48 protein-coding genes (2 of these 48 only partly in view) are annotated in these 57100 nt (G+C 75.3%); 23 read left to right on the top strand and 25 right to left on the bottom strand.

The features are described from left to right. The 12 genes from kdpA to D1781_RS04190 all read left to right on the top strand — a co-directional run. Window positions 1-1588, top strand: partial view of a potassium-transporting ATPase subunit KdpA gene (kdpA, locus tag D1781_RS04245; protein WP_119480995.1) — the 3' portion only. Its footprint begins 98 nt before the window's first position; the window shows 1588 of its 1686 coding nt (coding positions 99-1686); its start codon lies beyond the left edge, outside the window; its stop codon occupies window positions 1586-1588. Beyond that, complete coding sequence (kdpB, locus tag D1781_RS04240; protein ID WP_119480994.1) at window positions 1585-3735, top strand: potassium-transporting ATPase subunit KdpB; 2151 nt, start codon at window positions 1585-1587, stop codon at window positions 3733-3735. The genes kdpA and kdpB overlap by 4 nt, the downstream gene beginning before the upstream one ends. Window positions 3736-3751: 16 nt before the next feature. Further along, window positions 3752-4354 (top strand): K(+)-transporting ATPase subunit C, encoded by a 603-nt coding sequence (kdpC, locus tag D1781_RS04235; RefSeq protein ID WP_119480993.1) that lies wholly within the window; start codon window positions 3752-3754, stop codon window positions 4352-4354. Window positions 4355-4382: 28 nt separating this feature from the next. Then, window positions 4383-6884 carry an ATP-binding protein gene (locus D1781_RS04230; protein ID WP_119480992.1) on the top strand — a complete coding sequence of 834 codons (2502 nt, stop codon included), beginning with the start codon at window positions 4383-4385 and terminating at the stop codon, window positions 6882-6884. Beyond that, window positions 6881-7561, top strand: a complete 681-nt coding sequence (locus D1781_RS04225; protein WP_119480991.1) for a response regulator — start codon at window positions 6881-6883, stop codon at window positions 7559-7561. The genes D1781_RS04230 and D1781_RS04225 overlap by 4 nt, the downstream gene beginning before the upstream one ends. Before the next feature lie 156 nt (window positions 7562-7717). After that, window positions 7718-8572: a DUF4349 domain-containing protein gene (locus D1781_RS04220; protein ID WP_119480990.1), complete on the top strand. Its 855-nt coding sequence runs from the start codon at window positions 7718-7720 to the stop codon at window positions 8570-8572. Window positions 8573-8613: 41 nt separating this feature from the next. Continuing rightward, on the top strand, window positions 8614-9153 hold the full coding sequence (locus tag D1781_RS04215; RefSeq protein ID WP_158589991.1) for an RNA polymerase sigma factor: 540 nt from the start codon (window positions 8614-8616) through the stop codon (window positions 9151-9153). Beyond that, window positions 9150-9653, top strand: a complete 504-nt coding sequence (locus D1781_RS04210) for a hypothetical protein (RefSeq protein ID WP_119480988.1) — start codon at window positions 9150-9152, stop codon at window positions 9651-9653. The genes D1781_RS04215 and D1781_RS04210 overlap by 4 nt, the downstream gene beginning before the upstream one ends. A gap of 14 nt (window positions 9654-9667) precedes the next feature. Beyond that, window positions 9668-10261: a nucleoside deaminase gene (locus D1781_RS04205; RefSeq protein ID WP_119480987.1), complete on the top strand. Its 594-nt coding sequence runs from the start codon at window positions 9668-9670 to the stop codon at window positions 10259-10261. Then, on the top strand, window positions 10258-11208 hold the full coding sequence (locus tag D1781_RS04200) for an NAD(P)/FAD-dependent oxidoreductase (protein ID WP_119480986.1): 951 nt from the start codon (window positions 10258-10260) through the stop codon (window positions 11206-11208). Before D1781_RS04205 ends, D1781_RS04200 begins: the two co-directional genes overlap by 4 nt. Before the next feature lie 121 nt (window positions 11209-11329). Next, window positions 11330-11917 (top strand): RNA polymerase sigma factor, encoded by a 588-nt coding sequence (locus D1781_RS04195; RefSeq protein ID WP_199706377.1) that lies wholly within the window; start codon window positions 11330-11332, stop codon window positions 11915-11917. Further along, window positions 11914-13200, top strand: a complete 1287-nt coding sequence (locus tag D1781_RS04190) for a hypothetical protein (RefSeq protein WP_119480985.1) — start codon at window positions 11914-11916, stop codon at window positions 13198-13200. Before D1781_RS04195 ends, D1781_RS04190 begins: the two co-directional genes overlap by 4 nt. A 12-nt stretch (window positions 13201-13212) precedes the next feature. On the opposite strand, the gene pepN is transcribed toward D1781_RS04190, so the two are convergent. From pepN to D1781_RS04170, 4 genes are all read right to left on the bottom strand, one after another. Then, entirely contained in the window at window positions 13213-15759 is a 2547-nt protein-coding gene (pepN, locus tag D1781_RS04185; protein WP_119480984.1) for an aminopeptidase N, read from the bottom strand. 46 nt (window positions 15760-15805) lie between these two features. Further along, window positions 15806-16834 carry an Atu2307/SP_0267 family LLM class monooxygenase gene (locus D1781_RS04180; RefSeq protein ID WP_119480983.1) on the bottom strand — a complete coding sequence of 343 codons (1029 nt, stop codon included), beginning with the start codon at window positions 16832-16834 and terminating at the stop codon, window positions 15806-15808. A 17-nt stretch (window positions 16835-16851) separates the two neighbouring features. Next, a complete protein-coding gene (locus D1781_RS04175; protein WP_119480982.1) occupies window positions 16852-18516 on the bottom strand; it encodes an ABC-F family ATP-binding cassette domain-containing protein in 1665 nt (554 codons plus the stop codon). A gap of 245 nt (window positions 18517-18761) precedes the next feature. Then, on the bottom strand, window positions 18762-19718 hold the full coding sequence (locus D1781_RS04170) for a DUF5937 family protein (RefSeq protein ID WP_119480981.1): 957 nt from the start codon (window positions 19716-19718) through the stop codon (window positions 18762-18764). Window positions 19719-19783: 65 nt separating this feature from the next. On the opposite strand from D1781_RS04170, the gene D1781_RS04165 reads away from it, so the two are divergent. Next, entirely contained in the window at window positions 19784-21007 is a 1224-nt protein-coding gene (locus D1781_RS04165; protein WP_119480980.1) for an MFS transporter, read from the top strand. Next, window positions 21004-21570: an HhH-GPD-type base excision DNA repair protein gene (locus D1781_RS04160; protein WP_119480979.1), complete on the top strand. Its 567-nt coding sequence runs from the start codon at window positions 21004-21006 to the stop codon at window positions 21568-21570. Before D1781_RS04165 ends, D1781_RS04160 begins: the two co-directional genes overlap by 4 nt. A 114-nt stretch (window positions 21571-21684) precedes the next feature. Here the strand turns inward: D1781_RS04160 and D1781_RS04155 are convergent, their stop codons facing one another. Next, a complete protein-coding gene (locus tag D1781_RS04155) occupies window positions 21685-22887 on the bottom strand; it encodes an MFS transporter (RefSeq protein ID WP_119480978.1) in 1203 nt (400 codons plus the stop codon). A 115-nt stretch (window positions 22888-23002) separates the two neighbouring features. Here D1781_RS04155 and ald point away from each other — a divergent pair, with 115 nt between their 5' ends. Then, window positions 23003-24094 carry an alanine dehydrogenase gene (gene ald / locus D1781_RS04150; RefSeq protein ID WP_119480977.1) on the top strand — a complete coding sequence of 364 codons (1092 nt, stop codon included), beginning with the start codon at window positions 23003-23005 and terminating at the stop codon, window positions 24092-24094. Between the two features lie 66 nt (window positions 24095-24160). On the opposite strand, the gene D1781_RS04145 is transcribed toward ald, so the two are convergent. The 3 genes from D1781_RS04145 to D1781_RS04135 are packed head-to-tail and all read right to left on the bottom strand — an operon-like array spanning window position 24161 to window position 28652. Further along, window positions 24161-27112 carry a DEAD/DEAH box helicase gene (locus D1781_RS04145; protein WP_147392033.1) on the bottom strand — a complete coding sequence of 984 codons (2952 nt, stop codon included), beginning with the start codon at window positions 27110-27112 and terminating at the stop codon, window positions 24161-24163. Window positions 27113-27170: 58 nt separating this feature from the next. After that, window positions 27171-27833 carry an MBL fold metallo-hydrolase gene (locus tag D1781_RS04140; protein WP_119480975.1) on the bottom strand — a complete coding sequence of 221 codons (663 nt, stop codon included), beginning with the start codon at window positions 27831-27833 and terminating at the stop codon, window positions 27171-27173. Further along, a complete protein-coding gene (locus D1781_RS04135; RefSeq protein ID WP_119480974.1) occupies window positions 27834-28652 on the bottom strand; it encodes a hypothetical protein in 819 nt (272 codons plus the stop codon). 164 nt (window positions 28653-28816) lie between these two features. Between D1781_RS04135 and D1781_RS04130 the strand changes: the two genes are divergently transcribed. Continuing rightward, a complete protein-coding gene (locus D1781_RS04130; RefSeq protein WP_233550976.1) occupies window positions 28817-29560 on the top strand; it encodes a class I SAM-dependent methyltransferase in 744 nt (247 codons plus the stop codon). A gap of 162 nt (window positions 29561-29722) precedes the next feature. Here the strand turns inward: D1781_RS04130 and D1781_RS04125 are convergent, their stop codons facing one another. The 5 genes from D1781_RS04125 to D1781_RS04105 form a co-directional block, all read right to left on the bottom strand. Further along, window positions 29723-31270, bottom strand: a complete 1548-nt coding sequence (locus D1781_RS04125) for a catalase (protein ID WP_119480972.1) — start codon at window positions 31268-31270, stop codon at window positions 29723-29725. Continuing rightward, the gene (locus D1781_RS04120) at window positions 31267-31731 is read right to left on the bottom strand and encodes a Fur family transcriptional regulator (RefSeq protein WP_119480971.1); all 465 of its coding nucleotides are present in this window, start codon (window positions 31729-31731) and stop codon (window positions 31267-31269) included. The genes D1781_RS04125 and D1781_RS04120 overlap by 4 nt, the downstream gene beginning before the upstream one ends. Window positions 31732-31862: 131 nt before the next feature. After that, the gene (locus D1781_RS04115) at window positions 31863-32597 is read right to left on the bottom strand and encodes a ThuA domain-containing protein (protein ID WP_119480970.1); all 735 of its coding nucleotides are present in this window, start codon (window positions 32595-32597) and stop codon (window positions 31863-31865) included. Further along, a complete protein-coding gene (locus D1781_RS04110; RefSeq protein WP_119480969.1) occupies window positions 32594-33688 on the bottom strand; it encodes a Gfo/Idh/MocA family protein in 1095 nt (364 codons plus the stop codon). The genes D1781_RS04115 and D1781_RS04110 overlap by 4 nt, the downstream gene beginning before the upstream one ends. A gap of 85 nt (window positions 33689-33773) precedes the next feature. Then, window positions 33774-34571, bottom strand: a complete 798-nt coding sequence (locus D1781_RS04105; protein WP_119480968.1) for a TspO/MBR family protein — start codon at window positions 34569-34571, stop codon at window positions 33774-33776. Window positions 34572-34647: 76 nt separating this feature from the next. On the opposite strand from D1781_RS04105, the gene D1781_RS04100 reads away from it, so the two are divergent. Further along, window positions 34648-35073 (top strand): MarR family winged helix-turn-helix transcriptional regulator, encoded by a 426-nt coding sequence (locus D1781_RS04100; protein ID WP_119480967.1) that lies wholly within the window; start codon window positions 34648-34650, stop codon window positions 35071-35073. 9 nt (window positions 35074-35082) lie between these two features. Here D1781_RS04100 and D1781_RS04095 read toward each other — a convergent pair whose 3' ends face one another. Together D1781_RS04095 and D1781_RS04090 are read right to left on the bottom strand one after the other, a co-directional pair. Further along, on the bottom strand, window positions 35083-35928 hold the full coding sequence (locus tag D1781_RS04095; protein ID WP_119480966.1) for an alpha/beta fold hydrolase: 846 nt from the start codon (window positions 35926-35928) through the stop codon (window positions 35083-35085). Between the two features lie 143 nt (window positions 35929-36071). Beyond that, window positions 36072-37769 (bottom strand): cation:proton antiporter, encoded by a 1698-nt coding sequence (locus D1781_RS04090; RefSeq protein ID WP_119481726.1) that lies wholly within the window; start codon window positions 37767-37769, stop codon window positions 36072-36074. A 42-nt stretch (window positions 37770-37811) separates the two neighbouring features. Between D1781_RS04090 and D1781_RS04085 the strand changes: the two genes are divergently transcribed. Next, a complete protein-coding gene (locus D1781_RS04085; RefSeq protein WP_119480965.1) occupies window positions 37812-38522 on the top strand; it encodes a glycosyltransferase family 2 protein in 711 nt (236 codons plus the stop codon). Here D1781_RS04085 and D1781_RS04080 read toward each other — a convergent pair. Further along, window positions 38510-39631, bottom strand: a complete 1122-nt coding sequence (locus tag D1781_RS04080) for a spore photoproduct lyase family protein (protein WP_119480964.1) — start codon at window positions 39629-39631, stop codon at window positions 38510-38512. The genes D1781_RS04085 and D1781_RS04080 overlap by 13 nt on opposite strands. A 63-nt stretch (window positions 39632-39694) precedes the next feature. On the opposite strand from D1781_RS04080, the gene D1781_RS04075 reads away from it, so the two are divergent. Then, window positions 39695-40417 (top strand): SDR family NAD(P)-dependent oxidoreductase, encoded by a 723-nt coding sequence (locus D1781_RS04075; RefSeq protein ID WP_119480963.1) that lies wholly within the window; start codon window positions 39695-39697, stop codon window positions 40415-40417. A 76-nt stretch (window positions 40418-40493) separates the two neighbouring features. On the opposite strand, the gene D1781_RS04070 is transcribed toward D1781_RS04075, so the two are convergent. Continuing rightward, on the bottom strand, window positions 40494-41813 hold the full coding sequence (locus tag D1781_RS04070; RefSeq protein WP_119480962.1) for a GNAT family N-acetyltransferase: 1320 nt from the start codon (window positions 41811-41813) through the stop codon (window positions 40494-40496). 58 nt (window positions 41814-41871) lie between these two features. Here D1781_RS04070 and D1781_RS04065 point away from each other — a divergent pair, with 58 nt between their 5' ends. Then, entirely contained in the window at window positions 41872-42924 is a 1053-nt protein-coding gene (locus D1781_RS04065; RefSeq protein ID WP_119480961.1) for a histidinol-phosphate transaminase, read from the top strand. Window positions 42925-42955: 31 nt separating this feature from the next. Here the strand turns inward: D1781_RS04065 and D1781_RS04060 are convergent, their stop codons facing one another. The 4 genes from D1781_RS04060 to D1781_RS04045 form a co-directional block, all read right to left on the bottom strand. Then, on the bottom strand, window positions 42956-44794 hold the full coding sequence (locus D1781_RS04060; RefSeq protein WP_233550974.1) for a glycoside hydrolase family 15 protein: 1839 nt from the start codon (window positions 44792-44794) through the stop codon (window positions 42956-42958). Between the two features lie 79 nt (window positions 44795-44873). Then, window positions 44874-45710, bottom strand: a complete 837-nt coding sequence (locus D1781_RS04055; RefSeq protein ID WP_199706375.1) for a putative RNA methyltransferase — start codon at window positions 45708-45710, stop codon at window positions 44874-44876. Continuing rightward, entirely contained in the window at window positions 45707-46330 is a 624-nt protein-coding gene (locus D1781_RS04050; RefSeq protein ID WP_158589990.1) for a uracil-DNA glycosylase family protein, read from the bottom strand. The genes D1781_RS04055 and D1781_RS04050 overlap by 4 nt, the downstream gene beginning before the upstream one ends. A gap of 68 nt (window positions 46331-46398) precedes the next feature. Continuing rightward, window positions 46399-47016: a TetR family transcriptional regulator C-terminal domain-containing protein gene (locus D1781_RS04045; RefSeq protein WP_119480959.1), complete on the bottom strand. Its 618-nt coding sequence runs from the start codon at window positions 47014-47016 to the stop codon at window positions 46399-46401. Between the two features lie 126 nt (window positions 47017-47142). Between D1781_RS04045 and D1781_RS04040 the strand changes: the two genes are divergently transcribed. After that, window positions 47143-47670 (top strand): hypothetical protein, encoded by a 528-nt coding sequence (locus D1781_RS04040; RefSeq protein WP_147392032.1) that lies wholly within the window; start codon window positions 47143-47145, stop codon window positions 47668-47670. Between the two features lie 109 nt (window positions 47671-47779). On the opposite strand, the gene proC is transcribed toward D1781_RS04040, so the two are convergent. Together proC and D1781_RS04030 are read right to left on the bottom strand one after the other, a co-directional pair. Continuing rightward, window positions 47780-48598 carry a pyrroline-5-carboxylate reductase gene (gene proC / locus D1781_RS04035; RefSeq protein WP_119480957.1) on the bottom strand — a complete coding sequence of 273 codons (819 nt, stop codon included), beginning with the start codon at window positions 48596-48598 and terminating at the stop codon, window positions 47780-47782. Between the two features lie 26 nt (window positions 48599-48624). Continuing rightward, the gene (locus D1781_RS04030) at window positions 48625-50001 is read right to left on the bottom strand and encodes a serine hydrolase domain-containing protein (RefSeq protein WP_119481723.1); all 1377 of its coding nucleotides are present in this window, start codon (window positions 49999-50001) and stop codon (window positions 48625-48627) included. 76 nt (window positions 50002-50077) lie between these two features. Between D1781_RS04030 and malQ the strand changes: the two genes are divergently transcribed. Continuing rightward, entirely contained in the window at window positions 50078-52186 is a 2109-nt protein-coding gene (gene malQ / locus D1781_RS04025) for a 4-alpha-glucanotransferase (protein WP_233550972.1), read from the top strand. An 85-nt stretch (window positions 52187-52271) separates the two neighbouring features. On the opposite strand, the gene D1781_RS04020 is transcribed toward malQ, so the two are convergent. Together D1781_RS04020 and D1781_RS04015 are read right to left on the bottom strand one after the other, a co-directional pair. Further along, window positions 52272-53519 carry an Nramp family divalent metal transporter gene (locus tag D1781_RS04020; protein ID WP_119480955.1) on the bottom strand — a complete coding sequence of 416 codons (1248 nt, stop codon included), beginning with the start codon at window positions 53517-53519 and terminating at the stop codon, window positions 52272-52274. Window positions 53520-53620: 101 nt separating this feature from the next. Further along, the gene (locus D1781_RS04015; RefSeq protein WP_119480954.1) at window positions 53621-55693 is read right to left on the bottom strand and encodes a cytochrome c oxidase assembly protein; all 2073 of its coding nucleotides are present in this window, start codon (window positions 55691-55693) and stop codon (window positions 53621-53623) included. Window positions 55694-55771: 78 nt separating this feature from the next. Between D1781_RS04015 and D1781_RS04010 the strand changes: the two genes are divergently transcribed. Continuing rightward, window positions 55772-57100 carry the 5' portion of a heavy metal translocating P-type ATPase gene (locus D1781_RS04010; RefSeq protein ID WP_119480953.1) on the top strand. 942 nt of this gene lie beyond the right edge of the window, so the window shows 1329 of its 2271 coding nt (coding positions 1-1329); it begins with the start codon at window positions 55772-55774; the stop codon falls past the right edge of the window.

Below are 57100 nucleotides of genomic sequence, written 5' to 3'. Positions count from 1 at the left end.
GACCGACCGCGACTGGCTCGTCGAGCGCGGCGTCTACCGCCTCCTCGGCGTCGACGCCCGCGCGCAGCAGCGCTGGCCGAACTACCTGCGCGGCGTCCTCGCGATCTCCGTGCTCGGCGTGCTGCTGCTGTACGGCATCCAGCGCCTCCAGGCCGTGCTGCCGCTCTCGCTCGGCCTGCCCGCGGTGCCGGAGGGGCTCGCCTTCAACACCGCGATCTCCTTCGTCACGAACACGAACTGGCAGTCGTACTCGCCGGAGCTGACGCTCGGCTACACCGCCCAGCTCGCCGGCCTCGCCGTGCAGAACTTCCTCTCCGCCGCCATCGGCATGGCGGTCGCGATCACCCTGGTCCGCGGCATCGCGAGCCGCGGCGGCACCGGCGTGATCGGCAACGTCTGGGTGGACCTCGTCCGGACCCTCAGCCGCATCCTCGTGCCCGGCGCGCTGATCGCCGCCGTCGTGCTGCTCGCCACCGGCGTGATCCAGAACCTCTCCGGCTTCCAGACCGTGCAGACGCTCACCGGCGGCACCGCGACGATCCCCGGCGGGCCCGTCGCCTCGCAGGAGGCGATCAAGCTGCTCGGCACGAACGGCGGCGGCTTCTTCAACGCGAACTCCGCGCACCCGTTCGAGAACCCGACGGGCCTGTCGAACCTGTTCGAGATCGTCCTGATGCTCGTCATCCCGTTCGCGCTCGCCCGCACGTTCGGGCTCATGGTCGGCGACCGCCGCCAGGGCCGCGCGGTGCTCGCCGCGATGATCACGCTGTACGTCCTCTGCACCGCGGCCGTCACGGCGCTCGAGGTCGGCGGGGCCGGCTCGGCCACCGTCGCGGCGGGCGGCGCGATGGAGGGCAAGGAGCAGCGCTTCGGCGTGCTCTGGTCCGCACTCTTCGGCTCCACCAGCACGCTGACGTCGACCGGCGCGGTCAACTCGATGCACGACTCGTACACGCCGCTCGGCGGCATGGTGACGATGCTGGACATGATGCTCGGCGAGCTCGCGCCGGGCGGCGTGGGGAGCGGCCTCTACGGCTTCCTGATGATCGCGATCCTCGCGGTCTTCCTCGCCGGCCTGATGATCGGCCGCACGCCGCAGTACCTCGGCAAGAAGATCGCCGGCCGCGAGATCACCTTCGTCAGCCTCTACGTCCTCACGACGCCGACCGTGATCCTCGCGGGCCTCGGCCTCACCTTCGCGATCCCCGGCGTGACCGCCGACGTCGCGAAGACCTCCATCTGGAACCCGGGCCCGCACGGCTTCTCCGAGGTGCTGTACGCCTTCACCTCCGCGGCGAACAACAACGGCTCCGCGTTCGCGGGCCTCACCGCGAACACCCCGTGGCTGAACGCCGCGCTCGGCGCCGCGATGTGGCTCGGCCGCTACCTGCCGATCGTGTTCGTGCTCGCCCTCGCCGGCTCGTTCGCGAGCCAGGACACGCACGTCGAGGCCGGCGCCGACACCGGCGGCCTCGTCACGCACCGGCCCCAGTTCGTCGCGCTGGCGGTGGGCACCGTGCTCGTCGTCGCCGCCCTCACCTACCTCCCGGTCCTCGCACTCGGACCCCTCGCCGAAGGACTCGCATGACCACCGCACCCGTGATCGAGCCGGACGCCGCCGAGGCGGCGGACCGGCGGCAGCAGCCGGACCTCCGGCCGCCGAAGGGCGCGTTCAGCGCCGGCCAGCTGGTGAAGAACCTGCCCGACGCCGTCCGCAAGATGGCGCCCGCGCAGCTCGTCCGCAACCCCGTGATGTTCATCGTCGAGGTCGGCGCCGCGCTGACCACCGTGCTCGCCATCGCCCTCCCGTTCCTCGGGCAGGGCCGCGAGGTCGGGTTCACGTGGGCGATCGCCGTCTGGCTGTGGCTCACCGTGCTGTTCGCGACGCTCGCGGAGGCGGTCGCGGAAGGCCGCGGCCGGGCGCAGGCCGCATCGCTGCGGGCCACCCGCACGACGACGTCCGCGAACCGGGTCCGCGCCTACGACCGCGCCGGCGACCCGGACGCGCAGCGGGCGGAGTTCGAGACGGTCGCCTCCGCGGACCTCGCCCAGGGCGACGTCGTCGTGGTGGTCGCCGGCGAGGTGATCCCGGGCGACGGCGACATCGTCTCGGGCATCGCGTCGGTCGACGAGTCGGCGATCACGGGCGAGTCCGCCCCCGTCGTCCGCGAGGGCGGCGGCGACCGCAGCGCGGTCACCGGCGGCACCCGCGTGCTCTCCGACCGGATCGTCGTGGCGATCACGTCGAAGCCCGGCGAGACCTTCGTCGACCGGATGATCGCCCTCGTCGAGGGCGCCGTGCGGCAGAAGACGCCGAACGAGATCGCGCTGTCGATCCTGCTGTCGACGCTGACGATCGTGTTCCTCGTCGTCGTGCTCGCCCTCGGCCCGATCGCCGGGTTCCAGGACGCGGCGCCGTCGATCGCGGTGCTCGTCGCCCTGCTCGTCTGCCTCATCCCGACGACGATCGGCGCGCTGCTGTCCGCGATCGGCATCGCGGGCATGGACCGGCTCGTGCAGCGCAACGTGCTCGCGACCTCCGGCCGCGCCGTCGAGGCCGCCGGCGACGTGTCGACGCTGCTGCTCGACAAGACCGGCACCATCACCTACGGCAACCGCCGCGCCGTCGCGTTCCTCGCCCTGCCGGGCGTCGCCGAGCGCCGGCTCGTCGAGGCCGCCGCGCTCTCCTCCATCGCCGACCCGACGCCCGAGGGCGCCAGCGTCGTCGAGCTCGCCGCCGCGCAGGGCTTCGCGCCGACCGAGCGCGCCGGCCGCACCGTCGTGCCGTTCACGGCGCAGACGCGGATGAGCGGCATCGACGAGGCCGACGGCGGCGCGCTCCGCAAGGGCGCCGCGTCGAGCGTGCTGGCGTGGGTGCGGGAGCACGGCCCCGTCGAGCCGGCCGTCGCGGCCGCGCTCGACGAGCGGGTGCGCGGCATCTCCGAGCAGGGCGGCACGCCGCTCGCCGTCGCCGAGCGCGACGCCGACGGCACCGCGCGCCTCCTCGGCGTGATCCACCTGAAGGACGTCGTCAAGACCGGCCTCGTCGAGCGCTTCGCGGCGCTGCGCGCGATGGGCATCCGCACCGTCATGGTGACCGGCGACAACCCGATCACCGCGCGGGCGATCGCCGAGGAGGCGGGCGTCGACGACGTCCTCGCCGAGGCGACGCCCGAGGACAAGCTCGCGCTCATCGTGCGGGAGCAGGAGGGCGGCCGGCTCGTCGCGATGACCGGCGACGGCACGAACGACGCGCCCGCGCTCGCGCAGGCCGACGTCGGCGTCGCGATGAACACCGGCACGTCTGCCGCGAAGGAGGCCGGCAACATGGTCGACCTCGACAGCGACCCGACGAAGCTGATCGACATCGTGACGATCGGCAAGCAGCTGCTCATCACCCGCGGCGCGCTCACCACGTTCTCGATCGCGAACGACGTCGCGAAGTACTTCGCGATCATCCCCGCGATGTTCGTCGGGGTGTTCCCGGGGCTGCAGGCGCTCAACGTCATGCAGCTGCACTCGTCGAGCTCCGCGATCCTCTCCGCGGTGATCTTCAACGCGCTCGTCATCGTCGCGCTGATCCCGCTCGCCCTCCGCGGCGTGCGGTACCGGCCCTCCTCCGCCGCCGCGCTGCTGAGCCGCAACCTGCTGCTCTACGGCGTCGGCGGCGTGATCGCCCCCTTCATCGGGATCAAGGTCATCGACCTCGTCGTCGGCCTGATCCCCGGCTTCTGATCGATCGAGAAGGAACATGTCCTCCGTCATCTCCCGCGGCCCCGTCCGCACCTGGTCCGTCGCGCTCGGCCTGCTCGTGCTGACGACCGTCGCGACGATCGTCTTCACCGCCGTCGTCACGCTCATCGGCCTCGTCCTGCCCGCGCAGGCGAACGGCTCGCTCGTCACCTCCGGCGGCCGGGTCGTCGGCTCCGCCCTGATCGGGCAGTCGTTCACCGACGCGAAGGGGGACGCGCTGCCGCAGTGGTTCCAGTCGCGGCCCTCCGCGGCCGGCGACGGCTACGACGGCGGCGCCTCCTCCGGCAGCAACCTCGGCCCGGACAACCCGGACCTCGTGAAGGCGATCGACGAGCGGAAGGCCGCGATCGTGCGGCAGGACGGCCCCGGCGCCGTGCCCGCCGACGCGGTCACCGCCTCCGGGTCCGGCCTCGACCCGCACGTCTCCGAGGCGTACGCCCTGCGGCAGGTCGACCGGGTCGCGCAGGCGCGGGGCCTCAGCGCCGCGCGGGTCCGCGCGCTCGTCGAGCAGCACGTGCAGGCGCCCGACCTCGGCTTCCTCGGCGAGCCGACGGTGAACGTGCTGCAGCTGAACATCGCTCTGGCCGCGCTGGCCCGGTGAGCCGCGGGCGTCGGGGAGGATGACGGCCATGACCAGAGGTCGGCTGCTCGTCTTCCTCGGCGCCGCGCCCGGCGTCGGGAAGACGTACGCGATGCTCGAGGAGGCCCACCGGCTCCTCGGGCGCGGGGAGGACGTCGTCTCGGCCGTCGTGCTCGACCACGGCCGCAGCGCGACGGCCGCGCTCACCGCCGGCATCGAGACGGTGCCGCTCCGCGTCGTGGAGCACCGCGGCATCCGCCTCGAGGAGGTGGACCTCGACGCGGTCCTCGCCCGCCGGCCGCGGGTCGCGCTGGTCGACGAGCTCGCGCACACGAACGCGCCGGGCTCCCGCAACGGGAAGCGCTGGGAGGACATCGACGCCCTGCTCGACGCGGGCATCGACGTGCTCTCGACCGTCAACATCCAGCACATCGCGTCGCTGAACGACGTGGTCGAGCGCATCACCGGGATCCCGCAGCGGGAGACGATCCCCGACCGGGTGCTGCGGAGGGCGGACCGGATCGAGCTCGTCGACCTCGCGCCGCAGGCCCTCCGGGACCGGCTGACCGCCGGGCAGGTGTACCCGGCGGCGCGGATCGACGCGGCGCTGTCGAACTACTTCCGGCTCGGCAACCTCACGGCGCTGCGCGAGCTCGCGCTGCTCTGGCTCGCCGACGAGGTCGACAGCGCCCTGCAGCGCTACCGCGCCGAGCAGGGCATCGCGACGGCGTGGGAGGCGCGCGAGCGGGTCGTCGTCGCGCTCACCGGCGGCGCCGAGGGCGAGACCCTGCTGCGCCGCGGCGCCCGGATCGCGGCGCGCTCCGGCGGCGGCGAGCTGCTCGCGGTGCACGTGGCGAGCGAGGACGGGCTCGCCGCGCCGAACCCCGCGGCGCTCGCCGCGCAGCGGGTGCTCGTCGAGCAGCTCGGCGGCACCTTCCACCAGGTCGTCGGCGAGGACATCCCGGCCGCGCTGATCGAGTTCGCGCGCGCGGTCTCCGCCACCCAGCTCGTCATCGGCGTCTCCCGGCGCTCGCGCCTCCTCGCGCTCGCGACCGCGCCGGGCACCTCCTCCCGCGTGATCCGCTCCTCCGGCGACATCGACGTGCACATCGTCACCCACAGCGCAGCGGGGCAGCGGTCGAGCCTCGTCCCGCGCGGCCGCGGCGCGCTGTCCGCGAAGCGCCGGGCCCTCGGCTTCGCGCTCGCGGTCGTCGGCGGCCCCGTGCTCACCCTGCTGCTGACGGCGACCCGGTCGACGGACAGCCTCACCGCCGAGGCGCTCGCCTACCAGCTGCTCGTCATCCTCGTCGCGCTGGTCGGGGGCGCCTGGCCGGCCGCGTTCGCCGCCGTGCTCTCGGGGCTGACGCTCGACTTCCTCTTCGCCGAGCCGTTCCTCACCTTCACGATCGACCGGCCCAGCCACCTGATCGCGCTGCTGCTCTACCTCGTGAGCGCCCTGCTCGTCAGCGTCGTCGTCGACCGCGCCGCGCGGCTCACCCGGGCCGCCCGCCGCTCCGCGAGCGAGTCGGAGGTGCTCAGCACGATCGCGGGCGGCGTGCTCGGCGGCGAGGACGCGGTCGAGGCGCTGCTCGAGCGGACCCGGGAGGCGTTCCGGATGGCGAGCGTCCGGCTGATCGCCGACGGGCGGTTCATGGAGGAGCACGGCGACGCCGACGCGACGGGCGAGCGGACCCGGGTCCGGGTCGCCGACCGGTTCGAGCTCGAGCTCGTCGGCCGGCCGCTCGACGCCTCCGACCGCCGCATCCTCGACGTCGTCGCGACCCAGCTGGGCGTCGCGATCGAGCAGCGCACGCTCACGGACGCCGCGAAGCGCCTGGAGCCCCTCGAGGAGGTGGACCGGGTGCGCTCGGCCCTGCTCGCGGCCGTGGGCCACGACCTGCGCCGGCCCCTCGCCGTCGCGACGGCCGCGGTCACGAGCCTCCGCTCCTCCGGCGACCGCCTCTCGGCCGGCGACCGGACGCAGCTGCTCGAGGGCGCGGAGCGCAGCCTCGACGTGCTCGCGCACCTCGTCACCGACCTGCTCGACGTCAGCCGCGTGCAGGCGGGCGCGCTCGCCGTCTCCCTCGAGTCCCTCGACGTCGCCGACGTGCTGCCCGCCGTGCTCGGCGACCTCGACGCCGGGCCCGACGACGTGGTGCTCCACGTGCCCGAGCCGCTGCCGCCCGTCCGCGCCGACCCCGTCCTGCTGCAGCGCGTGCTCGTCAACCTGCTGTCGAACGCGATCCGCCACTCCCCCGACGGCGTGCCGCCCGAGCTCGCGGTCTCCACGTTCGGGCAGCAGCTGCAGATCCGCGTGATCGACCACGGGCCGGGCATCGACGCGGTGCGGCGCGCGAGGATGTTCGAACCGTTCCAGCACGACTCCGACACCTCCGACTCCGGCGGGATCGGGCTCGGCCTCGCGCTCTCCCGCGGCTTCGCGGAGGGCATGGGCGGGACGATCGAGGCGGAGGACACCCCGGGAGGCGGGCTCACGATGGTCATCGGGCTGCCGGTGGACGCGACGGTGCGGGAACCGGCGGAGGCATGAGGGTCCTCGTCGCGGACGACGATCCGCAGATCCTCAAGGCGCTCCGCATCATCCTCACCGCGCACGGCTACGACGTCTCCACGGCGCGGGACGGGCGGGAGGCGATCGACGCGGCCGCGCACGACCGGCCCGACGTGATCGTGCTCGACCTCGGCATGCCCGGGCTCGACGGCGTCGCCGTCATCGAGGCCGTGCGCGGGTGGACGACGACGCCGATCCTCGTCGTCTCCGGCCGCACCGACACGAGCGGCAAGGTGGACGCCCTCGACGCCGGCGCCGACGACTACGTGACGAAGCCGTTCGCGACGGAGGAGCTGCTCGCCCGCATCCGCGCGGTGACCCGGCGGGCGCCGGAGGCCGCGGACGGGCCGACCGTCGCGTTCGGCGACGTCGTCGTCGACCTCGCCGCGCGGCAGGTGAAGCGGGCCGGGCAGGACGTGCGGCTCACCCCGACCGAGTGGGCGGTGCTCGAGCAGCTCGTGCGCAACCCGCGCCGGCTCGTGACGCAGCAGACGCTGCTGACGAGCGTTTGGGGGCCGACGCACACCCGGGACTCCGGCTACCTCCGGATCTACCTCGGCACGCTGCGGAAGAAGCTCGAGGCGGACCCGTCGCGGCCCCGGCACCTCATCACCGAGCCGGGCATCGGCTACCGCTTCGTCCCGGACCCGGAGTAGCGCGGAGGGTTTCTTCCCACATCCGGGGATCCGGCCCCGACGCCCCCGGATCCCGACCCGTCGATCGAGGTGCGAGCGCCAGCGAGCCTCGAGATCCCCGGATGTAGGAAGGAAAAGGGGGTGAGAGGGTCCCCGGGCGGGCGGACATTCCCGGGCATGCGCTCCCGGATCGCCGCCGCCCTCGCCGCCGCCCTGACCGTCGCCGCGCTCGCGGGCTGCACCGCGGGCGGCACGGCCTCCTCCGCCGGGGGCGATTCGGGCGGAGCCGCCGGGTCGGGCGCGATGCCCGCGGCCGGCCGGGCCGAGGTCGCGTCTGGGTCCGCCGCGAAGGCGGCCGCGGCGGACCGGTCCGTCGTCACGACCGGGCGCCTCTCGCTCGTCGCCGACGACCCGATCGCGGTCGCGGGCCGCGTCACCGCGCTCGTCGAGGCGGCCGACGGCCGCGTCGCGCGCAGCACCGAGGACCCGTCGGACCGGCCCTCAGCGCGGCTCGAGCTGCGCATCCCCGCCGCCGCCTTCCCCCGCACCCTCCGCGCGATCGAGCGCGAGGGCCGCGTGCGCGACGTGAACGTCGACTCGACGGACGTCACCGCCCGCGTCACCGACACCGCCGTCGCGATCACGAGCCTGCGCACCTCGATCGGCCGCCTGCAGCAGCTGCTCGCGCGAGCGGACTCGAGCGCCGCGCTCGTCGAGCTCGAGGGCGCGCTGACCGACCGGCAGGGGAAGCTCGAGCAGCTGCTCGCCGACCAGCGGACGCTCGCCGACCAGGTCGCGTCCGCGACGCTGTCCGTCTCGATCACGGTCCCCGCCGCGGCGCCGAAGGCCGGGCCGGCGGACTTCGCCGGCGGCCTCGTGGCCGGCACGACCGCCCTCGTGCAGGCGCTCGCCGCGACCGCGGTCGGCCTCGGCGTCGTGCTGCCGTGGCTGGTGCTGCTCGGCGCGGCCGGGGGCCTCGTCGCGCTCGTCGTCCGGTTCGCGCGGCGCCGCGCCCGGCCCACCTCCGCGTGACGGCCCTCCCGCTCGTGGCGCCGCGATGGCAGGATGCGGCCGTGGCCGACGCGCCGACCGACGCCGAGCTGCTCGCTCGCGGCGGCCGCGACGCGCAGGCCGGCTTCGGCGAGATCGTGCACCGGCACTCCCGCCCGCTGTACGCGGTGGCGTACCGCTGGCTCGAGCAGCCGGCGGACGCGGAGGAGGTCGTGCAGGACGCCTTCCTGCTGCTGTGGCGCAAGCGCGGCCGCGTGCACCTCGTCGGCGACTCCGCGCTGCCGTGGCTGATCGTGACCGTGAAGCACCTCGCGCAGAACCGGCGCCGCGCCCGCCTGCGGAGGGCGCAGCACGAGACCGCAGCGGCGCTCGAGCCCCGGTTCGACGCCCCCGAGGACGAGCGCGGCGCGGTCGCGGACGTGCTGCGCCGCGCGTTCGCCGCGCTGCCGCCGCTCGACGCGCAGGTCGCGCGGCTCTGCCTGGTCGAGGACGTGACCTATGCGGAGGCGGCCGAGCGGCTCGGGCTCACCGAGGGAGCCGTGCGCAACCGGCTGAGCCGCGCCCGGGCCCGCCTCCGTCGCGACCTGGAGGAGGAGCGATGAGCGACGACCTCCCCGGTCCTGAGCGCCACAGCGCCGGGCTCCCGAGCGACGAGCAGCTGCGGCGCATCGCGGGCGGGGTGCGGCGGCGCATCGAGCGGCGCGGGCGCATCGCGCGGCAGGTCGCCGGCGCCTCCGCGGCCGTGCTCGTCGTCGCGGGCGGGATCGCGCTGCTCGCGCCGATCGCCCGGACCGCCGGGAGCGCGACCTCCGCCGGAGGGTCGGGCGGGTCGTCGGCCGCGGAGCAGGTCGCGGTGACCTGCCACGACGGCACCCGGACCGCGAAGGCGGAGGCGCCGGTCGGGGCCCTGCCGAGCAGCGCCGCGGCCGCCTGCACCCGCGTGCTGCGCACGCTCCCCGAGGCCGCGTCGGGACAGGAGCGGCCGACGCCCGCGGCCTCGCCGTCACCCGCCGCGGTGCTGTGCGAGACGCCGCGCGGGATCCTCCACGTGTACCTCGACGGGTCCGGCTGCGCCGCTCACGGGATGACGCAGCGACCGTAGGAGAGGATCGGGCCATGCCGATTCGTGCATTCGGGGCCGAGCTGCCCGCCTGGGTCGACGAGGAGCTGGAGGCCGCTCGCGCGGACCTCGGCGGCGACGAGGGGCGGATGCGCCTCCTCAACCGCCTCGCCGAGCGGAACGTCGCGGAGGGCAGCGGCGGCCCGTTCGCGGCGCTCGCCGTGCGACGCGGCAGCGGCGAGGTCGTCGCGGCCGGCGTGAACCTCGTGCTCGCCTCCGGGCTGTCGTCGATGCACGCGGAGGTCGTCACGATCTCGGTGACGCAGGCGCGGCTGGGCAGCTGGGACCTCGGGGCGGAGGACGACCCGCTCGAGCTGTGGGTGAACTGGCGGCCGTGCGCGATGTGCTTCGGCGCGACGCTCTGGTCGGGCGTCCGCGGGCTGACGATCGCGGGCGACGGCCCGGAGCTCGAGGCGCTCACCGGGTTCGACGAGGGCCCGGTCCGGGACGACTGGGCAGAGCAGCTCGAGGCGCGCGGCATCGCGGTGCGGATCGGCGTGCTGCGCGACGAGGCCGTCGCGGTGTTCGAGCGGTACGGCGCCAACCCGTCGAAGACGGTCTACAACGCGCGCGGGACGGGTGCCGAATGAGCCTCGACGTGCTCGTCGTCGGCGGCGGGATCAGCGGCGCCGCCTGCGCGCGCCGGGTCGCCGATGCCGGTCTCTCGGTGCGGCTGCTCGACCGCGGCCGGCGCCTCGGCGGCCGGCTCGCCGCGCGCACGCTCGAGGGGCACGCCGTCGACCTCGGCGGCCCCTACTGCACCGTCTCCGACGACCGCTTCCGCGCGGTCGCGGACGACTGGTCGGCTCGCGGGTTGCTCCGCGAGTGGACCGACACCTTCCGGGTCGCGGGCCCGGACGGGCTCGGCGAGGCGAAGACCGGCCCGATGCGGTACGCGGCACCGGGCGGGATGCGGAGCCTGGTCGAGGATCTCGCGGCCGGTCTCGACGTGGAGCAGCGGACCGTCGGCGCGGTCGGCCCCGGACGCGCCGTCGACGGCGACCTCGAGGCCGCCTCCGTCGTGGTCCTCGCGATGCCGGGCCCGCAGGCCGCGCGGGTCCTGCGCGCGGAGCACCTCGAGCTCCTCGAGGAGGCGGACCAGCCCTACGGCGCCGCGATCGCCGTCGCCGCGCGGTTCCCCGAGCGGACCTGGCCCGACTTCGACGCCGCCTTCGTCTCCGACCTCCCAATCCGCTGGCTGGCCGACGACGGCGCGAGCCACGGCGACGGCGCGCCCGTGCTCGTCGCGCACACGACGCCCGACTTCGCAGCCGAGCACCTGGAGGACCCGGAGGCCGCGATCGCGCCCGCGCTCGACGCGATGCGCCGCGTGCTCGGCGTCGACCTCGAGCCCGCGGAGGCGTTCGCCCACCGCTGGACGTTCGCGCAGCCGACCGCCTCCCGCGACCGCACCTGGTCCCTCTCCCCCGCCGGCATCGGCCTCTGCGGCGACGGGTGGAGCGGGAAGAGCCGGGTCGAGGCCGCCTGGCTCAGCGGCGACGACCTCGGCGGCGCGATCGCGCAGCACCTGGCCTGACCCGCCCCACCGACCGTGTTGCCGCTTCTCGCGACCTGAGGACCCTTCCGCCCCGCAAGAAGCGGCAACACGGCCCGGCAGGGGCCTGTAACGGTCCGGGGGGCTGCGGACATGTCGGGGCATGATGACGTCCATCGCCGACGAGACCGCGCTCTGGTCCCGCGCCCGCTCGGGTGACGGGAGGGCGTTCGCGTCGGTGTTCGACCTGCACCGCGACCGCGCGTTCCGGCACGCCCTCCGCCTGGTCGCCTCCGCGCACGACGCGGAGGACGTGGTCGCGGCCGCCTTCTTCGAGCTCTGGCGCAAGCGGGACCGAGTCTCCGTGGTCGACGGCTCGGTGCTGCCCTGGCTGCTGGTCACGACGACGAACCTCGCCCGCAACACCGGGCGCGGCCTCCGGCGGCACCGCGCCGCGATCGACCGGCTGCCGCGCTCCGCCGACCTCGTCGACCCGGCGGAGACCGCGGAGGAGCGCATCGCCCGCGAGCACCTGCTCACGGCCGTGCGGGCCCTCGGCGAGCAGGACGCCGCGCTCGTCGTGCTCACCGCGCTCGAGGACCTCACCGTCGCCGACGCCGGCGCCGCGCTCGGCCTCAGCCCGGGCGCGGCGCGCGTCCGCCTGCACCGCGCACGGAAGAAGCTGCGCGACCGGCTCGGACCCGCCGACCCCCTGCTCGACACCCCGCTCCCGGAAGGAGCCGCACGATGACCCGCTCGTTCGACCCCGTGCTCTCCGCCGCCCTGCGGAACGAGCTGGAGCACCTCGCCGACCGGGAGGCCGCGCGGCCCGCGCGGCCCGCGGTCGCCGCCAGGCCGCAGGTCTGGATCACCGCCGTCACCGCCCTGCTCCTCGTGGTGGCGACCCTCGGCCTGCTGCGGGTGACCGGCGGCGGCGACGGCGCGCCCGCGGCCTCGCGCCCCGGCGACCCGCTCACCGCGGCGAACGGGCCGCTCGCCGACGCCGGGCTCCGCGGCACGCCCGTCACGGTGCTGGCGCAGGGTCGCGCGATCGGCGGCTCCCGGTTCCGACTCTCGGTGCCGGAGGGGACGACCCGCCTCACGGTCTACGCGACCTGCGGCCCGGCCGGCAGCGCGGAGCTGACGCTCCTCGGCTCCTCCGGCAGCGGCGACTGCGCGCCCGCCTCCGCGCGCGCCTTCACCCTGGGCGATCCGGGAAGCGGCCCGACCGAGCTGCGGGTCGACCTGCCGAGCGGCGTCGCCGCGCGGATCCTGGTGATCGCCGTCGCCCCCTCCTCGACGACGACGCTCGCGCAGCTCCGCGTCGACGACCGGCCCGCCGGGCTCCGCGACCCGCTGACGGAGATCCTCGACCCGCGCAGCGACGCGTACATCCGGGCCGCCCCGGACGTGCTGCTCGTCGCCTCCGGGACGGGCTCCCGCGACCTGCCCGTCGTGCTGCCCGCGGGGACGAGCAGCGTGCGGCCGTACCTGAACTGCGCGCCCGAGACCCGGCAGTACTCCGTCGGCGTCGACGAGGGGACGATGCACGGCGACTGCGCGTCCGGGTTCGGCGGCTCGTTCGGCGACGTCCCGATGACGCCGGGCGCGCACACCGTGCACGTGCGGGTGCCGAAGGGCACGGCGTGGTCCCTCGTGCTCATCGCGACGCCCGTGTACACCCCGGCGACCGCCGGCCCCGTCCGCGAGCCGCTGCCCTACCCGTCGGGCATCGCTCCCGACCGCGTGCTCGGGTGGGAGCGGGGCGCCTTCGGCATCGTCACCGGACGGCTCGAGGGCACCATGACCCGCGTCTCCGTCACGATCACCTGCCAGGGCGACGGCACGGTCACCGTCGCGACGCCGTTCGGCACCGCCGGCAACCCCGCTGAACGCGCGAGCTGCAGCGCCCGGTCGCCGAAGCGGACCAGCACGGGCATGGGCGGCCCCGAGCGGGTCACCGATCCGCGCTTCACGATCACGCCCTACGGCGACGTCCGCTGGACGGTCACCTTCACCCGCGACGCGGACTGAGCCGCGGGACCGTCAGGCGGCGTCGCGGGTCTGCGCGGCCAGGGCGCGCTCCGTGCGGCTCAGGTTCTCGGCGACGAGACGGCGGAGGGGGCTCGCCGCGTCCGGGTGCGCGTCGAGCCAGGCGCGCGCGGCGTCCGCGAGCGCCCGGTCCGCCAGCGGCCGCGGGTAGGCGTTCCCGGCGATCGGCTCCGCGAGCGCGAACGGGCGCTCGGCCCACAGCCGCTCGATGACGGCGAAGTACCGGTCCGCGTAGGGCCGCAGCAGCTCGGGGTCGTGCACCCGCACGAAGCCCTTCACCGTCGACTCGACCTGCGCGTTCGTCAGGTCCGCCGAGTCGACCAGCGAGCTCCACGCGGCGGCCTTGCCCTCGGCGGTCGGGATCGCGGCGCGCACGAGCAGGGCCGACTCCCGGCCGGTGGCGGTGTCGTCGGTCGCGAGGAGCGCGGCGATCTCCGCCTCCCCGGCGCGACCGCCCGCGACGAGGCCGGTGAGGATCTGCCACCTGAGCTCCGGGTCGAGCGGCAGGCCCTCCGCGGCGCCGGCGTCGAGGTCCGCGAGCCGGTCGAGCTGCTCGTCGGTCCGGGCGACGCGGGCGAAGCTGCGGGCGAGCTGCAGCTGCGCGTCGGAGCCGGGCTCCGCCTCCGACAGCAGGCGCAGCAGGCCGTCGCCGAGCTGCTCGAGCGCGGCGGTGCGCACGGCGCGGTCGACGTACTCCTCGGCCGCGAGGACCGCCTGGTTCAGCAGCGTGCCGCGCAGGTTCGGGGAGGTCTCCGCGCCGACGTGGTCGAGCACGAGCCGCACGAAGTCCGACGCGGCCGCCTCGCCGTCGCGCGTCATGTCCCAGATCGCGCTCCACAGCAGGGTGCGGGGCAGCCCGGCGGCCACGGAGGAGAGCGCGTCCTGCGCCACCGCGAGGGACGCGGCGTCGAGCCGGACCTTCGCGTACGCGAGGTCGTCGTCGTTCACGAGCACGATCGCGGGCCGCTTCGCCCCGAGCAGCACGGGCAGGTCGGTCTTCTCGCCGACGACGTCGAGCTCCTCGCGCTGCACGCGGACGAGCGCGCCGTCCTCCCCCTCCGGCTCGTACAGGCCGACGGCGAGCCGATGGGGGCGCAGGTCCTGGTCGCCGACCGGCGCCGGCAGCTGCTTCACGACGAACCGGGTGATGACGCCGCGCGGGTCGGTCTCGATCTCCGGCACGAGCGTGTTGACGCCGGAGGTCTCGAGCCACTCCGCGCTCCAGGCGGCGAGGTCGCGGCCGCTCGCGACGGCGACGTGCGCGAGCAGGTCGGCGAGCGTCGCGTTGCCCCACGCGTTCGCCTTCAGGTACGCGGCGACGCCGGCGAAGAACTCGCGCCGGCCCACGTAGGCGACGAGCTGCTTCAGGACGCTGCCGCCCTTCGCGTAGGTGATGCCGTCGAAGTTGACGGCGAGGTCCTCGACGCTGCGGATCTCCGCGACGATGGGGTGGGTCGACGGCAGCTGGTCCTGGTCGTAGCCCCAGTTCTTCTCCGTGGTGGTGAAGGTCGCCCAGGAGTCCGTCCACCGCGTCGTCTCGGCGGTCGCGAGGAACGACATGAACGTCGCGAACGACTCGTTCAGCCACAGGTCGTCCCACCAGCGCATGGTGACCAGGTCGCCGAACCACATGTGGGCGAGCTCGTGCAGCACGACCATGGCCCGGCTCTCGCGCTGCGCCTCCGTCGGCGTCGAGCGGAAGACGTAGACCTCGTTGAAGGTGACGAGGCCCGGGTTCTCCATGGCGCCCCAGTTGTACTCGGGCACCGTCACCTGGTCGTACTTCGCGAAGGGGAACGGGATGCCGAAGGCGTCCTCGTAGAAGCCGAAGCCGCCCTTCGTGGTCTCGAAGACCTCCTCCGGGTCGATGTACGGGGCGAGGGATGCGCGGGTGAGCACCGAGAGCGGGATCGTGCGGCCGTCGACCGACGTCAGCTCGTCGGCGTGCGCGACCCATGCGCCGGCGATGAGGGCGACGAGGTAGGTCGACAGCGGGGGCGTGCGCTCGAAGCGCCACCACCGGTCGCCGTCGCCGACCGGCTCCTGCGCCTCGACCGGCTGGTTCGACCGGACGTCCCAGCCGTCGGGCGCCGTGATCTCCACGCCGAACCGGCCCTTGAGGTCGGGCTGCTCGAAGCACGCGAAGACCCGGCGCGCGTCCGTCGTGGCGAGCTGCGTGTAGAGGTAGACGAGCCCGTCGACGGGGTCGACGAAGCGGTGCAGGCCCTCGCCGGAGCGCGAGTACCGCATCGTCGCGACCACGGTCACCTCGTTCTCGGCCTCGAGCGGCGGCAGCGCGATGCGCACGCCGTCCGCGACGGCCGGGTCGAGGTCGCGTCCGTTGAAGCGGATCGCCGCCACCTCGACGGTGAGCGCGTCGAGGAACGTCTCGGCGCCGGGGGTGCCGCGGAACCGGATCGTGGTCGTCGAGCCGAAGACGTCGGGGCCCCGCGTGAGGTCGAGCGCGATGTCGTACTCGAGCTCGGAGACGAGCGCCGCGCGCTCCTCCGCCTCGATGCGGGTCAGGTTCTCGCCGGGCATGCACCCATCTCAGCGCACCGCGCCGACGCCCGCGCTGAGTTCCGGGTCAGACGTCGGCGACGAGGGGCGCGACCTCCGTGCCGAGCAGCTCGATGCCGCGCAGCAGGTCCTCGTGCGCGAGCAGCGGGTTGGTCATCTGCAGGGACAGCCGGTCGACCCCGCCGACCTGCTCCGCGACCCGCCGGATCTTGGCCGCGACGGTCTCCGGGTCGCCCATGAAGAAGGCGCCGTCGGGCCCGGACGTGGCGTCGAACTGAGCGCGGGTGGGCGGGGCGAAGCCGCGCTCCCGCGAGACCGCCGTGAACATCCGGTGCCAGCCCGGGTAGATCGTGTCGGCAGCCGCCTGCACGCTCTCGCCGACGTAGCCGAACACGTGGAGCCCGACCTGCAGCGTCTCGGGCGCGTGCCCGGCGTGCGCCCCGGCGCGGCGGTAGAGGTCGATGAGCGGCGCGAACTGCCGCGGCTCCCCGCCGATGATCGCGACCATGAGCGGCAGGCCGAGCAGGCCCGCGCGCGCGAACGACTCGGGGGTGCCGCCGACGCCGACCCAGATCGGCAGCGGGTCCTGCACGGGCCGCGGGTAGACGCTCTGATGGTTCAGCGGCGGGCGGTGCCGGCCGCTCCAGGTGACCTCGACGGAGTCGCGGAGGCGCAGGAGGAGGTCGAGCTTCTCCTCGAACAGCGAGTCGTAGTCGGCGAGGTCGAGCCCGAACAGCGGGAACGCCTCCGTGAACGAGCCGCGGCCGACGACCAGGTCGATGCGGCCGCCGGAGATCAGGTCGAGGGTCGCGAACTGCTGGAACACGCGCACCGGGTCGTCGGCGGAGAGCACCTTCACCGCGCTGCCGAGGCGGATCCGCTCGGTGCGCGCGGCAGCCGCGGCGAGGATCACGGGCGGCGCGGAGTCGTAGTACTCGGCGCGGTGGTGCTCGCCGATGCCGAAGGAGTACAGGCCCGCGCGGTCCGCGAGGGCGATCTCCTCCAGGAGGTGCGCCATCCGCTCCGCGGGCCCGACCACGTGGCCGGTGCGCGGGTCCTCGACCGCGGAGACGAAGCTGTCGACGCCGAGATGCATGGGGCGATCCTCGCAGGTCACCCGAGGGCCAGCACCGGGGCCGGCCAGCGGCGGCGCAGCCAGCGGTCGTGGCTCGCGAGCACCACCGCGCCCGGGTACGAGCCGAGGGCCTCCTCCAGCTCCTCCGCGAGCGCGAGCGACAGGTGGTTCGTCGGCTCGTCGAGCAGCAAGAGATCGGGCGGGTCGGCGATCGCGATCGCCAGGGCGAGCCGCCGCTGCTGGCCGACGCTCAGCGCGCCGACCGGGCGATCGACGTCCCGGCCCGCGACGAGCCCGAGCGCGGACAGCGGCACCGCCTCCGCCCGCCCCTCCCCCACCGCGGCGCGGTACGTCGCGCGGACCGAGCGCTCCGGCTCGGCGAAGACGACGTCCTGCGCGAGCAGCGCCGAGCGGAGGCGCGGCGCCCGCTGCACCGTGCCGCTCGTCGGGGCGAGTCGGCCGTCGAGCAGGGCGAGCAGCGTCGACTTGCCGGCCCCGTTCGCGCCGGTGACGAGCAGCTTCGCGCCCGGGTCGACCGCGAGGGTCGTGGGCGCGAGCCGGCCCGCGACCGCCGCCCGGGTCAGCAGGGCGAGCGCCCCCTCCGGCGCCGGGCCGGACGGGGCGGCGAGGCCGCCGAAGCGCAGCTCCGCGGGCGGCTTCCGCACCTGCTCGCGGTCCAGCGCCTCGAGCCGTCCCCGGGCGTTCCGGACGAGCCGGCTCGTCACCTTCGCGTCCCGGTCCGAGTAGAACTTCGTCAGCCCGGCCCGCTGCCCGTCGTAGGTGTCCTTCTTGTTCGTCTGCCGCGCGGTCACGGCGACGGCGTGCCGGAGCGCCTTCAGCTCCTCCTGCTCCGCCTCGAACCGCCGCTGCCAGCGGTCGCGCTCCGCCCGACGCTGCTCGAGGTACGCCGTGTAGCCGCCGCGGGAGGAGCGCAGGCCGTAGCCGGAGCCCGCGTCGTCGCCCTGCACGACGTCCGCGTACGGCATCGGCGCGGGGTCGAGGTCGACCACGCGCGTCGCGACCGCGTCGAGGAAGGCGCGGTCGTGGCTCGCGAAGAGCACCGGCCCCGGCCAGGCCGCGAGCGTCCGCTCCAGGAACGCCACGGCCTCGTCGTCGAGGTGGTTCGTCGGCTCGTCGAGCAGCACCGCCGTCGGCCGGGCGAGCAGCAGAGCAGCCATGGCGACGCGGGACCGCTGCCCGCCGGAGAGCGAGCCGATCGTCCGGTCGGGGTCGATCGCGTCGACGCCGAGCCCCGCGAGCACCTCGCCGCGGCGGGCGCCCGCGCTCCAGGCCTCCGTCGCGTCCGCGGCCTCGAGCGCGTCGGCGAGGCGCTCGGCCGCGCCCGGCTCGCTCCGCGCGACGGCGGCGGAGGCGGCCTCGACCGCGGTGACGGCCCGGCTCGCCTCGGCGAGCGCGTCGTCGAGCACCCGACCGACGGTCTCGTCCGCCGGGTACGGCAGCTCCTGGAGCAGCATCCCGGTGCGGGCGGGCGCCTGCACCGCGCCCGCGTCGGGCTCGTCGGCACCGGCGACGATGCGGAGCAGCGTCGACTTGCCGGCGCCGTTCTCGCCGATCAGGCCGACCCGCGCGTCGGGCCCGACCGTCAGCGAGACGTCGGTCAGGACGCGGCGGTCGCCGAAGGTGCGGCTGACGCCGTCGACGCGCAGCTGCGCGGTGGAGCGGGAGAGGGTGTGCTGGGCCATGCGGCGCCTTCCGGTCGATCACGGGATCGCCCGTCGGGCACGGTCGTCGCACGTCGGATCCAGCCGGAGAAGGGCTGCGGACGGGTTGGACGACGCCTCGGCACGGGCGCGGAACCGGTCTCAGAGCAGCACGGCGACGACGGTACGGCGCCGAGCCGCACGGCGCAAGACGGCGGGGTGGTCTCGAGGCTCGCTGCGCTCGCACCTCGACCGCGGGGATCGAGCGGCGACGGGAGCGGGACGGCTCAGCCGGCGAGGGCGTCGCCGAGCGGGGTGCGGCGGTAGAGGACGCTGCGGGCGATGCGCTCCCGGGTGACGAGGCCGGCGTCGAGGAGGACCTTCAGGTGGTCGCCCGTCGCGCCGATCGACGCGCCGGTCAGCGCGGCGAGCCGGGTGGTCGAGGAGGGCGTCGCGAGCGCGACCAGCAGCCCGGCCCGGGTGCGGCCGAGCAGGGGCGCGAGCGGATCGGTCGGGGCGGGCGCCTCCTCCGACACCAGGCCGGCCCCGCGCGCCGGGTAGACGACGGCGGGGCGCCACGGCTCGTCGCCGTACACCGCGAGGCCCTCGCCGACGAAGACGGACGGCACGAGGAGCAGCCCCCGGCCGGCGAGCACGATCGTCTCGTCCTGCTGCCGGTCGAAGGTGATCACGTCCCCGGTCCACGCGAGCGTGCGGTGCATGTCGACGAGCGCGGCGGACCAGCCCGCGGTGGTCAGCCGCTCGGCGCGGAACCGCACGTCGCGCTCGAGCACGGCGCGGACGCGCGGCCACTCCGGCGCGAGCAGCGCGCGCCAGACCGCCGCCATCCCGTCGGCGAGCCGGTCGAGGAGGGCCGGGTCGTCGAGCACCGCGGCCACCTCGGGCGTCGGCCGCCGCAGCGCGAGGATCTCGCCGATCTCGGACGCGACGACCGCACGGTCCGCCGACCGGATCACGGCGAGGTCGTCCTCGATCGTCTGCCCCATGCCCTCGGGAGGCGGCGCCGAGAACGTCGCGCCGATCCGCGGGCCCTGCAGGTAGGCGAAGGTCCGCACGACCGGGTCGTCGCGCACCGCGGCGAAGGCGGCGCCGTAGCGCCGCGCGATCGGCGCCCCCGACCCGATGCCGTAGAGGGAGCGGACCAGGTGGGCCAGCTCGAACGACGGCGCGATCGCGAAGCGGGACGCGGCGACGTCGGCGGGGCCCACCTCGATCCGGAGCACGCTGGACCTTTCGTCGCAGGACGAAAGAGTACCGCTCGGACGTCGGCCGGGCGGACGCTCGACGCATGTCCGCTCCCGCCGCCCGCACCACCTACGCCTCCGTGTTCGCGTCGCCCGGCTACGCCGGGCTCTACTCCGGCGCTGCGCTCGGCTCGGTGGCGGTCGCGCTGCAGGTGCTCGCGTTCTCGGTCGCGGTCTACGACGCGACGGGGTCGCCGTTCTGGTCCTCGGTGGCCTTCGCCGCCGGCTTCCTGCCGCAGGTGGTCGGGGGCGCGGTGCTGCCGTCGATCGCGGACCGCCTCCCGGTCCGCGTGCTGCTGCCGATCGGCGGGCTGGTCCGCGCCGCGTCCGCGGCCCTGCTCGCCTCCGGGCTGCTCGGGCTCGGCGGCGGGCTCGCCGTCGTCGCGGCCGCCTCCCTGCTGCAGCCGCTGTTCGGGTCGGCGCAGTCGGCGCTCGTCTCGCGTCTGCTCACCGGCGACCGGTACGTGCTCGGCCGGTCGCTGTTCTCGATCACCTCGATGGTGTCGCAGCTCGTCGGCGTCGCCATCGGCGGCGCGACGCTGCAGGCCCTCGGCGCCGCGCCGGCCCTGCTCGTCGCGGCGGGGATGCAGCTCGTCTCCGCCGCGGTGATGGTCGTCGGGCTGCCCTCCCTCCCCGTCCTCGCCGTCGCCCGCCGGCGCTGGCACCCGGCCGAGACCCTCCGCGGCTATCGGGCGATCCTGCGCGTGCCGACCCTGCGGGGGCTCCTGCTGCTCTGGTGGACGCCGCTGTCGCTCTTCGTCGGCGCGGAGTCGCTCGCCGTGGCCTACGCCGGCACCGCCCACGCCGACGGCCTGCTCACCGCCCTGCTCATCGGCGCCCCGCCCGCCGGTGCGCTCGTCGGCGAGGTCGTGATCGGGCGCTTCTGCCGCCCCGAGACCCGCGAGCGCCTCGTGCTGCCACTCGCGGCGCTCACCGGGCTCGGCCTCCTCCCGCTCGTGTTCGGCCCGGCACCGCTCGTCGCCGCCGCGCTGCTCTTCACCGCCTCGTTCGGGCTCGCCTACGAGCTCGGCCGGCAGGCCGCCTTCCGCGACGCCCTGCCCGTCGGCCGGGAGGCGGTCGGCTTCGGCCTGCTCGGCGTCGGGATGATGACCGGGCAGGGCCTCGGCCCGCTGCTCGCCGGGCCGCTCGGCTCCCTCGTCGCGCCGGGGCCCGCCATGGCCGTCTGCGGCGTGCTCGTGCTGGCGAGCGTCGTGCTGCTGCGGCGGGCCGCGCTCGCCGAGCCGGCCCCCGCTACCGTTCCCGCATGACGGACCTGCACATCACCGGCGACGAGGCCGCGGACGCGCTGCTCTCCTCCGACCCCTTCGCGCTGCTCGTCGGGATGCTGCTCGACCAGCAGGTCGCCATGGAGACCGCGTTCGCCGGCCCGGAGAAGATCCGCGAGCGCCTCGGCGGCATCGACCCGGCCGCGGTCGCCGGCGAGGACCCCGAGCACCTGACGGCCGTGTTCAAGCAGCAGCCCGCCGTGCACCGCTACCCGGGCTCGATGGCGGGCCGGGTGCAGGCCCTCGCGACCGCGGTGCAGGAGGAGTGGGGCGGCGACGCGAGCGCGATCTGGACGCGCGACGACCCCGACGGCGCGGAGGTGCTGCGGCGGCTGAAGGCGCTGCCCGGCTTCGGCGACCAGAAGGCGCGGATCTTCCTCGCCCTCCTCGGCAAGCGCGACCGCTACACGGGACCGGGCTGGCGGGAAGCCGCCGGCGCCTACGGCGAGGACGGGTACCGCTCCGTCGCCGACATCACCGACCCGGAGTCGCTGACGAAGGTCCGCGCCTACAAGCAGGCGCAGAAGGCCGCCGCCAAGGGCTGACGCGCCCCGTCCGCGGATCCGCAGTTCTTCCGCGGATCCGCAGTTCCTTCGCGACACGCCGATGCCGGACGCGCACACCCCGGCGTGTCGGGCGGGAACTGCGGATCCGCGAGGTCAGGCGGGGGCGCGGCGGCTCGCGAGCGTCGCGGCGAGCACGCCGAAGACGAGGAAGCAGAGGGTCGAGCCGAGCACCACGAGCATCGGCGCGATCCAGTTCCCGGCGGCCTGGTGCACCGCGCCGACGGCGGGCGGCGCGACCGCGGCGACCAGGTAGCCGCAGGACTGGACGAAGGCGGACAGCGCGGTCGTCCGGCGGGCGTCGCCGCCCACCTCCGCGATGATCGTGAAGATCGACGTGAAGCCGCCGCCCTGCGCGATGCCGCCGAGCACGCTGCCGATCACGAAGTGCTCCGGCGCGACGAGCAGCACGACCGGCAGGCTCACCCAGAGCACGCCGATCAGGCCGATCACCGTCCGGGGCCGGAAGCGGAGGCGCAGCAGCGGCACGAACACGGCGCCGGCGATGCCCGCGAGCTGGAAGACCGAGGAGGCGGTGCCGGCGACGGTCGCGGAGTAGCCGCGCTCGTCGGCGAGCAGCGTCGGCAGCCAGGTGGTGATGCCGTAGTAGCTGGAGGACTGCGACGCGAAGGCGACCGCGAGCAGCACCGCGAGGCCGTCCGGGCGGAACCGGGCGAGCGTCCCGGGGGCGGGCGGCGGCAGCAGCGGCGCGGCCCGGCGGCTGCGCTGCAGGACGACGAGCCACACGATCGCCGTGACGATGCCCGCGACGCTCCAGGCGGCCACCGCGACGCGCCAGCCGAACAGCCCGGCGAGCGGCACGGTGACGAGCGAGGTGATGACCGTGCCGACGTTGATCGCGACCGAGTAGACGCTCGTCGCGACGCCGCGGCCCCGGGCGGGCACGTCGCGGCGGATCACGGTCGGCACGAGCACGTTGCCGATCGTGATGGCGAGGCCGAGCAGGATCACGGCGGCGATCGCGACGCCGAACCCGTCGATCGAGCGGAGGACCGTCGCGACGACGATCCCGCCGATGCACACCTCGATCGCGCCCTCGAGCCCGATGCGGCGCGCGAGCCAGGGCGCGATCGGCGTCGCGAGCCCGAAGCAGAGCAGCGGCACGGTCGTCAGCAGGCCGAACCCCGCGGGCGAGACGGCCCAGTCGCGCTGCGCCTCCGCGGCGACCGGCGCGAGGGCGACGAGGGGGCTGCGCAGCTGGAACGCGAGCAGCGCGATCGCGGCGAGCAGCAGCGCGATGCCCGCGCGGGAGGCCCGCTGCTCCTCACCCGCTCGCATCAGGCGGCCAGTCTGGCAGCCGCCCGCCCCCGGGGCCTGGACGCCGCCCAGCCCGCGTCGGGATGATGGCGCCGGAGGCGGTCACGAGCCGCACCACGACCGGAAGGAGCAGCGGATGCGCATCGGCGTCCCGACCGAGGTGAAGAACAACGAGAGCCGTGTCGCCCTCACGCCGGGCGGGGTGATCGAGCTGGGGCGCCGAGGGCACGAGGTGCTGCTGCAGGCGGGCGCGGGAGCCGGGTCCGGCTTCTCCGACGACGCCTACGCCGCGGCCGGCGCCCGAGTCGTCGACGGCGCGGCGGCGGTGTGGGGCGACGCCGAGCTGCTGCTCAAGGTGAAGGAGCCGATCGAGTCCGAGTACGGCTTCCTGCACGCCGACCAGACCGTCTTCACCTACCTCCACCTCGCCGCGGACCGGCCGCTCGTCGACGCGCTGGTCACCTCCGGCACCACCGCGATCGCCTACGAGACCGTGCAGCTGCCGGACCGCAGCCTGCCGCTGCTCATCCCGATGAGCGAGGTCGCCGGGCGCCTCTCGGTGCAGGTCGGCGCGTACCACCTGCTGCGGCCGGAGGGCGGCGCGGGCCTGCTGCTCGGCGGCGTGGCCGGCACGCCGAAGGCGAAGGTCGTGGTCATCGGCGGCGGCACCGCGGGCGAGCACGCGACCGCCGCGGCGGTCGGGCTCGGCGCGGACGTGACCGTGATCGACGTCGCCCTCCCCCGCCTCCGGCAGCTCGAGGTGCGCTTCGGCGACCGGATCCAGACCCGCACCTCCACCTACGCGGAGATCGCCGACCAGCTGCGGGACGCCGACCTCGTGATCGGCTCCGTGCTGATCCCGGGCGAGCGCGCGCCGAAGCTCGTGACCGACGAGATGGTCGCCGCGATGCGGCCGGGCAGCGTGCTCGTCGACATCGCGATCGACCAGGGCGGCTGCTTCGAGGGCTCCCGGCCCACCACCCACGACGACCCGGTGTTCCGCGTGCACGACGCCGTCTACTACTGCGTCGCGAACATGCCGGGAGCGGTGCCCGCGACCTCGACCCGCGCGCTGACCAACGCGACGCTCCCCTATGTGCTGGCGGTCGCGGACCGCGGCTGGGAGGCCGCGACCGGCGCCGACCCCGCCCTCGCCGCCGGCGTCAACGTCGCGGGCGGCGACGTCGTGAACCCGCGCGTGCGCCACACGCTCGAACGCGCCGCCTGAGGGACACAGCGCGGCCGGGCGTGGTCTCGAGGCTCGCTGCGCTCGCACCTCGACCAGCGGGGGACGCTAGGCGAGGAGGTCGCGGACGTCGTCGGCGGTGAGCGCCGCGGAGAAGGGCTCGCCGTCGTCGACGACCGCGTCGAAGAGGTCCTGCTTCCGCTGCTGCAGCGCGAGCACCTTCTCCTCGATCGTCCCCGCGGCGACCAGGCGCCGCACGGTCACCGGCTTGTCCTGCCCGATGCGGTGCGCGCGGTCGATCGCCTGCGCCTCCGCGGCCGGGTTCCACCACGGGTCGAGCAGGTAGACGAGGTCCGCCTCCGTCAGGTTCAGGCCGAACCCGCCGGCCTTGAGGCTGATCAGGAACACCGCCGCCTCGCCGGTGCGGAACCGCTCGATCACCGCGTCGCGGTCGCGGGTGCCGCCCTCGAGCAGCGTCCAGGGCACGCCCTCTTCCTCGAGGCGCGCGCCGACGAGGCGGAGGTAGGAGGGGAACTGGCTGAACACGAGCGCGCGCCGCCCCTCGGCCAGCGCCTCGACGAGCTCGTCGGCGAGGAGGTCGAGCTTGGAGGACCGCACGCCGTCGTGCTCCGCGTCGATCAGCGCGGCGTCGAGCGCCAGCAGCCGCAGCAGGGTGAGCGAGCGCAGCACGATGAACCGGTTCCGGTCCATGTCGGGCAGCAGGCCGAACAGCTTCCGGCGCTCGCGCTGCAGCGTCACGTCGTAGAGCGCGCGGTGGTCGGGCGACAGGTCGACGGAGAGCACCTGCTCCTCGATCGGCGGCAGCTCCGGCGCGACCTGCTCCTTCGTGCGGCGCAGCACGAACGGCCGCATGCGGGCGCGGAGGCGGGCGAGCCGCTCGGCCCGGTGCGCGGCGTTCGCCTCGGGCGCGTTCCCGGCGCCGACGCCCTCCGTGTACCCGGCGCGCTGCCCCTCGATGGGCCGCACGTACTCCTCCCGGAAGCGGCGGACGGAGGGGAACAGGCCGGGCGTGCTGAGCGCGAGGATCGCGTGCAGCTCGGTCAGCGAGTTCTCGAGCGGGGTGCCGGTCACGGCGATCGTGCGGCGGATGCGGAGGTCGCGGGCGACCGCGTGGGTGCGCGCGGTCGCGTTCTTCACGGCCTGCGCCTCGTCGAGCACGAGCGCCGAGAAGGCGCCGTCGCGGGCGAGCCGGGTGAACGCGGTCGCGTCGAGCCGCAGGCGGGCGTAGGTGGTGACGACGAGGTCGGCGCCGGCGACGAGGTCCGCGATCGGCGCCTTCGGGGAGTCCGCGTCGACCACCCGCCGCACGTCGAGCCCCGGCGCGAACCGCGCGGCCTCGGCGACCCAGTTCGACGCGACCGAGGTGGGCGCGACGATGAGGATCGGGCGCCGCTCCCCCTCGGGAGCCGTCTCGTGGACGTGCTGCGCGAGGGCGAGGCACTGCAGGGTCTTGCCGAGGCCCATGTCGTCCGCGAGCACGCCGCCGAGCTCATGCCGCCAGAGGAATGCGAGCCACTCGAGCCCCTCCTGCTGGTACGGCCGGAGGACGGCGTGCAGCCCGGCCGGCGCCGGGACCGCGGTGGGCGGGGCGCTCACCGCGTCGCGGAGCGCGCGCCACTCGACCGCCTCCTCCGTCGAGTCCGCGAGGTCCTCGAACTCCGTCCACTGCGCGGCCCGCGGCCGCGGGACGACGAAGCCGGAGGCCCACTCCGGGATCTCGGCGGACTCCTCGACGAGGTCGACGAGCGCGCGGAGGCGCGGGTGCGCGAGCGAGAGGAAGGTGCCGTCGACGAGCGGGAGCCGTCGCTTCCCGCCCGCGATGGCCGCGAAGAGCGGGCCGAACGGGATGTCGCGGCCGTCCACGGTGACGGTCACGCCGAGGTCGAACCAGTCGTTGCGCTCGGTCGGCGCGACGGTCACGTCGATCACCGGCTCGCCCGTGACGACGACGGGCGCGGGCGCGCCGAGGCGCTCGACGGCGACGTCGGGCAGCGCCGCCAGCGCGGGCAGCACGTCGGCGGCCAGGTCGAGCGCCGCCTCGGCGTCGAGGGCACGGGGCGCCGGGAGGCCGCGGCTCGGCCACCAGCCCTCGGGCAGCGCCGCGATCACGTCGTCGCGGGCCGGAGGCGGACCGCCGTGCACGCGCTCCCACCGCCAGGTGAGGGTCGCGCCGCCGTCCTCCGCCGTCCGGACCGCGAGCACGAGGAGCGGCGGTCGCGGCGCCGCGACGGGGACGGAGCCGTCGCTGCTCACGACGGCGAAGCGGTCCTGCAGCGCGGGCAGCCACCGCTCACGGAGCTCCGCCGCGGCCTCTTCCGGCACGACGAGCGGGTCGCGGGCGAGCAGCGCCGGGTCGACGCGCGCGGCGAAGGGGGCGAGCACGACGTGCGCGGGCGAGGCGCCGACCGCCCAGACGCCGTGGTCGCCGACCGCGTGCGCGCGCTCGACGGGCACGGGCTCGCCGTCGACGGTGAGGCGCGGGGCGACGCGGAACCCCTCCGCGACGCGCACGGCGTCGAGCGCGAGCGACGCCTCCCCCGCCAGCCGGGCGGAGCCGTTGCCGGGCGCGACGAGCGGGACGCCGAGCGCCTCGCCCTGCACGAGCAGCTCCCAGACGAGCGGGTTCGGTGCCTCGTCGAGGAAGAGCCAGTCGGGGTCCTGCCCCGCGGCGGCCGGCACGGCGGCGCGGTAGAGCGCGCCGAGCTCACACGCCCAGCGGTGCTGCGCGACGTCGAGGTTCAACCGGTTGCGGACGTGCGGCAGGGACTGCCAGGTGAGCGCGCCGCGCGCCCACCCCTTCTCCGTCCGCGCGACGGGGCGGACGCCGAGCCGCAGCCCGCCGACCGCGTCGTCCGCCGCCGCACGGGTGGTCGGGCCGTTCCAGCGGTGCGCGGTGCGGGGCAGCAGCTCGCGCGCCTGGACCTGGAGGGCGAGCGGCACGGCGGCGCCGGCGGATCCGCCCGCACCTGCGGGCCCGGTCGCGGCGCGGGGGCCGAGGAGCCCGTCGAGGGCCTCCCGCCAGCCGTCGTCCGCGCGCACCGGACCACGCTGCCACACGCCTCGGACCTCGCCCACCGGCGGGCCGAGCAGGTCCTCGTCAGGCGTGCCAGACCGCCGCGTCGTGCGCGAAGCGCGCCTCGCGCACGCGCGGCAGCAGCGCCGCGAACCAGTCGGGCGGCGGCGCGACCTGGTCGGCGGGCCGGCGCACCGCCTCCGCGTCCGCCGTCCACCCGGACGCGGTGAGGTGCGTCTGCCCGGCGAGCAGCAGCCCGTCGGCCAGCAGCAGGGACTGGTGGCCCGGGGTGTGCCCGGGCGTGGGCACGAGGCGGACGCCGGAAGCGATCTCGGTCTCGCCGTCGAGCACCTCGTAGCGGGCGCCGGGGAAGTCGACGACGCCGTCGACCGTGTAGTCGGGCGTGCGGGCCGCCTCCAGCTCCGCCCGCTGCACGAGCACGGGACGGCCCGCGAGCTCGGCGTTGCCGCCCGCGTGGTCGAGGTGGAGGTGGCAGTTCGCGACCAGCGTGACGTCCTCGAGCCGCGCCCCTGCCGCGGCGAGCGCCTCCCGCAGCGGGATCCGCTCGGGGCGGTAGTGCGCGTCGACCTCCGGGTCGCCCGCGGCGATGCCGGTGTCGAAGAGCAGCAGCCCGTCGGGCAGCGGCACGAGGAAGCCGTCGAGCGCCTCGACCCGCGCCCAGCCGTCGGCGGTCTCCTCGGCGGGGCGGACGATCGTCCCGAAGCGGACGCGGCGGACGTCGGTCATTCAGCGAAGGTACGCGTCGACGAACAGGGGGCCGCGGATCTCGCGGAACCGCTCCACGAGGCGGTCGGCGAGCGTGTTCGAGATCGAGGGCGCGGTGAGGTCGAAGGGCCCGATCGGCGGCAGCGGGTCGAGCCGGACCCGGACGACCTCCCACCCCGCGCGGCGGATCAGCCGGTCCTTCCGCTCGTCGACCGCCTCCCGCTTCCCGGAGTGCTCGAGCCCGTACCGGCCGACGGTGTCGAGCTCGACCGCGATGCGGAGATCGGCGAGGATCAGGTCCGGCCACGCCTCGAGGTGGTCGAAGAACGGCTCCTTGAGCCGGATCGCGTTCGGCGTCGCGTCCCAGACGAGGCGCTTCGCGAGCCGCTGCTGCAGCGCCGGCTCGGCGGCGGAGGCGGGCTTCGGCGCGCAGACCGAGACGAACGCCTCGCCCGGCGGCAGGTCCGGCGTCTTCGTGCAGAGCGGACCGACCTTCCGCTTCCGCGCCGACGCGCCGGCGCCGACGGGGCGCTCGAGCGCGGCCTCCGCGCAGCGCGGGCACCAGGTCGACCGGCGGCGCTTCCCCGCGCCCGGGCGCATCCGCTGCTCCTCCGGCGTCGCGATGAAGCGATGCCCGGCGTCGCACTGCCACTGGATCCACACGTCGGCGGCGAGCGGCACCTGGCTCAGCACGATCCCGTGGTTGAGATCGGAGTGGTACTGCTTCACGAGCACCGGGTAGCGGTGCCACTCGTGGAAGTAGCGCCCGACCGCGTAGGGCACGTCGCGGCCGGTGGAGGCGCGGCGGCGCTCCCACCACGCGTCGACGGGCTCGGGCACGCGGGCACTGTAGGCGGCGCCTCCGTCAGCCCTTCGCGGATCCGCAATTCCTTCGCGGATCCGCAATTCCTTCGCGGATCCGCAATTCCTCCGCGACACGCCGTCTCTTCGGGTCGCCGCTCCGGCGTGTCGTCCGGGAGATGCGGATCCGCGAACATGGAGCGGTGAGCGAGGACGACGCCTGGTCGACGGTCGCGGCCGAGTGGGCCGCGACATGGGGCGCGGCCGCCGCGCCCGCGCACGCCGCGCTGCTCGACGCCACGGTCGTCGGCGCCGGGGCGAGGCTGCTCGACGTCGGCTGCGGCAGCGGCGAGCTGCTGCGGATCGCGGCCGACCGCGGAGCCCTGGTCGCGGGCTGCGACCCGGCACCCGGCATGCTCGCGCTCGCGCGGCGGGCGGCTCCAGAGGCGGCCCTGCGGGAGGCGGGCGTCGAGGACCTGCCGTGGCCGGACGGCTCGTTCGACGTGGTGACGGCCGTGAACGCGCTGCACCTCGCGGACGACGAGGAGGGCGCGCTGGCCGAGCTGCGCCGCGTGCTGGTACCCGGCGGGCGCATCGCCGTCGCGAGCTGGGCTGAGCACGCGGCGAACGACCTCGACGCGATCGAGGCCGCGGTGGCGGAGGCGGACGGCGACGACCCCTCCCCGGACCTGCCGGAGCGGCTGCCGGGCGGGCTCGAGGCCCTGCTCGCCGCGAACGGGTTGGCCGTCGAGGCGTCGGGGATCGTCGAGGCGCCCTGGGCCGCTGCCGACGACGCGGCGCTCGTCTCCGCCGTGCTGCTCGGCGAGGACGCCGCGACCCTCGAGGAGCTCGGCCCCGTCGTGGTGGCGGCAGCGGCGCCCTTCCGGTTCCCGAACGGCGAGTACCGCCTCCTGAACCGCTTCCGTTGGGCCGTGGCCCGCGCCTGAGCCTGATCTCGAGTCCCTCGCCCGGGAACACCGGCCGTGGGGCCCATCGCTTCGCTCGCACCTCGGTCAACGAGGACGGGCGAGGCTCAGCGGCACGTTCCGTTTTGAAGGAGTTCCTGCGCGGTGAGCGCAGGAACTCCTTCAAAACGGAATGAGGCGGGGCTACTTGGCGGGGGCGGGCTCCGGCACGTTGTCCTGCGCCCAGTCGCCGACGGCCGGGGTCGGCTCGGAGAGCTGCTCGCCCACCTCGTCGACCTTCTTGAGCGGCGGGAGGCCCCGCTCGACCTGCTCGCCGAGCCACGCGTCCACGTTCTTCCAGTACTGCACCGCGCGCTCCCGGATCTCCGAGATCGTGACCTGCCCGACGTGGCCGATGACGTTCAGCGCGAGGCGGTCGCGCTGTCCCTGGTCCATCACCGTGTTCACGAGCGCGTTCGCCTGGGCGAAGTCGTCGTCCTCGGCGTGGAGGGTGACGGCTGCGCGGACGAGCTCGCCGTCCGACCGCCAGCCGCCGGCGTCCGCGGCGCGGGCCGGGTCGGCGTGCGGGCCCTCGAACGAGTTCGGGGCGTAGACCGGCTTCGAGGCGGGCGGGAAGGTGACGTTCATCGCGCCCTCCTTCGAGTAGGAGTGCAGCGGGGCCGCAGGCGCGTTGACCGGCAGCTGCTGGTAGTTCGTGCCGACGCGGTAGCGCTGCGCGTCCGCGTAGCTGAAGATGCGGGCCTGGAGCATCTTGTCCGGGCTCGCGTCGATGCCCGGCACGAAGTTCGACGGCGCGAACGCGACCTGCTCGATCTGCGCGAAGTAGTTCTCCGGGTTCGTGTCGAGCGTCATGGTGCCGACCTCGATCTCCGGGTAGTCCTCGTGCGGCCACACCTTCGTGAGGTCGAACGGGTTGAACCGGTAGGTCTTCGCGTCCTCGTACGGCATCACCTGCACCTTGAGCGTCCACGTCGGGTAGTCGCCGCGCTCGATCGCCGCGTAGAGGTCGCGGATGTGGAAGTCCGCGTCCTGGCCGGCGATCTGGTCCGCCTGGTCCTGCGTCAGCGTCTCGTGGCCCTGGTTCGTGTGGAAGTGGTACTTGATCCAGAACCGCTCGCCGTCGGCGTTGATCCACTGGTAGGTGTGCGAGCCGTAGCCGTTCATCTTCCGCCAGGAGGACGGGATGCCGCGGTCGCCCATCAGCCACGTGACCTGGTGGGCGCTCTCCGGCTGCAGGCTCCAGAAGTCCCACTGCATGTTGTTGTCGCGGAGGTGGCTGCCCGGGAGGCGCTTCTGCGAGCGGATGAAGTCGGGGAACTTGATCCCGTCCTTGATGAAGAAGACCGGGGTGTTGTTGCCGACGAGGTCGTAGTTGCCCTCGGACGTGTAGAACTTCACCGCGAAGCCGCGGGGGTCGCGCCACGTGTCGGGGCTGCCCTGCTCGCCCGCGACGGACGAGAAGCGGATGACGAGCTTCGTGTCGGCGCCCGGCTGGAACAGCGCCGCGCGGGTGTACTGCGAGACGTCGCCGGTGACCTGGAAGCGGCCGAAGGCGCCGCCGCCCTTCGCGTGCACGACGCGCTCCGGCACGCGCTCGCGGTTGAACTGCGCGAGCTTCTCGACGAGGTAGTGGTCCGTCAGGACGATGGAGCCGTCGTTGCCGACGCTCTGCGAGTGCTGATCGCTCGCGACCGGCGCACCGCTGTTCGTGGTCGTGTAGCTGTCCGTCATTCCGCTCCTTCTTCCTGTCCTGCGCCGGCGCCCTGCAGCGCGGCGCATCCGGGGCACAGGCCCCAGAACGTGATCTCCGCCGTGGCGACGGAGAAGCCGTGGGTGTCCGCCGGCACGAGGCACGGGGCCTCGCCGTGCGCGCAGTCGACGTCGACGACGCGTGAGCACCCGGTGCACACGAGGTGGTGGTGGTTGTCGCCGACCCGCAGCTCGTAGCGCGCGGCGGAGCCGGCGGGCTCGATCCGGCGGGTGACGCCGTGGTCCGTGAGCACCTGCAGCGCGAGGTAGACGGCCTGCAGCGTCATCGGCACGCCCGCGTCGACGACGTGCGCGTGCAGCTGCTCCGCCGTCGAGTGGGAGTGGGCGTCGAGCGCGGCGAGCGCCGCGACCCGGCCGCGCGTGACCTTGAGCCCGGCGGTGCGGAGGCGGTCCGCGTGCGGGGCGTCGAGGTGCGGGGTCATCCCCTCCAGCCTCGCCGGAACTTGAGGGGATCAAGAAATCGGCGCCGCCTCCGGGCGTGTCCGGAGGTTCTGCTCACGCTTCTGGACGCCGCCGCGTCGATGCGGCGTCCAGAAGCGTGAGCAGGGCGGGGTCAGGAGGCGAACCAGCCCTGGTCCGGCTTGTGGATCGCCGTCACGTTGGCGCGCGGGCGACGCGGAGCGGCCCAGCGGACGCCGTTCGCCAGCACCCGCTGGATCTCGGGCTGGTGGTAGACGGGGTACTCCTGGTCGCCGGGCGAGAAGTAGAAGATCCGCCCCGCGCCGCGCGTGTACGTCACGCCGGAACGGAACACCTCGCCGCCCGTGAACGACGAGATGAAGATCAGCTCGTCGGGCGCCGGGATGTCGAACGGCTCCCCGTACATCTCCTGCCGCGGGATCACGATCGGGTCCGGCACGCCCTCCGTGATCGGATGCGTGCGGTCGATCGTCCACACGAGCTCCCGCTCGCCGTCGTTCCGCCAGAGCAGGGAGGCGGTGGAGCCGAGCAGCTTCTGGAAGATCTTCGAGTAGTGCCCGGAGTGGAGCACGAGCAGGCCCATCCCGGCCTGCACGCGCTGGAAGACCCGCTCCACGACCTCGTCCGCGACCTGGTCGTGGGCGATGTGGCCCCACCAGAGCAGCACGTCGGTCGCGTCGAGCACCGCCTCCGTCAGGCCGTGCTCCGGGTCCTGCAGCGTCGCGGTGCGGATCTCGTCGTCGGCGCCGGAGAAGGCGCCGGCCAGCCCGGCGGCGATCGCGGCGTGGATGCCGTCGGGGTAGTGCCCGAGGACGACCTCGTCGCCCCGGGTCTCGTGGACGTTCTCGTTCCAGACGGTGATCCTCATGCGACCTCGACCTCCCGGTGCTCCTCGGCGGACTGGTAGACGGCGTCGATCACCCGGCTGCGGTGCAGCGCGTAGTCGCCGTAGGCGTTCGCCCACTGCCCGGACCGGACGGTGGCGACGAACTCGCGGATGACCGCGAGGTGGTGCCCGGCCGGCACGTGCACGGTGGGGATGGTGACGACGGGCGCGCCGGCCTCCTCGCCGTAGAGCCGGATCGTGCCGTCGGTGGCGTAGTCGCGGATGAACAGCCGGACGCCGCCGGTGGCGCCGAGCAGCTCGACCGAGATGTCCTCCTCGTCGGCCGAGTAGCTGGCCCAGGACGTCTCGAGGTGGATGGAGCCGCCGGTGTCGAGCCGGAGGAGCGCGCTCGCGAAGTCCTCCACCTCGAAGGCGCGGTTGCCGCCCGTCGTCTTCGCGGCGGTGGACCCGCCGCGGCCGCCGCGGCCCAGCTCGCCGTAGGCGACGGCACTGACGCGCTCGACCCGCGGCTCGTCCATCAGGTGCAGCGCGATGTCGAGCATGTGCGGCCCGAGGTCGACCATGGGGCCGCCGCCCGCCATCTCCCGGTTGGTGAACCAGGACCCGAGGCCGGGGATCCCGGCCCGGCGGCGCCAGCTCGAGCGGGCGTGGTAGATCCGGCCGATGTCGTGCTCGTCGAGGTAGCGGCGCAGGTACTGCACGTCGGCGCGGCGGCGGTGGTTGAAGGCGATCTCGAGCACGCGGTCCGCCTTCCGGGCCGCGTCGACCATCGACTGCGCGAGGCCCCCGGTCGGCGCGAGCGGCTTCTCGCAGAAGACGTGCTTGCCGCTCGACAGCGCGGCGATCGCGATCGGCGCGTGGAGGTGGTTCGGCACCCCGACCGTCACGACGTCGAGGTCGTCGCGGGCGACCAGGTCCTCCCAGTCGTGGTACCGGTTCGGCACGCCGCGGCTGTCGGCGAGCTCGTCGAGGCGCGGCTGCTCCTGCCCGGCGATGGCGACGACCTCCACGCCGGGGAGGGAGGAGAACGCGTCGAGCGCGGTCGTGCCGGCGAAGCCGAGGCCGACGACGCCGACGCGGAGGGGTTCGGGGGCGGAGCCGGTGTCCGGCATGGAGGACTCCTCTCGATCGGGGCCGGCTCCGGTGCCGGCACCCGCTCTCCATCCAACCCCGTGCCGCCGACGGGGACCCTGAGTCCTAGGCGGTCCCGAGCGGGCGTCGCGTGGGGACACCGCGGAGCCGGAGCGCCAGCGGCGCGAGGAGCACCACGACCGCGGCGACGGCGGCAGCGACGGCGACCGGGGTCGACTCCGGTGCGGCGGTGGACCGGGCGACCGCGATCCAGGCGAGGCCCCAGGCCAGCGCGAGCGCCGGGGTGGTCCTGGCACCGTCGCGCACCGCGGTGAGCACGCCGATCGCCGCGGCGACGACGAGCACCGCGACCGCCCAGGCGTCCGCCGGCAGACCCGCTCCGGTGAAGCCGGCCGCCGTCAGCACGGCCGTCACGTTCGCGACGGTCGCGATCGTCACCCAGCCGAGGTAGAGCCCGAAGGTGCCGTCGGTGACGATCCGCTCGGCGGCCCCCTCCGCCGGCCCGAGCCGGAGCACGATCGCGATCAGGACGACGAGGAGCGCGACGATGACGGGCACGGAGAGCGCGAGCAGGTCGAGCTGCACGCTGATGATCCACGCCGCGTTCAGCAGCATCGACGCGGCCGCGAGCCACCCGATGCGGCGGTGGCGCGCGGCGGTCCGCCGCGAGGGCAGCGCCTGGAGGACGGCGTGGGCCGCGAGCCCGAGGTAGATGACGCTCCAGATCTGGAACGCCCCGGTGCCGGGCGCGAGCAGCGTCGAGTCCGCGGCGAGGGCGCCGCCGGAGGCGTCCTGGATCGGCTGGCCGCCGAAGGCGCCGGACCCGAAGGCCGAGCCCACGATCGCCAGCACCATCGAGACGATCACCACGACGACTCGCACCGTGTCGCGACGGGGTCCCATGACTCCTCCTCGTTCCTCAGCCTGCTGAGCATCCAGCGTCCCTCAGCCGGCTGAGCATCCGCCGTAGGCTTCGGGGATGGAGTCGCCGCAGGACTGGCCCACCGGGCGCCTGCTGTCGACGGCCGCCCGGCTCGTGGAGCACGCCTGGGCGGAGCGGCTCGAGACCGTGGGCCTCACGCACGCGGGGCTCATCGCCCTCCACCTGCTCGGCGAGGGCGCCCGCAGCCAGAGCGACCTCGCCCGGTCCGCGCGGGTGCAGCTGCAGACGATGGCGCGCACGGTCGAGCGCCTGGAGCGGCACGGGCACGTGACGCGGCAGCGCGACGCGGCGGACGCCCGGCGGGTGCTGGTGGCCAGGACCCCGGAGGGCGCCGCGCTGCTCGAGCAGGCGCAGCGGCTCGAGTCGGAGGCGCTGCCGCCGGTCAGCGACCCGGCGGCGCTGCGGGCCCTCCTGCTCGAGGTGGTCCGCAGCGCCTCCGGCGGCCGCTTCCCGGCGTCCTGACGCCGCGGGCTACTTCGCGAGGAAGGCGAGCAGCGCGCGGTCGAACTCGTCCGCGTCCGTGACGTTGAAGCCGTGCGGCGCGTCCCGGACCACGACGAGCTCGCTGCCGGCGATCGCCTCGTGCGTGCGGCGACCCGAGCCCTCGAAGGGCACGACCGCGTCCGCGTCGCCGTGGATCACGAGCGTCGGCACGGTCACCTTCGTCAGGTCGTCGCGGAAGTCGGTGGTCGCGAACGCCTCCATGGCGCCGAGCGCCGCCGTCTGGTCGGACTGCTGCGCGAGCGCGACGGCCTCGTCGACCTGCGCCGGCGAGGCCTTCAGCACGCCGTTCGCCGTGTAGAAGTCCCGCACGAACTGCGGGAAGAAGGCGTCCCGGTCGCCCTTCAGCCCGGACTCCATGCCGTCCGCGGTCGCCTGGTCGAGCGGCCCGTCCGGGTTGTCGTCCGTCTTCGCGAGGTACGGCGGCACCGCCGCGGCGAAGACGACGCTGTGGAGGCGGTCCTCGCCGTACCGGCCGACGTAGCGGGCGATCTCGCCGCCGCCCATCGAGAAGCCGACGAGCGTGACGTCGCGCAGGTCGAGCGCCTCGAGGATCGACCGCAGGTCCTCCGCGAACGTGTCGTAGTCGTAGCCGCGGGACGGCTTGTCGCTGCGGCCGAACCCGCGGCGGTCGTAGGTCACGACGCGGTACCCGGCGCCGCGCAGGGCCGGCACCTGCGCCGACCAGGACGCCCCGGACAGCGGCCAGCCGTGGATCAGGACGACGGGCCGGCCGGTGCCGCCCGTGTCCTCGACGTAGAGGTCGACGGAGGAGAACAGGCCCCGGTGGACGGTGATGTCGGTCGCGTCGGTCATGGTGTGCGGTCCCATCCCGCCGGAGGCCGTGCCGCCGGTCGCGGCGAGGGGTCGCGCCTCGGCGTTCCGTGAACGTACGAACGTCAGCGGTGCACGCGATGTGGAGCGACTGACCGATCGCTGAACGCGCGCGCGATCCGGCCCTAGGAGGCCGAGGCCGGTGTGCTCCGCGCGTCGATCGCGATCTCGGTCGCGTCCAGCGCGTCGAGCGCGCGGCCCAGCACCTCCGACCCGAACACGCCCTCGTCGCGCGCGTCGAGGAGCGCGTTCCGGGAGGCGACCACGCGGCGCAGGGCCCACGCCTTCCGCGACTCCCCCTCCTGCTGCGGCACCGTGTCCCCGGTCTCCTGGATCATCCGCGTGACCCTGGCCTCCTCCTCCTGCTCGAGCGCCGGGTCGTCCGCGCGGGGCCGCAGCACGCGGATCAGCAGGTTCAGCGTGCCGCCCTGGAGGAGCAGGGAGATCGCCGCGACGCCGAACGCGACGAGGACGAGCAGGTCCCGGACCTCCTGCAGCGGGCCGTCGGGCACGGTGATCGTCTGCGCCGCCGCGACCGTGACCGCGCCGCGCATCCCCGCCCAGACGACGACCGCGCCCTCCTTCGGGCCGAGCGGGCTCGCGGCCAGGTAGTCGATGTCGCCGAGCACCTGACGGAGCCGCTTCGTGAAGCGCTCGGTGTCGCCCGGCCGCTGGGCACGGGTGCGGGCCCGCCGACGCGGCGTCCGCGACCGCCGGTCCTCCGGGCGGCTGGCGGCGAGCGCCTCCCCGATCGGCCGCCCGTCCGCGATCGCCTGCTGGATCGCCTCCAGCCGGGTCCGCATCCCCGCGCCGTGGAGGGCGCGGCGGTGGAGCCAGTAGAGCAGCGGCGTCACGAACGCCGCCCGGACCAGGATCACGCCGGCGACCGCGGCGAGCGCGATCCAGAAGGCCCGCATGCTGCTGGCGACGCCGCCGTTCGCGTTCACGAGCTGCGAGATCTGCAGGCCCATCGCGAGGAAGATGCCGCCCTCGAGCACGAGGCTGACGGTGCTCCAGTTCTCGCTGTCGGAGCGGCGGTGCTGCGCGGGCAGCTCGCGCGGCGCGCGGCGGCCGACGGTGAGCCCGGCGGCGACGGCGGCGACGAGGCCGGAGGCGCCGAGCAGCTCGGCGGGGAGGGAGGCGAGGAACGGCACCGTGAACGACAGCACCGTGTTCACGGTCGGGTCGGTGACGCGCGCGCGGAGGGCCGTGGTGATCCGGCCGACGAGGATGCCGAGCACGATCGCGACGACGAGCGAGTAGGCGAACATGCCGGTCACCTGGAGCAGCGACAGCGAGGCGGCGCCCGCGATCGCGGCGCGGAGCAGCACGAGCGCGGAGGCGTCGTTGAGCAGGCTCTCGCCCTCGAGGATCGCGGTGACGCGATGCGACACCTTCGCGTTCTTGACGATCGAGGTCGCGACAGCGTCGGTCGGGCTGATCACCGCGCCGAGCGCGATGCCGAGCGCGTAGGGCAGGCCGGGGATCAGCAGCACGAACAGGCCGCCGAGCACCAGCGCGCTGACGATCACGAGCACGACCGAGAGCACGCTGACCGCGCCGAACTCGCGCCGCAGGTCCATCGCCGGCACCGAGACCGAGCTGGCGTAGAGCAGCGGCGGCAGCACGCCCGTCAGCACGAGCTCGGGGCTGATCTCGAGGTCCGGCAGCGGCGAGAAGACCGAGACGGCGATCCCGAGCACCACGAGGATGAGCGGGGCCGGCACGCGGATCCGCGGCCCGAAGCCGGCCGCGGCCGCGACGACGAGGAGCACCCCCACGAGGACCACGATCCCGAGCTCGACCGCCTGCTCCGCCGTCACGCCCCCAGCCTGGCATCGACCGCGGTCCGCCACGATGGCGCGGTGCGGCACGCCCTCCTGATCACGGCCTTCGACCGCCCCGACTACCTCCGCCGGGTGGTCGACTCGTGGCTGCGGGTGCCGGGCCTCGACGGGTGGCACGTGCGGGCGGCGGTCGAGCCGGGCCCGGTGCAGGAGGAGGTCGCGGCGCTGCTGCGCGCCCTCCCCGGCGCCGAGGTCGTCGTGAACGAGGAGCGGCTCGGCGTCGCCCGGAACCCGCACCGGCACCTCGACGCGCTGTTCGCGGCGGGGTACGACTTCGTCGCGCGCACCGAGGACGACCTCCTCGTCGCCGACGACGTGCTGGCCCTGCTCGAGCACTGCGCGAGCGCGTTCCGCGACGCGGCCGACGTCGCCGCGGTCTGCGCCTACAGCCCCGCGCCGGCCGGCGCCGAGCCGGCGGCGGTGCACCGCACGACCGCCTTCTCGCCCTGGCTGTGGGGCACCTGGCGCTCGACGTGGACCGACCTGATCGGGCCGACCTGGGACCTCGACTACTCCACCTGGAACGGCTCCCCCGGGTTCGAGTCCGGCTGGGACTGGAACCTCAACACCCGCGTGCTGCCCGCGCACGGGCTGACGACCGTCGCGCCGCTCGCGAGCCGGGTGCAGAACATCGGCGTCGTCGGGCAGCACGGCACCGCCGAGAACCACGAGACCGCCGCGAGCTTCCGGCCCTCCTTCGGCCGCCCCGCCTACCGCTACGTCGAGTAGAGCAGGCGGGCGCCGGGGAGGCGGCCGGGCACCTCGCGCTCGAACCAGCCGCGCAGCTCCTGCATCGTCTCCTTCGGGTAGACGTACTTCACGCCGCCGAACTTCGACCGCTTGACGCTGCGGACGGACTCGTCCATCTCGAGCTTCGTCCGCGGGTACCAGCCCTCGAGCACCTCCTTGCTCGACGGGGTGAACCGGTGCGTGATCACCTCGGCGGTCAGGTCCGGCTGCGGCACGTCGGCGAGCGCCGCGGCGACGTCGTCGAGCAGCCGCCCGTACGACTCCTGCCAGCCGTCGACCGGCATCACGGGCGCGATGGTGAGCCCGACGGGGTAGCCGGCCGCGGCGACGCGGCGCAGCGCCTCGATCCGCGCCGGCATGCGGGCCGTGCCGCCCTCGAAGCGCTCGACCTCGGCGGCGTTCACGGAGAAGCGGATGCGCGTCCGGCCGCCGTGCGGCAGCGCGAGCAGCGGCTCCACGGCGTCGAACTTCGTGGTGAACCGGAGGGAGGCGCCGTCGCCGTGCTCCCCGGTGCCGACGCGGGCGATCGCCGTGGCGAGGGAGCCGGTCAGGTGCTCGATGCCGAGCGGGTCCGTGTAGCAGGAGAGCTCGAAGGTCGTGCCCTCCCGGCCGCGCAGCGCGGTGCCGGTCGTCACCGAGCCGGTGCCGGTCAGGGATGCGATCGGCGCGAGGACGGCGTCGAGGTTCGCGTGCACGCGGGTGACGGGCGGGCCGGAGAGGGAGCCGGCGAGGTAGCAGTACTGGCAGTGCGCCGGGCAGCCGCGGGCGAGGTCGAGGCGCCAGTCGGCGGAGGGCGGGATCGGCTGCGGCTTCAGCGCCGACGGCGGCGCGACGACGACCGCCATCGTCGCCTTCGCGCGGGCGTACGCCTCCCGCTCGGTCTCGCCCTTCGGCGCGGTGGGGAGGCGGTCGCCGGTGAGCAGCCGGACGTCCTCGACGCCGAGCGCGTCGACGCGGCGGAGGATCTCCGCGGTGTGTCCCTCCGCCTGCGCGGAGCGGGTGACGAGGACGTGCTTCGGGACCCAGAGCCGAGGGGCGGCCGGGCGGCGGGCGGGACGGTCGAGGCGGTCGAGCAGCTGTGCGGGCATGTACTGTGTGCAACGTCCGGGGGCCCTCCGGCCTTCCCAGCGAGAGCGGCGCAGGCTGGTCCCATGGCACGCGTCCTCATCACCGGATCCGCCGACGGCCTGGGGCTCGCCGTCGGGCAGCGGCTCATCGACCAGGGGCACGAGACCGTGCTCCACGCCCGCAGCGCCGCCCGCGCCGAGGAGACCCGGCGGGCCGCGCCGGGCGCCGCGGACGTGCTCGTCGGCGACCTCGGCTCCGACGCCGAGACGCACGCCCTCGCCGAGGCCGCGAACGCCTCCGGCCGCTTCGACGCGGTGATCCACAACGCGGGCGTCGGCTCCGGCGGCGGCGAGGCGCTGCTGACCGTGAACGTGCTCGCGCCCTACCTGCTGACCGCGCTGATGACGCGGCCGGACCGCCTCGTCTACCTGTCGAGCGGCATGCACCGCAGCGGGCGACCGGACCTGGCGCACCTCGACCGGCCCTCCTACGGCGACTCGAAGCTGTTCGACGCGGCCCTCGCGGCCGCCGTCGCGCGGCGCTGGACCGACGTGCGGAGCAACGCCGTGGATCCGGGCTGGATCAAGACGCGGATGGGCGGCGCGGGCGCCCCCGGCAGCCTCGACGAGGGCTCGGCGACGCAGATCTGGCTCGCGACGAGCGACGACCCGGCCGCGCGCGTCTCCGGCCGCTACTTCAAGGACCTCGAGGAGGAGCGGCCCGCGGCGGGCGTCGTCGACGAGCGCTTCCAGGACGCCCTGCTCGCCGCCCTCGCGGACCGCACGGGCGTCCCCCTCCCCGCCTGACCCGCCGCTTCCGTTTTGAAGGAGTTCTTCGCGCGAACGCGCGAGAACTCCTTCAAAACGGAACGAGCGGGGCGGGTCAGAACCAGGTCATGAGGGCCGGCGGGACCGGCGAGCGCAGGAGGCGGTCCGCGAGGACCGCGTCTCCCGACGTGCGCTCGGCCAACCGGCCCGCGCGCGCGAGCGCGACCGCGGAGGCGCCGCCGAAGTAGAGCGACCCGAGCACGTCGACCGGGACCTCGAGCAGCGGCGTGCCCTCCGGCTCGCTCGGCTCCCCCGCCGCGACGACCGCGCGGCCGTCCGCGTCGACGTCGATCGTGAACACACCGTCGGCGTGCCCGAGCGGATCCTCCACCCGCAGCGCGAGCCGGCCCGGGCCCGCGTAGGAGCGGGCCGCGAGCGCGGTCACCGGGTCGAGCACGCGCACCCACAGGTGCTCCCGCAGCTCGGTCGTCCTGATCCGCCGCGAGTCCTGCACGAGCCATCGCAGCGGCTCGTCGACCGCGCGCAGCCAGCCCTTCACCTCGCCGACGAGGTCGAGCTCGAACAGGTACTGCCAGAGCGCGCGGTAGGCGTCGTCCGTCGTGGCCACGAGCTGCAGCACGTCCGCCGAGAGGTCGGAGAAGTCCTGCGGGTTCTCGTTCACGCGGTACACGACCAGGCCGCGCACGACGCCGTCCGCGTCCTCGTAGCGGGCGAACCGGCGCTTCCGCTGCTCGGCCGAGTCGGAGGGGGCGCCGAACAGCCGGCCGAACCGGTGCCCGACGATCTCCACGTCCCCGACGGTCGCGCGGCGCGCCTCCGGGAGCAGCGTCCGGCCGATCTCCACCGCTGCGTCGCGCCCGATCAGCTGGATGCGGCCCGGCGTCGGCGCACCGAGCCACCCGGCGCGGCGCACGTCGACCGTGAAGTCCGTCGACCACGTCGCGGGACCGAACCCGTAGCGGCGGTAGATGGTCGCCTCCGACACCGTCAGCACCGCGAGCGGCCTGCCCGCCGCGACCGCGACCCGCAGCTCGGACTCGAGCATCTGCCGGGCGATGCCGCGACGGCGGTGGGAGGGCGCGACGGTGACCGCGCTGATGGCCCAGGTGTCGACCTCCCCGCCCGGCACGGTCATCGCGGCGGGCCAGGAGGTGACGGTCGCGATCGGCATGGCGGGCTCGGCGCCGCCGTCGTCGTAGATCCCGACGGAGCGCTGCAGCGGGAAGTCCTCGGACAGGTCCGCGAAGTCCTCGTCCGTGCGGGCCGGGTCGTGGAAGCCGCGGGCGTCCGCCTCCGCCCACGCCCGCGTCGCAGCGGGGTCGCCGGGGTCGACCACCGCCATGCGGAGCCCCTGCGCGGAGAGCGCGGCGGCCGCGGCCGCATCGACCGGGATGGACAGGGCGTCGTCGTGCACGCCCCGAGCCTAGGAGCCGGGGCCGTGCCCCCGCCCGGCCGCCCAATACCCTTTCCCCATGGCCGACTCGCCCGTCCGCATGCGCCCGGAGATCGCGGCGCTCCCCGCCTACAAGCAGGGCCGCCAGGCGGTCGCTGACGGCTACAAGCTCTCCTCGAACGAGAACCCGTTCGGGCCGCTCGCCGAGATCGTCGAGGCCGTCGGCCGCGCGGAGGTGAACCGCTACCCGGACGCGTCCGGCCCGGCGCTGCGGGAGCAGCTCGGCGCGCGCTTCGGCGTCTCGGCGCAGGAGGTGCACCTCGGCGCCGGCTCGGTCGCGCTGCTCAGCCAGTTCCTGCTCGCCGTGTGCGAGCCGGGCAGCGAGGTCGTCTACGCGTGGCGGTCGTTCGAGGCCTACCCCGGCCTCGTCACGGTCGCGGGCGGCACGAGCGTGCAGGTGCCGCTCGACGCGGAGGCGCGGCACGACCTCGACGCGATGGCCGACGCGATCACCGACCGCACCCGCGCGGTGATCGTCTGCACGCCGAACAACCCGACCGGCCCGATCGTCACCGCGGCCGCGTTCGAGCGCTTCATGGCCCGCGTCCCGGCCGACCTGCTGGTCCTGCTCGACGAGGCGTACTTCGAGTTCGTCCGCGACCCGGAGGCCGTCGACGGCTCGACGCTGATCGGGCGCCACCCGAACCTGGTGCTGCTGCGGACGTTCTCGAAGGCGTGGGGGCTCGCCGGCCTGCGGCTCGGCTACGCGATCGGCCCGGAGCACCTCCTCGACGCCGCCCGCGCGGTCGCGGTCCCCCTGTCGGTGACCGGGCAGGCGCAGCTCGCCGGCTCGGTGGCGCTCGAGCACGAGGACCTCCTCCTCGCCCGCGTCGAGGACATCGTCGGCACCCGCACCCGGCTCGTCGACGGCCTCCGCGGGCTCGGCTTCACCGTGCCGGACGCGCAGGGCAACTTCGTCTGGCTGCCGCTCGGCGACCGGACCGCCGCGGCGGACGACGTGTTCCACGAGCACGGCGTCGTCGTCCGCGCCTTCCCGGGCGACGGCGTCCGCATCTCCATCGGCGAGCACGAGTCGGTCGCGCGCGTGCTCGAGGCGGCCGCCGCTCTCTGACCTGTTCGCGGATCCGCGGAGGGCGGCGCGGCTAGGAGAGCTCGCGGATGACGCTCGCGGCCTGGACCAGCGCCAGGTGGCTCAGGGCCTGCGGCAGGTTGCCGAGGAACTCCCCCGTGCCCTCCTCGACCATCTCGGCCATGATCCCGACGTCGTTCGGCACGGTCGCGACCAGCTCGTCCATCAGCTGCCGCGCCTCGTCGAGGCGCCCGACGCAGGCGAGCGCCGACACGGTCCAGAAGGCGCAGGCGACGAAGGTGCCCTCCTCCCGCTCCATGCCGGAGTAGCGGTACAGGAGGGGGCCGCGGCCGAGCTCCCCGCGGAGCGCGTCGATCGTGCGGGACATCCGCTCGCCGCGGTCGAAGCCCGAGACGGTGTGCAGCAGCACGGACGCGTCGAGCTCCCGGCTGCCCTTCCACATCCGGTACGCGCCCCGCCGCTCGTCCCAGCCGTGCTTGTCGACCCACGCCCGGATCAGGCGCTTGTTCTTCTCCCAGCGCCGCCGGGTGCGCTTCGAGACGAGCACGTAGCCCATGTCGTTGAGGGAGCAGGCCGCGTCGAGCGCCTGCCAGCAGCCCATCTTGCTCGAGACGTAGTGCCGCTCGACCGGCAGCTCCCACATGCCCGAGTCCTTGCGGGGCCAGCTCCGGCAGGCGCGGTCCGCGAGGTCGACGAGCAGGTCGCTGGAGGCGCCGTCGAGCAGGTTCCCGTCCGCGGTGTACGCCCGCATGATCGAGATCAGGTCGGCGAAGACGCCGAGCTGCAGCTGCCCGCTCGCCGCGTTGCCGGAGACGACGGGACCGAGCCCGCGCCAGCCCTCCGCGCGGTGCCGGTGGACGCCGTCGGTCGGGTCGCCCTCGAGATCGAGGAAGACGGCGATGCCGTCCTCCGTGCTGCGCTTCAGCGCCTTGAGCGCCCAGGCGACGGCGGCGTGCGGCTCCTCCCGCAGCCCGAACCGGAGGAACGCGTCCACCGAGTAGGAGAGGTCGCGCACCCACGCGTAGCGGTAGTCCCAGTTCTTGTCGACGGTCCGGGACTCCGGCAGGGACGTCGTCGCGGCGGCGGCGATCGCGCCGGAGGGGCTGAACAGCAGCAGCTTCAGCGCGAGGGTGCTGCGGAGCACCTGCTCGGGCCACGGGCCGTCCCAGGTGAACGCCTCCGCCCAGGTCTGCCAGCCGTGCAGGGTGCGGTCGATCGACGGGTCGGCGATCACGGGGTCGGGCGCGCGGATCGGCTCGTCCTCCGTGCCGGCGAGGCAGAGCACGTGCCGGGAGCCCGGCGAGGTCGAGAAGGCGCCGCGGAAGTCCGGACCCCAGTCCGTCGCGGGGCCGTTGCCCGGGTGCACCGGGTCCTCGCGGCCGATGTCGGACCCGGTGAGCGTGATGTTCGTGAGGCCGGAGCGGATGAGCGGCACGGTGCCGGTGTCGAAACGGGTGACGCCCTCGTCGCCGAGCAGGTCACCGGGCGCGACGAGCCACCGCATCGCGACCGATCCCGCCACGCCCTGCACGCGCCGGACGAGCTGCATCCACGGCAGCCGCCCGGCGATGCCGGTGACGAGCGCGTCGGTGACCTCGACGACGCCGGAGGCCGTCGTGAAGCGGGTGCGGAGCACGTTCGTGCCGTCGACGTAGGAGCGCTCGGTCGTGAACGGCTCCTCCGGGTGCAGCTCGATGCGGCCGCCGCACTCCTCGTCGAGCAGCGCCCCGAACAGCAGCCGGGACGCGATGCCGGGCACGGGCAGCCAGTCGATGCGCCCGTCGCGGGCGATCAGCGCGACCGTGCGGCCGTCGCCGATCGCGCCGTAGCCGCGGAGGTCCGCGTACCCGCCGACCCGCGGCTCGGCGGGCCCGGGCAGGTCTGCGCTCACCGCCTCACCGTACGGGTTCCGTTTTGAAGGAGTTCTGCGGTCCGAGCGCCGAGGACTCCTTCAAAACGGAAGGGGCGGGTCAGCGGGCGAAGCGGAGGACGCGGACCGCGATCGTGATGGGCAGCGGCCCGAGCGCGGCCGCGCTCTCCCGCACGGCGTAAGCGGCGAGGTGGTGCCCGTTCGGGCCCATCAGCACCGCCCGGGCGACGTCCGCGGGCGGGAGCACCGGGTGCGCCGTCACGCGGGCCTCCTGCACGACCCGGAGGGGCCGCATCCGGTCCGCGAGGCGGCGCTCCTTGTCGGGCGCGACCGCGAGCGTGCCGAACGGCTCGCGCAGCTCGGCCAGGTGCTCGGGCTCGGGCACCACGACCACGACGACGCCGTCCGGGGCGAGCACGCGGTCGAGCTCCGCGCCGTCGCGCGGGCCGAAGACGACGAGCGCCGCGTCGACCGATGCGCCGCGGAGGGGCACGCGCCGGCGGAGGTCGGCCCGTGCGGCCGCCCCCCGCGGATGCACGCCCGCCGCGGCGCGGGCCGCAGCCGCGGACACGTCGATCGCCACGCCGCGGGCGGCCGGCCGCGCGACGAGCACCGCGGCGAGGTAGGCGCCGGGCCCGGAGGCGAGGTCCGCGATCCAGCGCGCCTCCTCCGGCACGGCCGCGACGACCGCCTCCGCGATCGGCCGGTAGTGACCGGCGGCGAGGAAGTCGATCCGGTCGCGCACCATCGCGGTCGTGTCGCCCGGCACGGTCGACCCGGTCGCGAGCGCCGCGTAGCCCTGACGCGCGACGTCGAAGGCGTGCCCGGCCGCGCAGGCGAGCACGGACCCGTCCCTCGCCAGGGGCTCGAGGCAGACCGGGCACGCGAGCACCGCGAGCGCGGCGTCGAGCGCCGCGAGCCGCTCCGGCGCCGTCACGCGGCTCCGAGCACGGCCATCTGCGCCGCGAAGATCCCCGCGCCGCCCTGCGCGGGGTGCCGTACCGCCACCGCCTCGACCCCGGCGGCGGCGAGCGCGTGCTCGGCCTTCCGCCCGATCGCCACGACCCGCGCGGGCCGGAGCGCCCGGACGAGCTCGAGCGCGATCTCGGCGCCGGCGACGACCTCGGGCCGCCGCGGCGCGCGGTTCGTGGCGCGATCGGGCGCGCGGAAGGGGTGGTTCGGGTAGATCGGCCAGTTCACCGGCGGCACGGGCCACCCGCGCAGCGCCTTCTGCACGACGGATGCGGAGAGCTCCCACGTCGCGGCCGGGGCCTCGGGACGCCGGAACCCGTCGCCCTCCGGCGCCCCGGTCAGCAGCCCCGGGCGCGCGTCGAGCTCCCGCACGCTCATGAACGGCACGCCGGTGATCGTGGCCCCGCGCCAGCCGGGCGCCTCGCCGACGAGCAGGGTGTCGGCGCTCGCGGTCAGCTCGAGGTACCGGCGGAGGTTCGCGAGGCGCAGCGCGCCGTCCGGCGTCGCGGCGTCGTAGAGGAACTCCGCGTCCGGCGGCGTGACGGCCTGCAGCCCCGCGAGCAGGTCGAGGAACCGGGTGAGCACCCGGCAAGCCTGCCCCACGCGGCCGGACCGCCGGGCGGCACCGGGGTCGGGCGGCGGTCGGAGGGCGGTCAGACCGCGGTGAGCGGCGCCTGCTCCGTCTCGTCCTCGAAGTGCGCGCCGAGGTGCGTGCGGGCGACGGCGCGGAGGAGCCGGAGGCGGTCGACGTCGCTGTGGTACCCCACGAGCGCGTACGCGTTGACGCCGTCGATCACGGCGAGCAGGTGCACGGCGACCTCGTCCGGGTCGATGTCGAAGTAGTCGCCGCTCCGCACGCCGCGGCGGACGACGGACGCGACGAACGCGTGCCAGGCCCCCTCCTCGGCGCGGACGGCCGCGCCGAGCGCGGGGTTGCGGCGGCCGAGGCTCCACGACTCGAGCCACACCGCGTCCACGTCCGCGGGCTCCGCGAGGTACGCGAGCAGCACCCCGAGCTGCTGGACGGGCGACGGGTGCGTGAGCACCAGCCGCTTCGCCTCGGCGAGCTCGGTCGCCACGATGCGGGAGAACGTCGTCGCGACGAGGTCCTCGACGTCCGGCCACGCGGCCGTCACGGCCCGCTCGGGCACGCTCAGCCGAGCCGCCGTGTTCGCCGCGGTGACGGCATGGAGCCCCAGGTCGAAGGCGACCGCGACGGCGGCGGTGAGGACCTCGTCCTGCTCGATGCGGCGGTTCCTGCTGAGACGCACGCGGACTCCGTTCGTGGGGAAGGGGTGACCTCTTCATGGTGCTGGTCGCGGAGTGGTATTCGTCCGCGCGGCCCGTTCGGATCGGCCGCCTGCGTACCCCCAGTCCTGGGGCATACCCTGCCCGGCATGGGCATGGCGGATGCGCAGGCCGCGGCCGACGCCCGCCGGACCCTCGCGGAGACCGCCGCCCGCCTCGCCGCGGCCGGCGCCCCGACGGAGGCGGTCGCCGCGTTCGAGCCCGCCGCGCGGCGGTTCGGCATCCCGCGGAAGGCGCGTCTCGTGCCGCTCGGGCGGGTGTGGCGGCTCGGCGTGCTGCTGCTCGAGGAGGACGGCGGCGTCCGCGCGACCGGCCGCGTCACGCGCGCCGTGCCGCCCGGGCACCCGGGGCACATGGCCGTCTCGACCGAGGAGCGGCGCGAGGTCCGGGCCGCCGCGCACCGCGGCCCCTTCCCGGCCGGGTCGACCGTGCACTACGACGCGGACCCGATCGAGCTGACCCCGGAGGCGCTGACCGGCGCGACCGGTCCCCTCTTCCTCGAGGACGGCCGCGTGCAGGTGCGGTGGAGCCTCTCCGCGAGCGCCGGCCGCGACCTCGAGCCGTACCTCGCCGAGCGGGAGGCGCTGCTGCTCGACCCGCCCCAGGGCGCGACGTGATCCAGCGCTGAGGGGTGGTCTCGAGGCTCGCTGCGCTCGCACCTCGACCAGCGGAGCGGAGGCGCCCCCGCTGGTCGAGGTGCGACGAAGGAGCCTCGAGACCGGGACCTCAGCGGCCGGCGAGCTCGTCGGCCCGGCGGAGGGCGCCGGCCAGGGCGGCGGCGATCGTGCCGCCGAGGTCGCGCTCCTCGAGCACGGCGACGGCCGCCGCGGTCGTGCCGTTCGGGCTGGTCACCGCGCGGCGCAGCGCCTCCGGCGACTCCCCCGACGCCTCGAGCAGCGCGAGCGCCCCGGCGAAGGTCGCGGCGACGGTGCGCTCCGCGTCCTGCCGCGCGAAGCCGAGGCCGACCGCCGCGTCGGCGAAGCGCTCGAGCAGGAGGTAGACGTAGGCGGGGCCGCTGCCGGAGATCGTCGAGATCCGGTCGATCCGCTCGTCGTCGAGCACGACGACCTCGCCGAGCAGCCCGAACAGCTCGGTCACGGCCGCGAAGCCCTCGTCGGTGACCGCGGCGCCGCGGGCGAGCCCCGTCACGCCGCGCCGCACGCGGACGGGCGTGTTCGGCATGGCGCGCACGACCTGCGCGCCGCCCGGCAGCGCGGCCTCCAGCGGCGCGATCGGCGTCCCGACCGCGAGGCTCACGACGACGGCCCCGGGCGCGAGGTCGGGGCCGATCGCGCGCAGCAGGTCGGCCGTGCCTGCGGGCTTGACGCCCGAGATCACGACGCCGGCGCCGGCGATCGCCGCCCGGTTCGCCTCCGGGTCGGTCTCGAGCGCCGCTGCGCGGATCGCGGTGCCGTCGTACCGCGCGGCGGACGCCGCGGTCCGGGTCGTCGTGCGGAGGTCCTGCACACCGGCGTCGGCCAGGCCGGTGAGGATCGCGGAGCCGAGGTTGCCGCCGCCGAGCACGGCGACCGGAGGAAGAGCCATGCCCGGAAGCGTATTGAGGGCCGGGCTCAGGCGAGCGGGCTCGGCGCCCGCTGCCCGAGCATCGAGTTCAGCATCCCGAAGTCGAGCGGCGTCGTGCCCCACTGCGGCACGATGCCGCCCGCGGGCAGCAGCTCGACGTGGAGGCGGTGCGGCCCCTCGAGGAACTGCAGGTCGAGGCGCAGCACGTCGTCGGTCCAGCCGCCGGACACCGCGACGGGCGGGGCGTCGTCGTCGCCCTCGAGCACGGTCCAGCCGCCGGTGCCGATCGGCAGGCGGAGGGTGACGGTGCCGTCGGCGAGCACGACGCCGCCGTCCTCGAGCGCGGCGGTCAGGCCGGACCCCTCCCAGCTCGTGCGGGCCGTCCCGGACCCGGTCGCGGCGCCGCCCGTCGCGGGCAGCTCGAGCGCGCCGAGGCGGTCGGCGAGCGCCCGGTCCGCGTCCTCGCCCTCGCCGTCGACGCCGAACGCGGGCAGCAGGTGCGTCCACGCGGCGTCGAGGATCGCCTGCATGTCCTCGGTCGCCGACGTGAGCGCGAGGACCACGTCCTGCTCGGGCAGGATCACGCAGAACTGCCCGTAGGCGCCGTCGCCGCGGTAGCCGTGGCGGGCCATCCAGACCTGGAAGCCGTAGCCCTGCGCCCAGTCGGGGTTGCCCTCGCGGTCGGTGTCGACGCGCTTCTCGCGCACCTCGGCCGCCCAGCCATCGGGCAGCACCTGCTCCCCCTCCCAGACGCCGTCCGCGAGGTGGACCTGCCCGAGCTTCGCGATCGTCTCGGTCGTCGCGTGCAGGCCGGTGAAGCCGAGCGACCGGCCCGACGGGTACTGCTGCCAGGAGACCGGCTCGACGCCCAGCGGGTCGAGCAGGCGGGGGCGGAGGTAGCCGACGAGGTCGGTGCCGGCGGCCCGCTGCACGATCGCCGCGACCGAGTAGTTCGCCGGCTGGTTGTAGGTGAACCAGGTGCCGGGCTCGTGCTCCGGCGCGTGGAGGAGGAACCCCCGCACGGGCTCCAGCGGGTCCGTCGTGATCGACGTCGTCGCCATGTCGATCGCGTGCCCGGACGCCATGGCGAGCGCGTGGCGGACGAGGATGCGGCGGCTCGCCTCCGGCAGCTGGTCGCGGAACTCGGGGAAGTGGTCGGCGACGGCGTCGTCGAGCGAGAGCAGCCCCTCCTGCACCGCGAACCCGACCGCGGTGGACAGGAACGTCTTCGACAGCGAGTAGAGCAGGTGGAGGCGGTCGGGGGTGAAGGGCGCCCACCACCCCTCGGCGACGACGTGCCCGTGCCGGACGAGCACGATGCCGTGCGGATCGATCGCCGGATGCGCCTCGAGCGCGTCCACGAACGCGGCGACGCCGGAAGCGGCGACGCCCTGGGCGGAGGGGGTCGATCGGGGAAGGGCCACGGCCCTACTGTCCCCGGCCGCGCCTGAGCGCCCTCCCCGAGCGGCTCCCGAGGTGCGCGGGGCAGGATCCTCTCCCGTGACGCAGCCCGAGCAGCCCCTCCTCGATCTCGCGCGGGCCCACCGCGTCGCGACGTCGTTCACCGACTGGCGCGGCGAGACCCGCACGGTGTCGACGGAGACGCTCACGGCCGTGCTGACCGCCCTCGGCGCGGACCCGGCCGACCCGGTCGCGGCGCTGCACGCGGCCTGGGAGGCGCCGTGGCGCCGCACCCTGCCCGCCTGCACCACCGCCGTGCAGGGCGCCGAGCGGCTCGTGTGGATGCACGTGCCCGACGGGGCGCCCGCGGCCCTCGCGGTCGAGCTGGAGGAGGGCGGCCGCCGCGACCTCGAGCAGGTCGACCAGTGGGTGCCGCCGCGCGAGGTCGACGGCGCGCTCGTCGGCGAGGCGACCTTCCGCATCCCGGGCGACCTGCCCCTCGGCTACCACCGGCTCGTCGCCGCCTCCGGCGACCGGACGGAGGAGGCGCCCCTGATCGTCACGCCCGCCGACGTCGGGCTGCCCGCCCGGCAGGGCGACCGGCGCGGCTGGGGCCTCGCCGCGCAGCTCTACAGCGTGCGGTCGGCCGGGTCGTGGGGCGTCGGCGACCTCGCGGACCTCACCGACCTCGCCGTGTGGGCGGGCGCCGACCTCGGCGCCGACTACGTGCTCGTCAACCCGCTGCACGCGGCCGAGCCGGTGCCGCCGCTCGAGCCCTCCCCCTACCTGCCGTCGTCGCGCCGCTTCTTCAACCCGCTGTACCTCCGAGTCGAGGCGGTCCCCGAGTACGCGGCGCTGCCCTCCCGGGCCAGGGCGCGGGTCGCGATGCTCGCGCGGCGCGTGCGCGAGAAGGCGGCCGCCGCCGACCGCATCGACCGGGACACCGCGTGGGCCGCGAAGCGGGAGGCGCTGCGGCTGCTGTTCACCGTGCCGCGCTCCGCCGGCCGGGAACTCGACCTCGCCGCGTTCCGCCGCCGCGAGGGCGCCGCGCTCGTCGACTTCGCGACGTGGAGCGTGCTCGCCGAGACCCACGGCACCGACGCCCGCACCTGGCCGGAGGACCTCAGGACCCCCGGCTCCCCCGCGGTGGCCGCCTTCGCCGCGGAGCACGCGGAGGACGTCGACTTCACGTGCTGGCTGCAGTGGCTGCTCGACGAGCAGCTGTCGCACGCGCAGGACAAGGCGCTCGGCACCGGCATGGGCATCGGGGTGATGCACGACCTCGCGGTCGGCGTGCACCCGGGCGGCGCGGACGCGTGGCGGCTCGGCGACGCCTACGCGAAGGGCGTCACGGTCGGCGCGCCGCCCGACCCCTTCAACCAGCTCGGGCAGAACTGGCAGCAGCCGCCGTGGCGGCCGGACGCGCTCGAGGCGTCGGCGTACGCGCCGTTCCGCGACCTGATCCGCGCCGTGCTGCGGCACGCGGGCGGGGTGCGGGTCGACCACGTCATCGGGCTGTTCCGGCTGTGGTGGGTGCCCGAGGGGCAGGAGGCGGACCGGGGCGCCTACGTGCACTACGACCACGAGGCGCTGATCGGCGTGCTCTCGCTGGAGGCGGTGCGGGCGCAGGCCGTCGTGGTCGGCGAGGACCTCGGCGTCGTCGACCCGTCCGCCCGGACCCACCTCGCCTCCCGCGGGATCCTCGGCACGTCGATCCTGTGGTTCGAGACCGCGGACGGCGGCGCGCTGCCGGCCGAGCGCTGGCGCGAGCAGTGCCTCGCCTCCGTCACCACCCACGACCTGCCGCCCACCGCCGGGTACCTCGAGGGCGAGCACGTGCGCCTCCGCGACGAGCTCGGGCTGCTCACCCGGCCGGTCGAGGAGGAGCTCGCCGCGGACCGCGCCGAGCAGCGCGTCTGGCTCGACGAGGTGCGCAGCCGCGGTCTCCTCGCCGACGACGCCTCGGAGGAGGAGACCGTCGTGGCGCTGCACCGGTACCTCGTGCTGACGCCCGCGCGGCTCGTCGGGGCCGCGCTCGTCGACCTGGTGGGCGACCGGCGGACGCAGAACCAGCCCGGGACGCTCGAGGAGTACCCGAACTGGCGCGTGCCGCTGTCCGGCCCCGACGGGCGGCCGATCGCGCTGGAGGACGTCTTCACCTCGCCGCGCGCCGCCCGCCTCGCGGCGGTCCTCCCCCGGCGCGGCTGATCCCGCGCCTCCCGCGGCGCCGCCCCTCCCCGCCCCGCTGGTCGAGGTGCGAGCGCAGCGAGCCTCGAGACCACCGCCCGACGGATCAGCCGGAGACGGTGAGGACCAGCAGCGTCAGGTTCAGCGCGACGACGAGCGCGCTCACGACGCCCGCCGCGATCCGGAGCGGCACCGGGTTCACGGCCGCGCCCATCACGGAGCGGCGGCTCGTCAGCACGGCGAGCGGCACGAGCGCGAACGGGATGCCGAGCGACAGGGCGACCTGGCTCAGCACGAGGGCCAGGGTCGGGTCGACGCCGAGCCCGAGGATCACGAGCGCGGGGATCAGCGTGACCACCCGGCGGGCGAGCAGCGGCACGGACACGTGGAGCAGCCCCTGCATGATCGTCGCGCCCGCGTAGGCGCCGACGGAGGTGGAGGCGAGCCCGGAGGCGAGCAGCCCGATCCCGAACACGGTCGCGATGACGGGCCCGAGCGCCGAGCCGATGGCCGCGTGCGCGCCCTCGATGGTGTCGGTGCCCGCGACGCCCGACAGCGACGCGGCGGCCAGCAGCAGCATCGCGATGTTCACGGTGCCCGCCACCAGCAGGGCGAGGACGACGTCGAGCCGGGTGGCGCGCAGCAGGATCCGCACCCGCGCCGGGTCGGTCGTGACGCCGTGCCGGTCGCGGGCGAGCGCCGAGTGGAGGTAGATCGCGTGCGGCATGACGGTCGCGCCGAGCATGCTCGCGGCGAGGAGCACGGAGCCGGAGTCCGCGAACCGCGGCACGAGCCCCTCCGCGGCCCGGCCCCAGTCGACCGGGCTGACGACGAGCCCGGCGACGAACCCGACCGTGATCACGGCGAGCAGGGCGATCACGACCGACTCGAAGGTGCGCTGGCCGCGCGCGGACTGCACGGCGAGGATCCCGACGGAGATCGCGCCGACGAGCACGCCGCCGGGCAGCAGCGGGATGCCGAACAGGATCTGCAGGGCGATCGCGCCGCCGATGACCTCGGCGAGGTCCGTCGCCGCGGCGACGAGCTCCGCCTGCGCCCAGAACGCGAGGCGGCCCGGGCGCGGCAGCCGCTCGCCGAGCAGCTCCGGCAGGGTGCGGCCGGTGACGACGCCGAGCTTCGCCGACAGGTACTGCACGATCACCGCGGTCGCGTTCGCCGCGACGAGCACCCAGACGAGCAGGTACTGGTAGCCCGCGCCGGCGGAGAGGTTCGCGGCGACGTTCCCCGGGTCGACGTACGCGATCGCGGCGACGAAGGCGGGGCCGAGCAGGCGCAGGAGGCGGCGCTCGGGCGGCCGCGCCGCGACGGGCGTCGTCACCTCGGCAGCGGACACGGCGCTCCTCGCTCCAGGTGGGAGGACTCTAACGAGGCCCGGCGGGGAGTTCTTCGGACCCCCTCCCTCCCTCCCGGTGGGCGGGAGGGGGTCGGCGGCGGTCAGGAGGGGTCGCGGGGCGCGGCGGCGGCCGGGGCGTCGGCGCGGGCGCCGCGGGAGTCGAGCTTCGCGAGCATCGCGTTGTACGCCTCCCAGCTGTCGTCCGTGCCCTGGTCCAGGTGCCGGTCGAGGCGGGTGGCGACGCGGTTGTCCTGCCGCGCCCACTGCGTGACGAGCGCGACGATCACGATGACGAGCGGGATCTCGCCCGCCGCCCACGCGATGCCGCCGCCGACGGCCTGGTCGGCGAGCAGGTCCCCCGCCCACGGCTCGCGGAGGTAGCGGTAGAAGTCGCCCGCGATCACGTCCTTGCTCGTCATCACCGCGACGCCGAAGAACGCGTGGAACGGCATCGCCGCGAGCACCATGCCGAGCTTGCCGATGTGCGGGATCGGCCGCGGCGGCGCGTCGACGCCGATGACCAGCCCGTAGAACATGAAGCCGATCACGAGGAACTCGACGTTCATCAGCTGGTGCGCCCAGTGGTAGCGCAGCGCGAAGTCGAAGATCGGCGTGAAGTACAGCAGGTAGTAGGCGCCGATGAAGCGCACGAAGACGAGCAGCGGGTTGAACAGCACGTGCGTGACCCGCCAGGCGAGCAGCGCGGCGATCCACTCGCGCACCCCCGCCGCCCTCGAGCGGCCGTGCGCGGGGAGGGCGCGGAGCGCGAGCGTGATCGGGCCGCCGAGCACGAGCAGCAGCGGGCCGAGCATGTTCAGCGCCATGTGCAGCACCATGTGCAGGCTGAAGACGGCGCTGGAGTAGCGGCCGAGCCCGCTCGAGGTCGTGATCACGACGACCGCCCAGCCGAGCAGCCACGCGACCGTGCGGCCGACCGGCCAGGCGTCCCCGCGGCGGCGCAGCGCGACGACGCCCGCGACGTACAGGCCCGCTGCGGCCAGCGACACGAGCAGGAACAGCAGGTTCGGCCGCCACGCGGTGGCGAGCGTCGCCAGGGTGGGCGCGCCGGGCAGGTCGTAGCCGAAGAAGGTCTGGTTCACCGACGTCGGCACGAAGTACTGCGGCGGCGGGATGCGGCTCATGACGAGCCACACGCCGAGCAGCAGGGCGGCCGGCACGAGCGCGACGGCGCTGCGGCGCGCGGCGTCCCGCCGGGCGGCCGCGCGGTCCGCCTCCCCCGGGCGCAGGCCGCGGAGCACGAACGGCGCGATGATCCCGAGGAGCGCGAAGCGGACGAGGAACAGCCAGGCCGTCGGCGAGCCGAGGAACGGCGAGCCCCACAGCTCGAAGAGCGCGAGGACGACGTCCGACCCCGCCGCGACGACCCAGGCGAGGGCGAGCATGCGGCGCACGCGGAGGAGGGAGACCGGCCCCGGGCGCGGCCCCGCGACGGAGCGGTGCCGCAGCACGGCGAGCAGGCCGACGAGCACGGCGAGCGCGGGGGTGCCGACGGTGGCCGCGTCGCTGCCGAAGTCGTGGTTCGGGCCGACGAGCACCTGCGTCACGACGACCGGCGGCAGCAGCGCGACGAGGCCGAGCACGAGCAGCAGCGCGTGCGTCTGCCAGGCGTGGGCGAGGAACGCGGTGATCGCGATCGCGGCCGCCAGCACCGCGACGACGAGCCACGCCGTCGGGAGGTACGTGTACGAGAAGGCGTAGCCGGCGACGCCGGGCACGAGCATGCGCCCGAGCGGCTGACCGCCCGCGTCGGCGGCGTCGACGGCGACGAGCGCGAGGGCGGCGACCGCCCACACGGCGGCGGACACCGCGACGGGCCGCGCGTCCGTGAAGTAGTCGAGCGTCAGCCGGCCGGTGCCGGAGCGCTGCCGGCCGAGCACCGCGTACGCGAGGCTCGCGACGCACCAGGCGGAGGCGACCGCGACGACCCCGTGCAGCAGCCCGCTCGCGAGGGACGTCGCGAGGCCCGGCGCGCTCTTGCCGACGGCCGCGTAGGGCTGGGCGCCGAGGAGGACCGCGGCGACGCCGACCGCGAGCAGCGGGACGAGCGCCGCGACGACCACGAGGGCGTCGGAGCGGCGGCCGGACGCGGCGGACGCCGCTGGCGCGGTCGGCGCCGGGGCCTCGGCGCCGCGGACGGCGTGCTCCGTGCTCATGGATGTGTCCCCCGTCGGCGGCCGATGCAGCGCGGCGATTCTACAATCTGTAGTGCGACGCTCGACCCGGAGGTGCGGATGACGACGCTGACCGACCAGCCGACGGTCCGGACGATGGACGACGTCGTCGAGCTCGACATCGCCGGCATGACCTGCTCGGCCTGCGCGAACCGCATCGAGCGCAAGCTGAACCGCCTCGACGGCGTCACCGCGAGCGTCAACTTCGCGACCGAGCGCGCCACCGTGGTCGGGCTCGACGGCGACGTCGACGGCGCGGTCGCCGCGGTCGAGAAGGCCGGCTACAAGGCGGCCCTGCACACGCCCGGCGACGACGAGTGGTCCCGCCGCGCGACGAGCGACCGGATCGACTCCCTCCGCCGCCGCCTCACGGTCTCGGCGCTGCTCTCGGTGCCGCTCTGCGACCTCACGATCCTGCTCGCGCTCGTGCCCGCGTGGCGCTTCCCCGGGTGGCAGCTCCTCTGCGTGCTGCTCGCCGTGCCGATCGTCACCTGGGCCGCGTGGCCGTTCCACAAGGCGACCCTCCGGAACCTCCGCTCCGGCTCGCTGAGCATGGACACCCTCGTGTCGCTCGGCGCCGTCGTCTCGTTCGTCTGGGCGCTCGTCGTGCTCGTCGGCGGCCCCTCCGCCGCGGGCTACTGGATCGGCTTCGGCCCCACCCCGCCGGGCGCGGACGCGATCTACCTCGACGTCGCCGCGGGCATGGTCACCTTCCAGCTCGGCGGGCGCTACTTCGAGACGCGCTCCCGCCGCCGCGCGGGCGACGTCCTGCACGCGATCTCGGGCCTCGCGGCCCGCTCCGTGCTCCTCCGCACGCCCGACGGCGACGTCGAGGTGCCCGCGGGGCGCGTGCGCCCCGGCGACGTCGTCGTGGTCCGGCCCGGCTCCTCCGTCCCCGTCGACGGGATCGTGGAGGCCGGCCGCTCCTCCGTCGACACGAGCACGATGACCGGCGAGACCGCCCCCGCGGAGGTCGGGCCCGGCTCGACCGTCTCCGCCGGCACCGTCAACGGCTCGGGCGCGCTCACGGTCGTCGCGGAGCGCGTCGGCCAGCACACCCGGCTCGCGCAGCTCGCCGCGATCGCGGACGAGGCGCAGCGCCGCAAGGCCCGCGTCACCCGCCTGGTCGACCGGGTCACCAGCGTCTTCATCCCGGCCGTCATCGGCCTCGCCGTGCTCGTCACGGCGGGCTGGCTGCTCGCCGGCGCCCCGGTCGGCGCGGCGATCGGCATCGGCATCGCCGTGCTGATCATCGCCTGCCCGTGCGCGCTCGGGCTCGCGACGCCGACCGCGCTGATGGTCGGCGTCGGCCGCGGCGGCCAGCTCGGCATCCTCGTGAAGGGCCAGGACGCCCTCGAGGCGAGCGGCCGCATCGACACCGTCGTGCTC

The organism is Amnibacterium setariae (assembly GCF_003581425.1).
GTDB lineage: Bacteria > Actinomycetota > Actinomycetes > Actinomycetales > Microbacteriaceae > Amnibacterium > Amnibacterium setariae.
This window is presented reverse-complemented; position numbering and strand designations above follow the sequence as displayed.

Bases quoted from the DNA above. Each gene is read 5' to 3' on its own strand.
- kdpB (WP_119480994.1), top strand. From the start codon at position 1,585: ATGACCACCGCACCCGTGATCGAGCCGGACGCCGCCGAGGCGGCGGAC.
- kdpC (WP_119480993.1), top strand. From the start codon at position 3,752: ATGTCCTCCGTCATCTCCCGCGGCCCCGTCCGCACCTGGTCCGTCGCG.
- D1781_RS04230 (WP_119480992.1), top strand. From the start codon at position 4,383: ATGACCAGAGGTCGGCTGCTCGTCTTCCTCGGCGCCGCGCCCGGCGTC.
- D1781_RS04225 (WP_119480991.1), top strand. From the start codon at position 6,881: ATGAGGGTCCTCGTCGCGGACGACGATCCGCAGATCCTCAAGGCGCTC.
- D1781_RS04220 (WP_119480990.1), top strand. From the start codon at position 7,718: ATGCGCTCCCGGATCGCCGCCGCCCTCGCCGCCGCCCTGACCGTCGCC.
- D1781_RS04210 (WP_119480988.1), top strand. From the start codon at position 9,150: ATGAGCGACGACCTCCCCGGTCCTGAGCGCCACAGCGCCGGGCTCCCG.
- D1781_RS04205 (WP_119480987.1), top strand. From the start codon at position 9,668: ATGCCGATTCGTGCATTCGGGGCCGAGCTGCCCGCCTGGGTCGACGAG.
- D1781_RS04200 (WP_119480986.1), top strand. From the start codon at position 10,258: ATGAGCCTCGACGTGCTCGTCGTCGGCGGCGGGATCAGCGGCGCCGCC.
- D1781_RS04195 (WP_199706377.1), top strand. From the start codon at position 11,330: ATGATGACGTCCATCGCCGACGAGACCGCGCTCTGGTCCCGCGCCCGC.
- D1781_RS04190 (WP_119480985.1), top strand. From the start codon at position 11,914: ATGACCCGCTCGTTCGACCCCGTGCTCTCCGCCGCCCTGCGGAACGAG.
- pepN (WP_119480984.1), bottom strand. From the start codon at position 15,759: ATGCCCGGCGAGAACCTGACCCGCATCGAGGCGGAGGAGCGCGCGGCG.
- D1781_RS04180 (WP_119480983.1), bottom strand. From the start codon at position 16,834: ATGCATCTCGGCGTCGACAGCTTCGTCTCCGCGGTCGAGGACCCGCGC.
- D1781_RS04175 (WP_119480982.1), bottom strand. From the start codon at position 18,516: ATGGCCCAGCACACCCTCTCCCGCTCCACCGCGCAGCTGCGCGTCGAC.
- D1781_RS04165 (WP_119480980.1), top strand. From the start codon at position 19,784: ATGTCCGCTCCCGCCGCCCGCACCACCTACGCCTCCGTGTTCGCGTCG.
- D1781_RS04160 (WP_119480979.1), top strand. From the start codon at position 21,004: ATGACGGACCTGCACATCACCGGCGACGAGGCCGCGGACGCGCTGCTC.
- D1781_RS04155 (WP_119480978.1), bottom strand. From the start codon at position 22,887: ATGCGAGCGGGTGAGGAGCAGCGGGCCTCCCGCGCGGGCATCGCGCTG.
- ald (WP_119480977.1), top strand. From the start codon at position 23,003: ATGCGCATCGGCGTCCCGACCGAGGTGAAGAACAACGAGAGCCGTGTC.
- D1781_RS04140 (WP_119480975.1), bottom strand. From the start codon at position 27,833: ATGACCGACGTCCGCCGCGTCCGCTTCGGGACGATCGTCCGCCCCGCC.
- D1781_RS04125 (WP_119480972.1), bottom strand. From the start codon at position 31,270: ATGACGGACAGCTACACGACCACGAACAGCGGTGCGCCGGTCGCGAGC.
- D1781_RS04120 (WP_119480971.1), bottom strand. From the start codon at position 31,731: ATGACCCCGCACCTCGACGCCCCGCACGCGGACCGCCTCCGCACCGCC.
- D1781_RS04115 (WP_119480970.1), bottom strand. From the start codon at position 32,597: ATGAGGATCACCGTCTGGAACGAGAACGTCCACGAGACCCGGGGCGAC.
- D1781_RS04110 (WP_119480969.1), bottom strand. From the start codon at position 33,688: ATGCCGGACACCGGCTCCGCCCCCGAACCCCTCCGCGTCGGCGTCGTC.
- D1781_RS04105 (WP_119480968.1), bottom strand. From the start codon at position 34,571: ATGGGACCCCGTCGCGACACGGTGCGAGTCGTCGTGGTGATCGTCTCG.
- D1781_RS04100 (WP_119480967.1), top strand. From the start codon at position 34,648: ATGGAGTCGCCGCAGGACTGGCCCACCGGGCGCCTGCTGTCGACGGCC.
- D1781_RS04095 (WP_119480966.1), bottom strand. From the start codon at position 35,928: ATGACCGACGCGACCGACATCACCGTCCACCGGGGCCTGTTCTCCTCC.
- D1781_RS04080 (WP_119480964.1), bottom strand. From the start codon at position 39,631: ATGCCCGCACAGCTGCTCGACCGCCTCGACCGTCCCGCCCGCCGCCCG.
- D1781_RS04075 (WP_119480963.1), top strand. From the start codon at position 39,695: ATGGCACGCGTCCTCATCACCGGATCCGCCGACGGCCTGGGGCTCGCC.
- D1781_RS04065 (WP_119480961.1), top strand. From the start codon at position 41,872: ATGGCCGACTCGCCCGTCCGCATGCGCCCGGAGATCGCGGCGCTCCCC.
- D1781_RS04040 (WP_147392032.1), top strand. From the start codon at position 47,143: ATGGGCATGGCGGATGCGCAGGCCGCGGCCGACGCCCGCCGGACCCTC.
- proC (WP_119480957.1), bottom strand. From the start codon at position 48,598: ATGGCTCTTCCTCCGGTCGCCGTGCTCGGCGGCGGCAACCTCGGCTCC.
- D1781_RS04015 (WP_119480954.1), bottom strand. From the start codon at position 55,693: ATGAGCACGGAGCACGCCGTCCGCGGCGCCGAGGCCCCGGCGCCGACC.